Below are 57,671 nucleotides of genomic sequence, written 5' to 3'. Positions count from 1 at the left end.
AACGAAACCCATACGACAAACAAATCCAAAATGCTTCCATTGGCCAAGTCAGGATTGGCACATTATTACTTTTTGGCCATCCACCCCTTTGAAGATGGAAATGGACGTATTGCTAGAGGGCTTTCCGAAAAATCCATTTCCATGGATTTGGGAAGACCAGCACTTATATCCCTATCACAGACCATCGAGTCAAACAAAAAAGAATACTATTCTTCCATCGAAGCCCATAATTTCAAACTAGACCTTACTGAATTCCTACTATACTTTGGGGAAACTATACTTTCATCACAACAACACACCATCAAAACCATTGACTTTTTGATTCAAAAAGCCAGATTCTTTGATCAATACTCCCGTTTGATGAACGAACGCCAGCTAAAAGTAGTCCAACGTATGTTCAAAGCTGGATATAATGGATTTAAAGGAGGCCTTAGTGCGGATAATTATATCCGTATTGCCCGAACATCAGCATCAACAGCCACACGTGATTTAAAGGATTTGGTCAACAAATCCATATTAGTCAAATCTGGGGAACTCAAAAGCACACGGTACTCACTAAACTTAAAATTCAAAAACGAAGTTTGATTTTACCTGACAAGCAAGAAAGATTTCGTTTTTATGAAATTCCCCAGGCCTCTTTCAATTTTTGGGCGGCCTCATAATTTGAAATTTTGAGATAACGACGGAAAGCCTTTTCTGATTTATGGCCGGAAATCTTCATGATGAGTTGCACATCAATACCATTTAGGTAAGCATTGGTACAAAAGGAACGCCTACAGGTATGGGAACTTATCAATTTATATTTCTCCAAAAGTTGTGCTTCTTTAATGGTTCCCCGTTTATGCTCAATTTCCACTTTTTGGTGAAGTTTGGCTGAATCCCCAAGTTCCTTTATGCGCTTGTTGAAAGTGAACGAATCAATATCCGGGGCATATCCATCATATTTTCCCAAAATGCTCTTGACTTGGGAACGAAGTGGCACTACAATTCGGCCAGAAGTCTTCTTTTGTCGGATATTCAAAAACCCATTATCATCCAAATACTCAGGTCGAATCCTCGAAATATCGGAAAACCGAAGCCCTGTCAAACACCCAATTACAAAGAAGTCTTTTACTTTCTCCAATTCTTTGTCGGCTTTACAATCAACGGCTGCAATAGCCTGAATTTCATCATCGGACAAATAGATGTGGTCCACTTCTTCTTGAACTACCTTGAATGCCGAAAGATCTATGGGCTTGATACGGTTTCTACGCATACGGTCATTTAAGAAGGCCTTTAAGTTTTTCACTAACTTGCCTATCGTGTTATTCTTCATTCCGACACCTCCATTTTTTAATGGAGCATGGTAGGCTAGGTAGTCCGTCCATTCTTGGTAGAAATGATAATCAAAAGCATTGAAATCGATGATGATTCCCGAAAATTCCTGGAAACCCTCCAAATGCTTTCTAAGTGAATTATAATCCTTGATAACATCTTTGACCACCTTGCTCTTTTTGCTTTCTAGATAATGGTCAAATTCAGTAAAAAAGTCTTGGACAGGTTTTGAATTGATGGACGGTTCACCTTCTTCAAATTGTTTCTTGAACATCTTTTTTGAAAGTGGCCTGCCTTGATTTCGATAGCTGGAAACAATTTGATTGGCCAAGCTGTCCATTTGGGTAAGTTGAACAAATTCAGAACCCACTTCCTTTGATTTTTTAAGGAACGATTTATCCTTGTTCCAATACTTCATTGCAATTTCAATTCCCGTATCGATTTGGATTCTTACATGACGATTTTCATAGTATCTTAATTTGATACTATGGGTTCCATTTTTGTTTGGTGATTCTGAAATATAAAAGTTGTAATTATACATTTGCGTGCTGCATTCGTGCTGCATTTTTCATGAAAAGTAGTGTTTTATGATGTAAAATAAAAATCAACATACATTTAATTAATTGATAATCAATAAAATAATGTAAGTTAATGAAATGTTAAAAATGCAGGGTGGCATCCCGTCCAGACCGCAAAAAGCTCCGATTTCTCGGAGCTTTTTTGGTTTTATATCTTTTTGTTCCAACAAAAAAAGCCCCATTACCAAGGCAATAGGGCTTATTTTTCAATTTAAATATTATTGTTATTCTGAAACAATAAAAAGACTTGCAATAGCAACTGCATCATCTCCTGATAATGCTTCGTCATATGCTTCTGTAGAAGCTTCCATACTAAAAGCAGCACCATTTCCAAGCGTGGTTACATCCACTCCCCCCTGGGTTACGTTTTCTTCTCCGTTGTATACCGCTTGCGTAGCTTCTGGCATACCGGCACCACGTTCGTTGTTGGTAATCCATCCTTTCAGCCCTCTAAGCCTTCTTACTTCTGAGGCGTGCATGGCTTCCACGGCATGTATCTGCAAAGCAGGGGTCAAGAAGTCAGACCCCAACAAGTTTCCTGCCTGCCCTTTGTAAGCCCTTACTCCAGTATCTTCAAACGCCTGGGCCAGTGCCAACAATTGGGCATAAGCGGTTTCCTGACCAACGCCATTATCATTGAATGGGTCAAAAGCGCCTCCTGCGGTAAAATCGAAAGTAGGCTTTTCTACAGGAGTGACTCCTGCGCCTTCCAATCCAGCAATCAGAAAATCAACATGCGCCTGTTCGTGCTTGGAAATCTGCATGTAAACTGTTTCTGGCCTACCACTTGGCAATACTCCTGACTGTAGTGCCAAATCGTAAAACTCGCCCTCCAAATACTCCAAGGTCAATGCCAATTGCAATGCACTCACGGGGTCACTACCCGAATCTTGGGCAAAGGTTTTGTTCGGCATTGTGGCCAAACCAAATGGAATTGCACTTAGAACCGCTTTTTTACCAAGGGAACCTAAGGTCCCGAACATATCTCGTCGAGAGGGTTTCTCATTAAGCAATGATTCATTGGTAAATCCGTCCAAAAATTTTATAATATCCATATCGTATATCTTTTTTTAAAGTTTAAGGTAAATTGTTTGCTGTGAAAGGAGTCTGTATGAATCCCGTATCTCCTACTGCGGAAAGAACCACTGATGGGTCCAAAGCTGCCGCCAGTCCGGTGTCCGTAGTTACATAATCATCTCCGGCAAAATCAGCAGAACCTGGGTTTAGCAGTGTTCTAATAGCTGATGCATGCCTTGCTTCCACGGATACAATTTTTCCTGCCAATAGCAGATATCCAGGGTTACTGATCAGGCGGCCTGCACCATTGTAGGCTGCTACTCCAGTATCTTCCAATACACTTGCCGTGGTAAGCACTTGCTCCCTGTTGTTGAAATCCAAATCACCGTAGTCAAATTCCAGTGTTGGAAGTACTAAGTCGGTATTCCCGTCAACAGCTGCTGTGATAGCGGTCTTGAAAAAATCCCTATGGTTTACCTCATGATAATAAAGGTCGGTCAGGACTTGCATTTCCTCATCGGATATGTTTGCATAAAAGGAGTTTACGACCTTGGTGTAGAAATCAGCTTCCAACTGTTCCAGTGCATACGCATAATTAAGAACCCCTAGATCCCCTTGACCAAGATCAAAAATATCTGAATTGGGATTAGGATCGGGCATCATTCCCATTCCATTGTCATCATTACTACAGGCTACCAGAAGACCTGCGCCAACAACACCCATGCCTCCCAATTTTAGAAACTGCCGGCGGTTTGTTGCCTTTTTTACCGGTTCTACTTTGACTATACTTTTTCTCATAAGGCGATTTGTTTTAAAAGGTTAATACACCCTTACCTACGAGGTATATCCAAAGTGGTTTGGTTTAATATGTTAAAAAAATGCAAAAGCAGTTAATCTGTAGAACCATGAAAGTACAATAACAACAAAATCGGCGGTTCTTCCATATAAACTCTCTCTAATTGTAAAGGGGTAAAGGGGCCCGCATCAGTAAAGTTCAAGGGGAGTTCACGGGTTATCCAGTGGACATTTATATACCAATTAGATATATCTGCTTATCGTCCCTTTAAACCCAGGTACATTAAAAACTATATCGTTTTCGACATGGCCCAAATTAGTGGCCACAACGTTACGAAAAGCATAAACACCCAGTATTATTGGGATTTAAGGCCTGATTTTCTTACCTTTGTCTCGATGAACGTTAAGCTCCACGAGAGAAAAAACTGTAGAATCCTAAGTTTTAATTATCTGGTATTCAGAAACCAGTCAGATAAGTTCATTCCGCCTACCTTTTAATTACCTTCCCCTTATCCGGGAAGTAGACCCTATTACTATGGAACTTAAGGACATTTCGTCCATCCTTTTCCATTTAGCCCTAATCGAAGCTTTAAATAAACTAAAAACTTAAAAATTAATCCGTTATCGTTCAAAACAAAAGCATGGTAATTAAGACCTACGATGCCTATACAAGGCTTTCTACCATGGAAGCCGACCGGTTTGCCAATTTTCTCTTTGACCACCAAGAGGGCAAGAGAGCTACAAAAAAAGCCATTAGAAAGGCTATACAATATTCTACCAAAGATATTCCCGGACTTGGCGGATATGTGTTCGCCATGGAGGACAAAAATGAAATTTTAGGTTTGGCAGTTGTAAACAAAACAGGCATGGGAGATTATATACCGGAAAACTTCTTGGTATTCTTTGTGATTCACAGAGACCACAGAAACAACGATATAGAGCAAAAACTATTGGACTACACCCTGCAATATTGTAAAGGAGACGTTGCCGTTCACATTACAGGTGAAAACCAATATCCGAATAAAAAATTTTTTGAAGATAAAGGGTTCAGCGCAACCCATTTAGAAATGAGATTGAACAGATAAACCATTATATGTTAAAAATAGAAGTTAAGCCAGGTGAAAGTATTGAAAGGGCTCTAAAACGCTATAAAAGGAAATATAGAAACACAAAGCGTTTGGACCAAATACGCAGCCGGCAAGAGTATACCAAAAAATCAGTAGAACGCCGAAAAACACTTAAAAAGGCACAATATAAAGAGCAATTCCTGAACGAACAGGAAGACTAATAACATCAAAAATTAAAGTATCAATAACAATAAAATGAGACTTTCAAGAATTAAAAGGGAAACAAGATATGAAAAACGCTATAGCGTTAAAATGGGAGAACTTACTACCCGTGTCACCTATATAAGAAGGTACATAATGGGACTTCCAGTACGCACTTTGCACAGATACCGTTCAACATACTACGGCAAGGTCAAAGATTGCCACGATTGCAACGTATTATCATAACATCATTAGAACTTTTTATATAAACCTTTTAATATAAACAATGAAAGTATTGGTTATTGGCGCAGGTAACATGGGGCTTACCTATGCCACAGGTATGTCTAAATCCAAATTGTTGAAAAAACGCAACATCATGGTGCTGGACAAATCAAAAGAAAAATTGGAAGAAGTAGGTAAAATAGCCTATTTCGATGCCATTGACAAAATCGAAGATTGTGTACCACAAGCGGATATCATCTTTTTGGCCGTAAAACCCTATCATGCCGAAGAACTTTTTGGGCGCATGAAATCATTGGTTAACCCAGAACAATTGTTCATTTCCATAATGGCAGGGGTCACTATCAACTATATACAGGAAGCCCTTGGTATCAAAAAAGTGGTGAGGGCCATGCCTAATCTGCCAGCTCAGGTTGGTAAAGGTTTGACCAGCTACGTGTCCGCCGAGGAGGTTTCCCGATTGGAACTTTTTATGGTCGAAGGGCTGTTGGATACAACGGGTAAATCGCTTAGAGTGAAAAGTGAGAAATATATTGATGCATCCACCGGAATTTCCGGAAGTGGACCGGCCTACGTATTCTATTTTATGCAAAGTATGATGGAAGCCGCACTACAAATGGGATTCTCCGAAAATGTATCCAAAGTACTCGTGAGCCAAACCTTTACCGGTGCCGTGGAATTGTTCAACCAGAACAACCTAAATCCCGACACTTGGATGGAGATGGTAGCCTCCAAAGGAGGAACCACCAGGGCCGCCTTGGACTCCATGGAAGACAACAATGTAAACGAATTAATCAAAGAAGCCGCCTTTGCAGCATTCGGTAGAGCTGTGGAACTGGGCGAAGAATACTAAAACATGTATAAAGAACTAGTGGTCGTCAAAGTAGGTACAAATGTGATGACCAACAAAGACAACAGAATTGTAAGACCAGTTCTTAACAATTTGGTACAACAAATTGCAGAGCTGTACGAACGAGACATCATGACCATATTGGTCTCCTCTGGATCGGTAATCGCCGGTAAAGAGGTTCTGGGAAAAGCAAAGATCAAAGATAAGACCCAACGTAGGCAGGTATATTCCGCCATTGGGCAACCCAGAATGATGAGACATTATTACAATATTTTTAATGATTACGGAATGAAATGTGCCCAGGTACTCCCAACAAAAAGGGATTTTAATCCTGGTGTACACCGCGACAACATGATCAATTGCTTGGAAGGACTCCTTTCCGAAGGAGTGATTCCGATTGCCAATGAGGATGATGCCGTTTCCGTATCCATGTCCATGTTTTCGGACAATGATGAATTGGCCACTTTGCTGGCGCAATTGATGAAGGCCGATAAACTGATCCTAATGACGGATATTGATGGCCTTTACGATGGACATCCAGAAAAAGCGGATTCTAAGGTAATCGACAAAGTCGAGCCAAAAGAAGACTTGGACAAGTATATAGAAGAAGGAAACAAACAAGAAGGCGAAGGCCGCGGTGGTATGGGATCAAAATTAAACTATGCCCAAAAAGCAGCAGCAGCCGATATTCCATCCTACATTGTAAACGGTAAACGAGATAACGTAATCTTGGATGTTGTAGAAGGAAAGAACGTAGGAACAGAAGTTTCAAAATAACAACAATGAAATTATTAAAAACAGATTTAAAAAATAAAGTATTACAAGATATGGAGCGAATCCTTGATGAAAATCGGGACGAATTGCTCCAAGCAAACAAAAAAGATCTAGATGCATTCAACCGTGACGATCAAGCATTGTACGATCGTTTGGTGGTGGACCAAAAGAAAGTGGATCAAATGATTCAGGCCGTGAAAGAAGTTCGCTTGCAAGATGACCCTGTCAATAAGGAAATCTCCACAAGGGAATTGGACAACGGACTCAAAATCATCAACAGAACTGCTCCTTTTGGCACCATAATGATTATTTACGAGTCCCGCCCCGATGTAACCATTGAGGCAGCCGTACTTGCATTTAAGGCGAATAATAAAATATTGCTCAAAGGAGGTAAGGAAGCTTACCACAGCAACAAAGCCTTGGTTAAGTTCTGGCATCAAGCCCTGACCGAAAATGGTCTATCCAAAGATTATATCCAGTTTATGGAGATGGACAGGACCCAAACACAAGAGTTCCTTAGGAATCCGGACCAAGAGCTAGACCTTATTGTTCCCCGTGGCGGCGAGCGCTTGATCAATTTTGTAAAAGAACACGCCAAATGCGCGGTGCTCATTAGCGGTAGAGGGAACAATTTCCTATATGTGCACAAAGAAGCCGATTGGGAAAAAAGTTTGAAAGTGATTTTGAACGCAAAAACCCATAAGATTTCGGCCTGTAATGCCTTGGACAAAATTTTGGTTGATACTCAAATTGATGGTTATGAAGACAAGCTCAAGGAATTACAACAAGTACTCACGGCAAACAATGTATCCATAATCGTGGATAATGAAGTCAAAAAAACATTGACCAATGAGAACGCAATTACCGATGAGTCCATCTGGCAAGAAGAGTTTTTGGCCATGAAGTGCGTAATTGGTGCAGTCGACAACATCGACGAAGCCATGGAGAAAATCAACAAGAACTCTGGAGGTCACTCAGCATCCATAATGACGGAGAACAATAGTGTAGCCAAAACGTTCATGGAAAATGTGGACTGTGCTGCGGTATACCAAAACGCATCCACCCGTTTCACTGATGGTGGACAAATGGGCGTTGGTGCTGAGCTCGCAATCAGTACGGACAAATTGCACCACCGAGGGCCACTCGGACTAAAACAATTGGTCACCAACAAATACTATGTATTTGGCGATGGGCAGATCAGGGTATAACCTATATATTTCATCAAACTAAAAAGGGAGGCCATTGGTCTCCTTTTTTTATAAGGCACATCCAGCAAGGTCTGAAACTTTATTTTATTATCAAATTTCAACGTATTTATTGGTAGTTTTTTAAGAAAATCTCTAGATTTATTACTTAAAATATATAAAATATGGGAAAATTTGAGATTAACACGGATAAAGCCGGAAAGTTCAGGTTTAATTTAAAAGCTGGAAATGGCCAAGTTATTTTGAGCAGCCAAGGGTACACCACCAAATCTGCTTGCGAAAATGGTATCGAATCTGTAAAAAAACATTCACAGGACGATGATAATTTTGAAAGAAACACAGCGAAAGATGGCAGTCCATACTTTAACCTAAAAGCATCCAACGGACAAGTTATCGGAAATAGCGAAATGTATTCCAGCGATTCTGCTATGGAAAATGGCATTGCATCCGTCAAAAAAAATGCACCAGACGCATCAGTGGAAGAAATTTCCTAAAAAACTGGTATCATTTTACAACGATTAAGACAGCCTTAAAGGGCTGTTTTTTTATGTCAAATTTTCACCCACCAATTCAATTGGGCCATTCATTGGTTCAAAAGGGGCATCCGTTAATTGGGGTCCTAAAATCTCATTTATTGATTCTATTTTTGTCCTGCAATAAAGCGTTAGTGCATATTGATAAGCAAGATCAATATAACGCATGCACAGATAGCAATTCACTTTTGGCGACTGTTGGTCAAAAAAGTGTTTAGTTTAGTTGAGGTTTCCGTTACGCCAAGGAACTACAAAAGTTCCTTGGTTTTAATGGTTTTTTTTATTTGTAACCCACCTTCTCCATAATTTATCAATCCAGAGAATTATTGGCTTGTTCAGGTAACCATCAAGATCTCATATTTCGGCAAAAAAAGGGGCTTCAAAAAAACCTAGATAAACTCAACTGGCCCATCCGTCAATTCAAAACCCGCATTCATGCATTTACTAAAACCTATAGATTTGGACGAACTTCAGCAAGCGGTGGAAAAGGCAAGAAACCGAATGGACACCAATGTTTACAGAGAACAGCTAGATATATTAATGCAAAGCATTTCTCGCGGAAAAGTACGTCCCGAAAAAATTTGCTTGGCCACCACGGCTGGAATGGAGTTTATTGCCTTAGATGACATAGTGGCCTGCAAAGCGGATGGCTCGTACACTTGTTTTATGTTGCAAGATGAAAGTATGCTCTTGGTGAGCAAGCATCTAAAGGAATACGAAATACTACTTTCCGAACACAACTTTATGCGGGTACACAACAGTTTCCTTATCAACTTGAAGAAGGTAAAGAAATATGTTAAATCTGATGGAGGGCACCTTATCATGAGCAATGATATGCAGGTGAATATTTCACCAAGAAAAAGAGATGATTTGATAGAGGCGATGAAACGTTTATAGCCTTATCAACCTTTCTTGTTGACCAAGCCTTTGGTAAACTCGTTCAATGCCTCGACCTTTTGTTCAAAGTCACCCTTAAGGGTTTTTCGGTATTCGTTCAAGTTCTTGACCAAGTCATCAATGTTTTCTGGGAGCACGTCCTCAAAGAACTGTCTCAATCTTTTTGCCGTTGTCGGAGAATGTCCGTTAGTCGAAATGGCCACCTTTACATTTCCCTTGGTAACAATACCGCCCATATAAAAATCACAGAACGGTGGATTATCCGCCACATTTACCAATTTGCTCAACTTTCTGCAATCGTGGTACACCTGCTCGTTCACTTCGGGTTTATCCGTACAGGCCACGACCATATGCTTTCCTTCCAGATACTTTTCTTGATAAACATCTTTTGTAATCTCTACATTATGATTTCCCGCCAACTTTAATGTTTCAGGCAAAAATTCAGGTGCAACCATTTGTACCTGCGCATTGGGACTTGACTTCAATAAAAAAGTCAGTTTTTCCAATCCAACATTTCCACCCCCAACAATGAGTACATTTAAGTTGTTTACCTTCAAAAAAACGGGATACAGCTCATTCCTTTCCATAACATATCGATTTATAAGCGATTATCGTTGTAAAGTTAACCACTATTTTCGGGCCAAGCCTACCCTTAACTAAAATGTAGGTTCTTCCTTTTGTTTTTGGGAAGATTTAAACTCATATCGCACAAATAATTCGTGGGAACCGCCCGTATAGCTGGCCAAGTTTGAAGTGGTAAGATCATAAGCATACCCAGCACTAAAGTTTGGATTGATCTGCATACCCAACAATGTGGAAAATGAATCGTCCCAACGGTAGGCCAATCCAAAAGTGAAGGTTTCCCTGAGCATAGCATTCACCGATAAATCGGCAATAATCGGAGCACCGGGCACCCATTTTACAAAGAAAGCTGACTTTAGTTTCACATCTGGGGTCAAATCCACCACTTTTCCTCCGATAAAATAATAGTGCAAGCGTTCTGCTGCGATTTCCTGTTCCTCGCCATCATAATGCTTTTGCGAAAAAAAGTTGGGTATGGCAAAGCCCAAATACCCCTTTTTTGTATCATAATAAAGTCCTGCTCCAATGGTGGGGAAAAACTTGCTCTTGATGTTGTTCTGGAAAGCCACATCGGAATCTTCGGTAAGTCCCTTGGAAAAATCCACATCAAAAATACGCCCGCCGAGCTTCATACCAAAGGATAGTTTGCTATGGGCACTATCCAACTGAATGGTATACGAAACGTTTCCGTCCAATGATATTTCGGATGACGGACCCAAGGCATCGCGCGATATGATTCCTCCTACCCCAAGTTTATTTTCTAAAGGTGTATCTACCGCCAACACCTGCGTATTGGGAGCACCATTTACCCCCACCCATTGCGACCGGTGCAACAACAAGGCGGTTAAATGCCCGTTGTTGCCAGCAAATGCGGGATTGACACTCATAGTGTTGTACATATATTGCGTGAACTGTGGGTCCTGTTGCCCATACATGGAAATGGAGCATAAGAAGAGTAGCGACAAACACAATTGCCTATATCTCTTTGTTCTATCTTTTGATGAAATCATCTCCATTTTTTATCTGTTTAAATACAACCAGTCCGTTCTTGGCTCCGAACCATCCCCTAAATCCAATACATAATAATAGGTACCCACGGGCAACTGGTCTTCGGGCTGTACCATAGCGCGTCCGTTTGGCGTACCATTCCAATTATTTTTATAGGATTTTGTCTGGAAAACGATGTTTCCCCAACGGTTATAAACCTGAAGCGTATTATTCGGGTAATGGCCTAAGCAATCAATCTTAAAATAATCGTTGATCCCATCTCCGTTAGGGGAAAACTCGTTATAAACAACAAGACAACTTGGATCTACAAACGCCTCTGCTTCATTATTGGTTTCACTAGTGTCCCACTGATCTACAAAGACAAGGCTTGCCCTATTCACATAATCATCAATATCCATAACCTCAACAGTAAGCAATAGGGTTGCTGTTTCGGTAACCGCAAGGGATTCAATTTCCCAAAATGAATTCTCGAAATCATAGGTTCCCACGGTGGTCTCCGAACTGATAAATTGATAGCCCAAGGGCAATTCTTCCTGTATGCCGATATGTGTGGCATCATCCAGACCTTGATTGGTCACCGTTATTTCAAAAACAACCTCATCCCCTATATTGGGCATTGCATTGTTTACGCTTTTTGTAATGGCAATATCCGCGGTTTGAGGCACTACAAAAACTGATGCCTCGTCATCGTCCGCAATACTGTCTGCAAAATCATCTTCCCCGATTCCGGTTGATGGGTCGCTATCAGGGTCAGGATATAAACTTGAAGAAACAAAAGCCTCGTTCAAATATTCGTTTTCTGCACCTGTTGGCGCATTTACAACGGCCAAAATCTCTAAACTTTCAGTGTCCAGATTCAGAATGGTCCTGTTTATGCGCCAAATTCCGGTAGCCTGATTGTATATTCCAGCAGTGGAGGTGTGTGACTGGTATGTGTAACCCATTGGAAGCATATCGGTTACTTCCACATTTCTTGCATCGGACGGGCCATTATTGGTAACGCTCAGCACAAAGCGAACCACGTCACCAACGTTGGGGTTTGTGTTGTCCACGGTTTTGGAAAGCGACAAATCGCTCAAGCCTCCTGGAACGGGTATCACTATTGATTGATCGTCCTCGGAGCCTAAGTTATTGTTGGGAGTGGAATCCGGGTCAAAAGTATCCGAAGCAATCAGTTCGGCCCTATTCCGATATTCACCACTAGCAAGTACAATCACCCGTATCTCCAATGTTTCGGTCGAGGCGTTCGTTAAAGATGGTAAATCCCAAGAACCAGCAATTTCATCATAATTTCCGGCCGATGTTGTTGCCGAAACAAATTGGTAACCGTTTCTCAACTCATCTTCAATAATCAATCCGAAAGCATCGTTCGGCCCATCATTGTTCACCTCAACAGTAAAAAAGATTTCTTCACCAACTTCTGGGTTCATATCGCTTACAGTTTTGAAAACGGAAATATCGGCAACATGTCTTGGCACGACCGTTTGTTCATCCTGATCATCTTCTGAAAGTACATTGTTGCCAGGCGTGGAATCTATATCGAAAAAAATGGCATTGATCAACTCGGTACTCGCTGTATAATCACCCGAAGGATTTACTTCGGCAATTAATTGAAGCTCTATCTGTGACTCCAAAGCCAGATTGCCCACGCTCCAAATTCCGTTTGATGAATTAAACAGTCCCCCTGAATTATCGGAAACATAGGTAAATCCATCCGGTAACGTGTTTTCCACAACAATTCCGATGGCATCACTTGGCCCTTCATTGGTCAGTGTGATGGTGAAAACAATCTCTGTTCCAACATCAGGGCTTGCATTGTCAACACTTATGTCCAAATTTAAATCTGCGGACGGAACGGGCGTCGTCCCAGCATTATCTTGGTCATTTTCAAAAATGTTATTGTTATTGGGGATAGAATTTGGGTCGTACTGATCGGAAGAAAACACCTCGGTCACGTTAAAATGATCTCCTGTGTTGTTTACGGTGGCCACAATGGTAAGGGTTTCCGTAGTGGTATCTTCCAAATTCCCGTTGAGATTCCACATTCCCGAGCTTTCATTGTAGTTGCCTGCCGTGGTTCCGTGGGAAACATAGGTATATCCATCGGGCAGCAAATCCATTACTGCGACCCCTGTGGCTTCACTTGGGCCCAAATTGGTAATGTTGATGGTAAAGATCACATCTTGACCCACATACGGACTCAGAACATTAACAGATTTTTGCAATAGCAAATCGGCCACTGGAATAACTATGGGTTCAATGGTCTGCTGGTCATCTTCCGACTCGTTGTTGTTGTTTGGGCTGGAATCCACATCCATTTCCGAGACATTGGTCAATTCGGCGGTATTGGTATAATTTCCTGTTGGCAAAACCTCCACAGTAATTTCCAAAGTTTCGGAAGCTCCATTGGCCAAATCACCCACAACCCATGAGCCGTTGGTAGAATTATAAGTTCCAATGGAAGGGTTGGAACTCACCAATTGATAACCAGTGGACAAAACATCCGTGACCACAATATTGGTGGCATCACTGGGACCATCATTCTGAACGGTTACCGTAAAAAGTATCTCCTCTCCCACTTCCGGGATTATTTGATCTACCGCTTTGGTGACTGAGATATCGACCAAGGGTTCGGGTACAACGGATACTTCATCTTGGTCGTCTTCGCCTAGTATATTGTTGTTGGGGCTTGAATCAATATCAGTCTGATCATGACCTATTATTTCCGCCATATTATCATAATCCCCGGAAGCATTTACATTGGCAAGGATATTCAAACTAGCGTTATCTCCACTTGCCAAAGGACCTAAGCTCCAAATCCCGGTAATTTCATTGTAAGCGCCCCCTCCATCATCGGAAACATAGGTATAACCTGATGGCAATAAGTCCATGACCTGTACCGAGGTGGCTACACTAGGACCATCGTTGGTCACAGTAAGAGTAAACCTAACATTATCACTCACCAATGGCGGTGATTTATCAATGGTTTTGGTCAATGATAGGTCAATAACAGGCTCTGGTGTCAGAACAATATTATCTTGATCGTCTTCAGCTGGAATAGTATTATTAGGGGTTGAATCTATATCAAAAGCATCGGAAGCGATTACTTGTGATGTATTCGTATAATTTCCCGAAGCATTTACATCGACCAGTATGGTAAGGGTCTCTGTTGTTCCATTGCCCACAGTTCCTATTTCCCAAATTCCTGTGATGGGATCATAGGTCCCCGATGTCGACGAATAAGAATCAAAACTGAACCCTGACATCAATTGGTCTTGAACCTGGACATTAGTAGCATCATGAGGTCCGTTGTTGGTTACGGATATCTCAAAACTGGTTTGTGAGTCCACATAAGGGGACATGTTCCCTCCTACTACGGATTTACTAAGAGATAGATCAGCTTGAACCGGAGCAGCATCAATATTGTCTTCATCATCTTCACTTTGGTCTCCATCATCATTGTTGGCCGAACTGTCCACATCCATTTGATCGGCGTAGATCACTTCCGCAATATGGGTATATTCCCCAATGGTTCCTGTTGGAGTTTGCACCGTGGCATTAAAACTCAAAGAAACTGTATTGCTTCCAACTGGAACACTAATGCTTGACCATGTGATTTTCTGTGAACCATCCACAGAACCGGCATTATCGATTGCGGCAATATTGGAATAGCCTGAGGGCACGAAGTATTCAACCACGACATTTGTTGCATCGATATCTCCAAAATTGCTCATGTTTACGGTGAAGGTGACCACTTCGCCAATATCAGGTTCGGTATTGCTTGCCACAATTTCCATTTCCAAGTCAATGCCCTGAACCGTAATCCCGACAACATCGGAGGCTGTATCACAGCTAGAACCGGAAACGGTCCATTCAAAAATGTAATCTCCCGGCACCAAATCCAATAATTGGGTTTGGGGGTCATTTACATCAGCAATGGTTACAGAAGGTGGGCCAGATAGACGGCTCCAAGTTCCCAAACCGTCAACAGGTGCGGCATTGGCATCCATAAAAACGGCATTGACCTGTGAAACGACCTGATTGGGTCCTGCGATAGCAACACAATCCTGTGCATATCCCACTTGAACCGAAGCTATACCAAGAAAGGTCAACACTAAAAAACACCTAAAAATTAGGGAGGATTGAGGTTTGTTCATAGTTTGAATGATGAGGTATTCCTTACGTAGTAAGGCATACCCAAACTTATCAAGAACAATATAGAATGGGGAAGTTATGTTGTATGGCGAGATGGTTTTGTTGTGAAATGGCACTTTAATGATGGAAAAAATATCCTCCTTTAATTATAAATCCAAAAAGAAATACACCTCTTCAATTGCCAACTTTATTGAATCTTTGTATATACTTTCACAATTGACAAAATTACCATCCGCTATTAAGGAAATGCTAAAAAAATATGGACATCATGGAAATTAACCTTGCATAACAATGTTTTTTAATAGATTTGTTCTTGAATGAAAAACAGTCGTTTTTTAAATAGCATCACCTTCGCGTTTCTTGCCCTGTTTTTGGCAACGAAGCTTGTTGGACTTCATGTGCTTACCCATCATGACGACTCGGAAGGATATTTGGACCATTGTGCCATTTGTCACAACATTGCCTCCGATACTCATGCACCCGGTATTTTAACCGATTCTACCGAACCTATTTCCGAGCAAATTGAAATAGCTGTTCAAAAGAAAGTCGATTCCAAATACGATTTCCAGGTTTCTGGCACCTTGGCAACAAGCCAGCTCTTCTCTCGGCCTCCGCCTACAATCTAAAAACCCATTCATTTTTTTCAACAAAAAGTCTTGGTCTGTTTTAAGGACTAAAGAAATTTGACTGTATTCAATATGTACAAAAGCGTGCTGTAATCGCATAGCTTTACCAACTGTCCATTGATGGATTCATTCAAACTTTTCTGAAACAATGCAATGGGGGAATAGTCTAGAAGCTTCCTCTCTGGAGGCAATTTGAGAATCCCATAGTATTCCCTAAAATGATTAAACACATGCTATTCGCATGGCTGTTCATCAGTCTGTGCGTTTCGGCATCCGCTCAAGAATACCACACTATAAAAGGTATTGTAGTGGATGCAAATACTTCGGCACCCATAGCTGGAGTAAACATAATCGGAAAATATTTATATGCAATTTCTGCGGACAATGGCGAGTTCGTCATCAAAAATGTGACCGCAGGAAAACACCGCTTTGAAATTACCCATATCGGGTACGGCCACGAACATTTTACCGTGGAAATAGGTCAAAACGATGTCAAAGGACTGACCATCCGATTAAAGGAATCCATCACAAATTTGGATGGTGTGGAACTTCTTGGAAAAACGGAAAAACGAAAAGCCCAAGAACTCTCCACCATAACTGTTGGGGTGGATGAAGAATTCCTGAACAAGAATCGGGAAAACAGCTTAATGCAGACCCTAAAAAAGATTCCCGGGGTGAGTACTATTACCATTGGTTCTGGACAATCAAAACCTGTAATCCGTGGTTTGGGCTTCAACCGGGTCAGTGTGGTCCAGAACGGTATTAAGCACGAAGCTCAGCAATGGGGCAATGATCACGGCCTTGAAATTGACCAATACGGAATAGAAAGTATTCAGATTGTCAAAGGTCCCGCATCCTTGGTCTATGGGTCTGATGCCATTGCAGGTGTCGTGGACATTCAACCGTCTAAAGTTCCATTGCCGAATTCGTTCAGCGGGGAGGTCAATCTATTGGGAGAGACCAACAACGACCTGATCGGCATATCTACCGGTGTACAGGGACGAAAGCAGCATTGGTTCTACAGAGGTCGTTTAACCTATAGGGATTATGCTGATTATAAAGTTCCCACGGACAGAATCAACTATGAAAACTACATTTTTGAGCTTCACGAAAACAACCTCAGAAACACAGCGGGCGAGGAAATAAACGCCAGTTTCAGCTTTGGGTTTATCTCTGAAAAAGTAAAATCCGAAACCTTTTTTAGCAATGTCAATGCCAAGAATGGTTTTTTTGCCAATGCCCATGGTCTTGAAGTTCGCTCCTCCAGTATTGATTATGACCGCTCGAATCGTGATGTAGACCTTCCTTATCATCGTGTGAACCATTTTAAGGTAACCAACAACACTACCCTGTATTTGGACCAACATATTTTGGAGCTTGATTTCGGCTATCAAAACAACCAACGGGATGAAAATTCGGAACCCGTACCACATGGATACATGCCAACACCCTCCAATAGCAGGGAACGGATATTCACTAAAAATACATACTCCCTAAACCTTAAAGATACCTTTAGCCCCAATGACAAGCACAATGTAGTCCTTGGAATAAACACCGAATTACAGAACAACAATATTGGTGGTTGGGGTTTCTTGATCCCAGCATACAACAGATACTCCGCAGGAGTTTTTGTTTACGATCATTTTAAGATAAATGAGAATTTCCACCTTCAAGGGGGGCTACGTTATGATGCAGGCCTGATGGAGACCAAGGCCCATTTTGATTGGTTCCAAACACCAATCAAGAACCCCGATGGCTCAACCTCTTATATGTATTTGCAACGCTCACAAGGCAAGAGCCTTGAATTCGGTAACCTAAGTGGCTCTTTTGGATTGAGTTATATCCATCAAAACACCACATTTAAGGCAAACCTTGGCAAAAGTTTTAGAATGCCATTGGCCAACGAACTCGCCTCTGATGGGGTAAACTATCATATGTACCGATACGAGAGGGGAAATATGAACCTTGATCCTGAGCAATCCTATCAGTTAGATATCGATATTGATCATTCCACTTCAAAATTCAACATTGGGATAAGTCCATTCGTGAATTTCTTTGAGAATTTCATTTACCTGAACCCAACCCCTAATTATTATGAAACCTTGCAAATTTACGAGTACACCCAAAGCAAGGTTTTCCGGTTTGGCGGTGAAGCTCGTGCCGGGATCAACGTAACTCCGATGCTGCGGTTGAATGCGTCTGCCGAATATGTGTATTCCAGACAGACCAGTGGGCCCAAAAAAGATTTTACCATTCCGTTTTCACCACCGCTTTCGGGATTGTTCTCGGCCAGCTATCAATTCAAGGATATCGCATTTATGCAATCGCCTCAGGTTACAGCGGATTTTAGGGTAACAGCTGCGCAAAACGACATAGTACCTCCAGAAGAAGTTACCGATGGGTACCAAGCGCTCAATCTCTCGGCCAACACAAAAATCCAACTCTTTGGCAAGGGGAAACCAGCTCAATTACGCATCAAATTAAACAATGTATTCAATACCGAATACTACGATCATACCAGTTTTTATAGGCTCATCGATGTTCCTGAACCTGGCAGGAACTTTTCGATTTCGATGACCGTACCATTTTAATTAAATCAAATGAAGTTTAACACCAAAAACAGAAACAACATGAAAACTAATTTTAAATCTTTGGCAATTATCGCATTGGGAGCCTTCGCTTTACATTCTTGTAGCAGTGACGATGACGGAGGCTCTTCTGTAACTGCTCCCGAAATTTCGAATTTCGAGTATGGCGAGGGGAGTTCACACTCAACAGAGCAAGTGGCCTATAAAGGTTCCGATATCCATTTGGAAGCGGAAATCAATGCTCCCGGAACGGTAAGCAGTATCGAATTGAGCATTCACGGACACGACCTTGAAGTAGGAGAAGGTGAAGTGGAATGGGATTTTGAGCAAACCTATACCGATGCCAGCTATTTGGTAATCAACCCAACATTTCACGAGCATGTGGACATCCCTTCGGATATTCCATCCGGTGAATACCATATTACTTTGACCGTTACAGATGAATTGGGCAACAGCACCGAGGTCGAAGGGCATGTGGACATCATGGAGGCCATCTCATTAAGTGCTTTTTCCATTGATGAGACTGTGGTTCGCGGTACAGATATGCATGCAGAATTTATGATCGATGCGGTAAACGGAATCCATGAAATTACAGTGGACATTCACGGACATGATTTGCCCGTAGGTGAAGGAGAAGTGGAATGGGACTTTGAGCAGACATATTCCGAAGGATATCACGAACTGTCCGAAGCAGAGTTCCATGAGCATATCGATGTTCCTGCAACTGCACCAGCTGGTGAATACCATATTCTTTTTACGATAGAGGATGAAGATGGGAATACCGTTGCATACGAAACACATATTGATGTAACTGCATCATAAAACCAATTGCCGCATGGTATCCAAGTGCCATGCGGCTAATTATTCTAAAAAAATGAATATGAAATCGATTATCAAATACTTACAGATTCTTCCTTTGATAATGTTGCTAGTATCTTGTTCCAGTAGTGACGATAGTGGGGTTGATGAGGAAAAACCATCCATAACAATTAATTACGACACTGGATTCCCCCAAGCCTGTGAAGTACTGGAAAGAGGCAACACCTACACCTTTAAGGCTCGAGTGACAGATAATCTCTCGCTTGCGGCTTACAGTTTGAACATCCATCACAATTTTGACCATCACACACACGATGACCAAGGTGCCCAATGCGAACTGAAGCCTACTAAAGATGCTGTAAACCCCATGATATATATAGCGCATTTTGATATTGAAGAGGGTGCCACTTCCTATGAAATCAACGTTTCAATTGACATTCCAGAAGATATTGACCCAGGGGATTACCACTGTTCATTCTCCGTAACCGATGTTACCGGTTGGCAAAGCAGAACCTCCGTAGACATTAAGATACTATAATCTTTTTCTAGTTAGTTTGAAGAAAAAAGGAGGCTTCGTTAGTTCGAACCTCCTTTTTTTATTGGTTGTTATTTGCTTTTATGCCTCGCAGCTTACACAATCTTTCTTTTGTTTGAATTTTTGTGCAGCATTCATACTGTGTTGATAGTACAAGGATTTTAGACCCAGTTTCCATGCGGTAACGTGGATTTTATTGACCTCCTTTGTAGGCATATCAGGGTGTACAATGATATTCACTGACTGTCCTTGATCAATATGGTTTTGTCTGTTTGCAGCTTGATAGATGATATCCAACTGATCTAATTCCGAATAGGTCAAAAAGACAGCTTTCTCTGCTTCGGTCAAAAAGTCCAAATGCTGTACGGATCCATCCATATCACGGATGCTCTTCCAAACTTCAGCAGTATTCTGGCCTTTTTCCTCCAATAGGTCCATTAAGAATGGATTCTTGATGGTCGTTTTTATTTTTGCAATATCCTTCACATAGCAATTGGACCAGATAGGCTCGATTCCCTGTGATACCTGTCCCAAAATAAATGCTGAGGATGTAGTTGGTGCAATGGCGTTCAACGTAGCGTTACGTCTACCATAACCCTTCAATACTTCGGGCTCACCAAAACGTTCGGCCAATTGCTCGGATGCCTTATAAGAGCGTTCTTTGATTTCTTTGAATATCTCACTGTTCAAGTTATAGGCTTCCTGACTATTGAATGCATATCTCTTGGACTGTAATAGAGAGTGCCAACCCAAGGCTCCAAGGCCCAATGCACGATTTTGCTTTGCAAAGTTGTATGCTCTTTCCATAAATAGGAAAGTTTGTTGGTCGTCCCTGTCGGAAGAATCCCTGTAAGCTTCCAATTTTTCGATAAACTCGGTAATTACAGCATCCAAGAAATGAACCATCGTCTCAACGGCATCGGTCTTCTTCCATTTATCGTAATGCAATAGGTTTATACTGGAAAGTACACATACAAACGACCAGTCATCATTGGATGGCAACATAATCTCGGTACAAAGGTTACTGGCGTGGATACGATGGTTTTTGTCCTTGTACACATCCACTGCACCATCGTTGGCATTGTCGGTAAAGAATACATACGGATATCCCATCTCACCTCTACGTTGCAACACTTTTGCCCAAACGGTTCTTTTATCAACATCTCCCTCGATCATTTCCTGCATCCATTGGTTGGTCACGGTAACGCCATGGGTCAATTGTTGGATAGGATTTCCTTCGGTCCCGATTTCCAAGAATTCCAAAATATCCTTGTGGTCAATGGGCAAATATGGAGAAAAACGACCTCGACGAACGGAGCCTTGGCTCACCACATCCACCATGGATTCGAACAACTGCATAATGTGGACAGCTCCCGAAGCTTGACCATTATTTTTAACAGGCGCACCTCTGTGCCTAATTTTTCCAAAGTATCCGGATGTTCCACCACCAAGCTTCGACATCATCCCTACCTCCGATTGGGTGTAAAGTATGTTCCCCATGTCATCATCGATATGGGAACCAAAGCAACTAATGGGCAACCCGCGCTTTTTACCAAAGTTGGACCAAACAGGGGAAGCCAAAGAGAAAAAACCTTCGGACATGTAACCGTAGAACTTGTCCGAGTACCCCGGAATCTGCAAAATCTCCTCTGCCCTATCGCCTATCTCACGGATACGCCCCTCTGGGGTAACCCCCTCGGTAAGATATCCAGATGCCAAAAACTTTCGGCTATACTCGTTCAACCATTCAAAGCCTTTATCCTCCTCGTTCTTGAGTTTGGACAAAGTGTCCTTTCTTGCATTTACAAGTTCCTGTGTTTTGTAATCTTGCTTTTGGTCAGTGGTCGGGGTTTGTGTTCTCTTCTCCATAATTTAAAAAAGGTCGTCGCTTGTTATACTTTGTGTTCTTTTGCTATAGTTGATGGATCTTTTTACAAAAAAGTCTCCGTGTTTTGTTCCAATAATCTCGTCGTCGAACCACTCGGTCTGTTCCAATAGTTTTTGGTCGACGTCGAATATTTTGGAGATGCCAATGCTCTCCAATGAGTTGTTGAATCTGTTTTTGATGAATTCGTTCACCAAGTTTTTTGGTAAAAAATCCAATTCGCCATCTTCAAAGATCCAATCTACTATCTTACTTTCTGCTTCAAATGCTTTCTCGCAGATATCCTGAATCATTTCTTTATAGGCATCATCGAACCATTCTGGATGTTCTTTTTTGATAATGTTTATGATATCGATTCCAAAGTCTCCATGAATCTGTTCTTCTTTGGAAGTCGCCTCAACAACATTGGAAATTCCTTTAAGCACATTCTTGTGCTTGTTGAACGCCATAATGATCAAAAACTGGGAGAATAGGGATACATGCTCTATGAAAAGAGAGAATAGCAATACAGATTCCGCATAGTCCTTATTGTTCTCGCTCTTTGCATTTTTAAGTGCAGTCTCCAAATACTGCACCCTCTTCATGATCACGGGTTTTTTCTTCAGGTTTTCGAACTCCTTGTTCAATCCCAAGATCTCTAAAAGATGGGAATAGGCATCGTGGTGACGCACTTCACTTTCTGCAAACGTAGCACCAACAGAACCAATTTCTGGTTTGGGCATTCTATGGTAAATGTCTCCCCAGAAAGATTTCACGGCCACCTCTATTTGAGAAATCGCAAGCATGGTGTTTTTAATGGCGCTACGCTCCACTTCGTTCAATCCAGATTTAAAGTCCTGGATATCACTGGTGAAATTAAATTCGGTATGAATCCAATACGAATGTCTGATTGCCGGGACATACTCATACAATTGTGGGTACTCGTACGGCTTTAAATTGATGCGCTTCTCGAAAATGTCCGACTCGCGCATTTGAGCCCTTTTATTCCTGTAAATAATGTATGCTTTTGCCGCATCGTGGAACTCACTATCCATAAGTTCGTTCTCAACAACATCTTGTACTTCCTCAACGGTCGGCAAATAATGTTCGTCTTGACTTTTTCTCTCCAACAACACCTCGTTAACGTTGTTGGCAATGGTCTGCGCATCAGTGATCTGACCATGCTCCACTGCTGTCATGGCCTTCAAGATTGCATTTGTAATCTTGTGTAAATCAAATTCTTGCGTACTAAAATCCCTCTTAGTTATATGAGTAATCTGCATGAAGAAAACGGTTTGGAGTTGTAAAAAATAGCTTGACTGTAAAATTCATATTTTCTTTACTTGGATTTAAGGTTTGACCTATTAGGTTCTTAACACTTTTATCAACATTCGAGATTTTTAAGAGTCAAAAACCTTGCGAACAAACGTATAGTAAGGTCTCCAAAAAAATCACACTCGTCGCGAATTGTTCAAAATAGTTTTTCACAGTTTTTTAACAATTTTTAAGACCCAACTCCCACAAGAAGTTTTCAAAACAAGGTTAGACCCAGTGTATCCGCAACAAGCGAACCACGCAATCGACGAACTACACCATACTTTACAGCAGATTAACAACAAAAAATATACTGAAACCTCAAACACATCTAATTTGCCTTTGATTATCCAATCGATGATCGATCTACAAACTAAACCTATAATTGTATTTTGACATACACACGCTTTCTTCTCGGTATAATCGTGCTTGCTTTAGTCTTGTCCAATACCGAGCTTGACAAAATTGACGTTCTTGGCAATTCATCAAAAAAAAGTCCTCACATGAACCACCCCAGTCTAGATAGCGATGGTGATGGCATCCCTGACGATATTGACCAAGATGATGACAACGACGGTATTCCCGATATTTACGAAGATAGCTGTGAGACCAATGTTGGATTTGGTTCTCCCACACCATCCAATAGCACTACAAACTATGTCACCTCCATTTATACAGACTACAATGGCTTCTGGACATCATCCGTAGGAAGCTTGAACCCGAAAGCCTATGATAACGTTTCCACCCTGTTGGGCTTTACAGTTGGAAGCAACACGTACGCGACCGGAGTGGCATCTACAAGAATGATAGACAGTGACAACAACAGTTATTATGACCAAATCGACACTGACGGCAACGGAATCGGTGACCTAAATGTGGAAGAAACTTCTTGGAGGGCACTTAAACCGGTTACAAAAATCCTATCCGGAATACGCCTGGAAGGAAGGTCCATTGATGGGAACAACGGACAAGCTGCAGGTCCTTTGTTGACAACCGGAGGAATTCCCTTCAACCCTTATTTATACCAAGGAGAACGAGGACTGGACATGGCCTATGCCATTGCCAATATCGGCAATGCGTGGTATTTTAGATTAGGGGGCACCAATACCCCGGCATATGGTGATGGCATCATGGACATTCTTTTGACCCAGGGCGCTCAACTATCCGGGGGATCTAATTATAATAGATTGCATTTATTGGACAAAGATGGAAACTACCTTGGCAATGGGGTGGAAGTAAACTGGAACAACACACCCATTGTAGGCAATTCAATGATCGACCAATATAATGTGAACGACACCCCTAACAATAAAAACGTAAAAAAGAATATTAGATTGGCCGCCGTTGAACTCTCTGAATTTGGGTTGACAGCCGCCGAGAGAACAGAAGCCGTCATCTTTAGATTGGAAATTTCCGCCAACGCAGATCCTGTTTTTTTTGCGGTTAACGATGATAGTTTTAGCACAGGTTGTTCCCCAACGGACAGTGATGGGGACGGCCTCGCCAATGGATTAGACCTTGATAGTGACAACGATGGAATTTTGGATGCCGTGGAAGCCGGTCACGGTGTTGCCACAGTAAATGGGCGCATCCCCGGTCCGGTAGGCACAGATGGTATTCCAGATGCCGTACAAGCTCCATCACAGTACAATAATGGAACCATCAATTACAACATAGCCGATTCTGATAACGATGCATTTTTAAACTACACATCCATTGATAGTGACTCGGATGGATGTTATGATGTTGTGGAGGCCGGCTTTGCCGACCCTGATGGTGATGGTCTTCTGGGCAACTCCCCAGTAACTATCAATTCTTCCGGGATGGTCGTGGGACAAGGTGGATATTCCCCTCCTGCAGATGGTGACGGCAACACCGTTTATGATTATACCGAAACCGGAAACAGTCCCGCTGTTTCGGCAATTCCGACAAACGCCGTTATTTTTGATGGACATCCGGGCAACCTCAACGTCACAACGACCAATACCACACAATATCAATGGCAAGTGAGCACAGACGGTGGCGCAAACTTTACCGACATTTCTGATCTTGGGATGTACTCAGGAACGGACACGGATACCTTGACCATCAACAATCCGGATATGAGCATGAACGGATATTTGTATCGAGTGGAATTATTCAACGATGCCTATACTTGCTCACCTTCATCAACCTCCAATAGCATTACATTGGATATTAGAGTACAAACGATCATCACCAACAGGAAAGTAACATACAGGGTAAACTAAGAATTTATATCATAGCCTTCAAGACAAATGAACTTTAAATTTTAACCTTAAAACCACCATTGATCACAAAACCATCTACGGGTGCATATATCTCAGAAAATTGTGGGTCACTTAAATTGCCTGAATATATGGTATCGAATCGTGTTTGCCGAGTATCCAAAAAGTTTTCAAAATTCAGGAAAATAGAGAATTTATCACTTATCTTCTTTTCGCTCATTAAGCCCACGATCCAATAGGATTGACCTGTTTCCCCTGAAGAGAGCTTTTGGGGACTGTAATAATAGCCCTCCAGACCGACCCAAAGGTCACCCTCTTTCTCATACATCAGCACATTGTTCAAACGATGCTTCGCAACCAGTGGAAAGTCGGACACTGTTCCGCTTTGATGTTGCTTAACATTGGCATGGGTATAGCCCGTAAACAACTTGAAATCCCCGTATTTGACTTTGAGATTGATCTCCGCACCACGTGTATCCACGAATCCATTGGGTTGTTGAAAGGAATAGAAGCCGTTCCCTTCCGATTCCAACACCATGGGGTCATCTATTCTGGTATAAAATAATAGCGTATTGATGGACATGGTCATACCGGGCATGGGCACCCATTTATAATTTACATCAAAATTACCGCCCAAAGAACGTTCCAAATCCATTTGATCAATATCAATGGGGAGCACGTTCCTAAACTGTAACCGTTCTGCATCCTCCGTAAAAACCGTAGGGGTCTTATAGCCCATTCCTCCCCCCAGTCGAAATGTCAATTTTTGACTTGGCTCATACAGTATGGATAATCTAGGCAATGCCAAAGCTCCGTAATCCGAATGAAAATCGGTACGAAGACCTGTTTCCAAACTGAGCCCTTCATTGATTTGCCAAACGTTTTGGGCGAACAATCCAAAAATTTGATAGGATTGGTCCAGTGCTATGGCCTGATCTTCCCTGGTATCGTTAAAATATTCCGTCCAAAGATTGGTCCCGAACACCCATTCAAGACCGTTTTCCGAACTGGTTGAAAAGTTCAGCTCACTAATGGAGGAACGTTGATAGCCCGAAAAGGTAAAATCCGGAATCTGGATCGTACGATCGTAAAAACTGAAACTGTTCTTTAGTTCCAATCGATTTTCTTCATTAAAAACATGTTTGAATCCCAATTGAGTGGAAACACGTTCGGTTTTATTGGATTCGAAATATGGGTCGTCTACAGGTTCTCCCTTAACATAGTCCAAATTCCCACCAAGTCTGTCCTCCCAAATGGCATTGACTCCCAACAATAGTTCAGTTTGCTCCCCTAGATACCAATACAGTTTGGGGTTCAATGTAAATCGGTCGAACTCCGGAATTGCCGTTAGGCCGATATCGGCGGGATCATAGGGTGACCCCAAATTGTAGGAAGCAAACACAGTAGTCCCCAACTTTTTGAGTTTCTGGGAATAAAAGCCACTCAAGTCCAATCCAAGAGCAGAGGTACCATTGGCCATAAAACTAAGTTCGGGTTCACCTTCAGGTGTTTTAGAAATCAAATTTACCAAACCAGCTATCGCCCCTCCTCCATAAAGGGTAGAACTAGAACCCTTGATCACCTCTACCTGTTTAAGGTCCAAAGGTGCTATTTGCATCAAGCTCAAACCGCTCGCAAATCCGGAATACAACGGGAATCCATCCCGGAGAAGTTGGGTATACTTACCGTCGAGCCCCTGGATACGGATACTGGAATTATAACTGGTAGCAGAGGTCTGTTGGGTTCGGATTCCCGTGCTTTCGTTGAGCAACATACGGATGTCTCCAGGTTTCATATTGCCCTTTTCGGACAGCTCTTCCCCTGCAATGACCTCTACCCGTGTTGGTATATCCTCAATGGTGCGGGTACTTCTGGTGGACACCAGGGTGATTTCTTCTATTTCCTCGGTCTGGGGAACTAGATAAAGGGTCTGATTTTGTTGTGTGGCATTCAAGGGAAAACGAAAGCTTCGCTCAAGTTTCGCGTATCCAACATAACTCAGTTGCAATTGAAACGTTCCGTTGGGAATGTCTTGAATATGAATTTTACCGGATTCATTGGATATAGCCCCAATATCCAATGAGGGTAAAACGGCGGTCACGCCGATCAAGGGTTCTTTGTCAATGGAGTCCTTGACCACAATGTCAAGGGTGTTCTGTGCCAAAACAGGCCCGATTCCCAAAAGGGAAAGCAGCACAATTAATTTTATTTTCATTTTATGAAGTTTGAAGTATGATTCTCTTACCATGAAACAAGGCAAGAGCCTAAGTTTTATCGTTAATTATACTTCAAATGAGCGTGGTGGTTTCAAGGATAAAAAGTACACTTCTTCGGAGACAAACTCCTGGTATGGCACCTGATCCATTTTAAGGTCAAGCTCCATTATACTTATATTAAGCAAGTTCTCATAAGCAATGGTAAACCCTGGGCATCTTCCACAGGTATAGAATGGCGAGCATGGCTTTTCCTTATCATGTGGAGACTCCTCCGAATCATCGTGTCCGCATGAGTCTGCAAGAAACGTTTCAGAACATGAACCTTTCTCTTGACAACATGGATATGATGACAATAGGACTGTGAACAAGGATAGAAAAACAGCCAAAAACTTCATGTTTCAAATGTATTAAAAACAATCCAATATGGTTTTGGCGCAAACCATGTAACTGTTGCCTTGCTCTTTTGACCTTAATTTAAATACTCCTTTAAAAATTCTATTTTAGAGGAGCTCCTTAACCTGGCCAAGGCTCTTACTTTTATTTGTCTGACCCTTTCTTTTGTAAGATTTAAATTAAAAGCAATTTCTTCCAATCCCATGGAATCATTCGCTCCTATACCAAAATACATTTTAACCACAAAGGCTTCGCGGTAGGACAGGATACTCAAAATACCATCAATTTCCAATTGTAACGAGCTATTGATCAACTTCTGTTCTGGACTGCCAAACTCATCGGAACGCATTACGTCATGTAAGTTTAGTCCTCCATCCCCAATCCCCAATGGCTCATCCATTGAAAGGGGCCAAGAAGAATGTTTTAAGCATGTTTGGATCTCTGATAGCGAGAAATCGATCAGTTCAGCTATTTCTTCCGCGGTTGGTGGTCTTTGATGCACTTGCTCGAAATGGGAAGAGATGCTGTTTATCTTGTTGATTACGTTTATTTTGTTCAAGGGCAATCTGACCATCCTTGATTTTTCCGTAAGTGCCTGTATTATCCCTTGGCGTATCCACCATACTGCATAGGAAATGAACTTGAAACCACGCGTCTCATCAAATTTGGACGCCGCCCTGACCAGCCCAACATTCCCTTCATTAATGAGATCATGCAAATTTAGTCCCTTTGATTGGTATTGTTTCGCCACGGAAACAACAAATCGCAAATTGGCCGATACTAGCTTTTCCAGAGCTTTGTTATCTCCTTGCCTTATGCGAACTGCCAGATCAACCTCTTCCTCTGCGGTGATCATTGGGATACGGCTTATATCGCTAAGATACTTGTTTAGGGAAAGGGTATCCCTTGTTGTTATTTGCTTTGATATGGTAAGAGATCTCATAGGTTTTGTTTTTCATTAGACCATCGTCCTTACATAGATCAAGTTCCCATTGCCCTTTGGATTTTTTCTGGACCCTATTTCAATTTGACCTATGGACTTGACCAAAGGGGTCAGTTTTTTGAATCCGTAATTTCGTGCATCAAAGTTGGGCTGTTTCTTTTGCAATAATGTCCCCACCTCGCCCAAGAAGGCCCATCCTTCCTCATCTTCCACATCTGCAATGGTTGAAAGTATGAGATTGATAACCTTTGGGGTGATTTTGTCAATTTTGCTTTTCTCATTTTTCTCCGGGGCATTGGTCTCCCCTATTTGGGTCTTATGGAGTATTTCGAGATATATGAACTTGTCACATGAAACTATAAAGGGGTCTGGGGTCTTTCGCTCCCCAATACCAAAAACGGTCATTCCCGCTTCTCTTAACCGTATGGCCAACCGAGTAAAATCGCTGTCACTGGAAACCAACGAAAACCCATTCACCTTACCAGAATAGAGAATATCCATTGCATCAATGATCATGGCACTGTCCGTTGAATTTTTGCCGGTAGTATACCCATATTGTTGTATGGGGGTAATAGCGTTTTTCAACAGGACATCTTTCCATTTTGTCAAGCTGGGCTTCGTCCAATCTCCATAAATCCTCTTAATGCTCGGATTTCCATATTTGGCAATTTCTTCCAACATTTCCTTTACGTATTTGGAAGGGATATTGTCCCCGTCTATCAGGACCGCCAAGTTTAAATCTTTGTCCATAAAATCACTCCTCGTTCCTTTTTAAATATTCGTTCTTATGGATTGCCTTTTTTAGGTTCTCCCTCTTCTCCTCTGATTTTTTTGTAAACTCCTGGTTGTTCCGGATACGTTTTAATTGTTGGGTGCTCCGCACTTTGTTCCGGTACCTTTTTAAAGCTCTTTCAATATTCTCTCCAGGAACCAATTTTATTATCAACATACGCTTTACTTATTTTTAAGGATTATTTTAAAATACAGCCCTTTTCAGAGCCAATGGTCAAACATTGCCGCTGTATGGGAAATGGGACTCCCGAGCCAATACGACTTTGGACTATAAAGCCTTTAAAAAGAAATTATTGATTCAAGCAAAAAACAACTAAGAAGTGTCCCTCTGTTAATCGGAAATGGGCAATAGGAGAAGGCTATCTTTTTTATTCTGGGATTGGAACAATCATTGTCCATATTGTACGGTAAAGGAAAGCATTTATATTGAAAACCAACTGGTTTGTACTATTTATTTTGAGTCCACGACAAATGTTTTTTGGTGTATTGTTTCATATTCACCCTACCGGACAATAAAATTAAAAACACATCCTCAAGAATTACATTACAATTTATATAGAGGGAATTAGGTCAAATGTGAAGCTTTGAGTTTAAGGTTGACGGATCAGATAGATTATGATTTGATCATTTATACATCTCTTGGAGAATGTTAAAAACACTTCAAAAAAATACAAAACCCTGACAACAAATCTGTTATCAGGGCTCTTAAGTACCTTGGGTGGGAATCGAACCCACACGTCCGAAGACACTGGATTTTGAATCCAGCGCGTCTACCAATTCCGCCACCAAGGCATTTGGCACACATTTTCAAATGCGAGTGCAAAGCTAAAAAATATTTTTTATTTATCACCAAAAAATACTTTGATTTATCCTTGAGCAACCCAATTTAATTTTTAAATTTGCACCTCTTTATTTTAAAGTACTTTAAAACGCTAGTTAACAAGAATTTGTAATGGCCTATCAAGTTCCCGAACCTAAAATTTTTGCTTGCACCCAAAGTGTTGAGCTGGGCAAGAAAATAGCCGCTTCCTATGGTGCGGAATTGGGAAAAATCCAGTTCTCCCGTTATAGTGATGGTGAATTCCAGCCTTCGTTCGAAGAATCTATTCGGGGGGCCCGAATATTTATCATAGGCTCCACTAACCCAAGTTCGGAAAATTTGATGGAAATGTTGTTGATGCTGGATGCCGCCAAAAGAGCATCCGCAAGACACATTACCGCGGTTATGCCCTACTTTGGCTGGGCCAGACAAGATAGAAAGGATAAGCCCCGTGTTCCTATAGCGGCCAAATTGGTAGCGAAAATGTTGGAGACCGCAGGTGCCACTAGGATTATTACAATGGACTTGCACGCGGACCAAATCCAAGGCTTTTTCGAAAAGCCTGTGGACCATTTGTTCGCCTCTACCCTTTTCTTACCTTATTTAAGAGGTTTGAATCTTGACAACTTGTGCATTGCATCTCCCGACATGGGCGGTTCCAAAAGAGCTTACGCCTATTCCAAGGCTTTGGAGTGCGAAGTGGTCATCTGTTATAAGCAAAGGGCCAAAGCGAACGTTATCTCCCACATGGAACTTATAGGGGATGTTCAGGGGAAAAATGTAGTGTTGGTAGATGATATGGTGGATACCGCCGGAACTCTAACCAAAGCTGCCGATTTGATGATGGAGAGAGGTGCCGAAAGCGTACGCGCCGTAACGACACACGGATTACTTTCGGGCAAAGCATACCAAAGAATAGAAGAGTCAAAATTGTCGGAATTGATCGTAACCGATTCCATTCCCGTAGACCACGAGCAAAAGAAAATCAAAGTGTTGTCCTGTGCTGATTTGTTTGCAGATGTAATGCACAGAGTTCACCACAACACATCCATATCATCAAAATTTTTAATGTAAATCAATTTAATATATAACAATGAAGTCAATTACAATCAATGGATCCCAAAGAGAAAGCGTGGGCAAGGTTTCTACCAAAGCCTTACGTAATGCTGGAAAGGTCCCTTGCGTACTGTACGGAGGGGATAAACCAGTGCATTTTTCAGCTGATGAAATCGCATTCAAAGACTTGGTGTACACCCCAAATGCCTACACCGCGGTAATTGAATTGGCGGATGGTCAAAAATTTGATGCCGTTTTGCAGGACATCCAATTTCACCCTGTAACGGATAGCATCCTACACGTAGATTTCTACCAGTTGTTCGAGGACAAGCCTATCACCATGAATATTCCAGTACGTTTGGAAGGAAACTCTCCCGGTGTTAGAAACGGTGGACGTTTGCTTTTCAGAAAGAGAAAACTTTCCATTAGAGCATTGCCCGCTTTGCTTCCCGATTTTATCACTGTGGACATTTCCAAGTTGAGAATCGGTCAAACTATTGCGGTGGAAACCATCCTAAGTGATGATTACACTTTCCTTCACCCAGATAGCACCGCTATCGTTCAAGTTAAAGCTTCTAGAACCTCTGTTGATGAAGAGCTAGAAGACGAAGATGAAGAAGGAGTAGAAGGAGAAGCTACCGAAGGTGGTGAAGCTCCAGAAGCAGAAGCTGCGGAATAGCACTCTGAAGATTTTTATAAGAGCATCCCGTTTTTACCTAGGTAAAAATTTGGGATGCTTTTGTATTTTTGGGCAAACCATAAACAGCCAATGCCCAACTTTATAGAAAAACTTTTTGGCAAACCAAAACAACTACTACAAGAAACCGACCCTATGAAAAAATTTTTGATCGTTGGCCTTGGAAACATTGGTTCCGAATACGATGAGACACGCCACAACATTGGGTTCAAAATCCTTGATTTTTTGGCCGAACAGGAAGATTTCACTTTTGAAAACGCCAAGCTCGGAGCCGTTGCAACGTTTAAACATAAAGGAAAAAGCGTGGTCTGCCTAAAACCATCCACCTATATGAACTTAAGTGGGAAGGCCGTAAAATATTGGATGGACAAAGAAAATATAGGTTTTGACAACATATTGATAATCACTGATGACCTCAACTTACCCTTTGGCACCATTCGGCTGAAAGGGAAAGGAAGTAATGGTGGGCACAACGGCTTAAAAGATATTCAGAACGTTTTACAGACTACTTCCTATAATCGATTTAGGTTTGGTGTAGGTTCCGATTTTGGGAAAGGCCAACAAGTGGATTATGTTTTGGGCAAATGGGATACCGACCAACAAAAAGCTATGCCCGAACGTTTAAAAATATCAACTGACCTTATTCGCTCCTTTATTTTTGCAGGTGCAAAAAACACTATGAATCAATTTAACGGGAAATAAGTCTAAAGCACTTTAAAATCGAACACCGAAGATATTGAAGTGTTACCTTCCAAATCGGTGGTAACCACCCTCCAATAATACACTGTTCCGGACTCAACTCCAACCGGCAATTCCATAGTTGTGGCGTTGGCAATACCAACAGAGGTGGTAGGCGGATTGCTCTCCGAGAAAAAAACCTCAAAAGAATCGATATCCCCGTCAACATCGGCACCGGACCACTCCAATAGTATTTCGTTCGCAATGCTCTTTTGGACCGTTGCTCCGGACATTGGCCGCATCAATTGAGCGGGAAAAGGTGCGTAGGTGGTCTGCGCCCCTGCATTGTAGAACAACCATGTAGGGCTTGATGCCACTTGGTCAGAACGAGAGTTTCGTGAGGTCACTGACCAAGCATACGGTGTTCCCTTGGAAATGGTCAAACTAGCGGAGGTTGATGCCGTAGAAATATTTTGGGGCACATTGGTGTTCAAGTTGACCACGGTGAGCGTATAACTATCCGTATTGTTGGATGCCGTCCACCTAAATGTAATCTGCGTAGCATTTTGATTGACATCCGTACCGGTGGTACACTCAGAATTTTCTTCGGGAAACACCAATTGAGCCCCCTGTGGTGCTGGAGGTGGCCCATCGTCCCCACCACAACCGACCAACAAAATTAAAATGGATAGCCAAATTATATTTCGAATCATTTTTTTATGAGTTTGAATATTTCTTTTGCACCTGCCTTTTGTATACCTAGATAATAAATACCCTTGGGAAGACCTGATAGATCTAATTGTAAATCATCTCCCGCAACCTTTCGGTTCTCCGTTCGAACCAATCTACCATTTGATGTAAAAATCTGTACAGCTACATCGCCCTCATAACCAGCCATGTACACCGAGGTAATGGCATCCACAGGGTTTGGCGAAATTATTGGTCTTGAAGAATAGAACAGGGTTTCCTCTATCACACCTTGACAAGGCAGATTGGAATATACTTTCAGGGTGTTAGAGCCTTCTTTAAGTGCAAGCTGGACCCTTGATTCTTCAGTTTGGGTGACCAGACCATTCAGTTCCACATTGTAAAGGGTGGCACCGCTCAATTCAACACTTAAAATGCCAGAGTCCATCAATGCATTGATATCCAGCACATCTGGCTGGGAAACCATAGCATTGAAGCACACTTCCTCATACGTTATCAAACCATTGGTACCGGTAATGCAAATCGAATATTCTCCAGAAACAAGGCTGTCAAAGGTCAGGGTATCCGTAAAATCAAACGAATCTGCACCGCCAGGGCCATCCAAAACGGCCGTATAGTTAATGGAAGTATCAACAGGAACAATTGTTATGGAGCCATCATCATTGCTTCGGCAAGTTTCACTATCTATTTCTATTTCAAAATTATCCGAAGCAAACCTATATATTGCACATCCGTTGGTATCCACTTCAACACCTTTGGGAGTTCCAAGACATAGATCGTCTCCATCATCAAAAACACCATCATCGTCTTCATCTGGCCTATAGTTCCCTTCAATACATATATCCAACGAAAAATCTATTAAACTTCCTCCGTCGCTCGCTGCTGTATCTTGAATTTCTAAAACCCACTGGCCCAAAATGGACTCTCCTTTTAAGGACGATAAAAAACCGATTGGAGCTACGGTTCCAGAAATAGCCGGATTTCCCGAACATGCAATAGGGTCTCCTTCGTCATCAAAAACGGCATTTATATTTCTTAAATCACCACAGGAGTTAGAAATCAGGGTTACCCTTGTACCCATGGGAGAAATAAGGGTGACTATTAAATCTTCCAGATAGGTATGGTCCAACTGCAAGTTCACGTTTACATCGGATATCGGTAAATCTTCCACAAACAAAACAGATGTGGTAATTGTTGGGGTACCTGATGAAGATATGCTGATGGGCAAATCATTGGATTCCCTATTCTTACAATTTACTTGTGATGTTATAAAACTGAAAGGCGTGCCAAATGTTCCCGTCCCACAGCCATTGTTGGGCCTAACCCTCCAAAAATACTCGGTTTCGGCTTCCAAACTATTGGTTTTAAAAGTTGTGGAAGGAGTTGATGCAGATTGTACAATATCCGTAAACCCTGCATCAGTGGCCACTTCAACATCGTAGTTAGAGTACAGGGGGCTCTCCTGCCAACTGAGTTCAGCATCCAAAGAAACCCCTACCTCACCATTGGCCGGGGAGAGCAAGGCAACATCAGAAAAAGTACCATCCTGTACGGTAAGGGAAAGAACTACACTTTTAGTTGCCGATGTTGATTCCGAAGAAACCGTAATATCGTATACACCCGGAGCAATATTGTCCGTGTTGGACAGCGTCAACTCAACGACAGTTTCATCAACACTTGCGTCAATCGGGGAAAAGTTTGCCGTTAATCCCGCCGGCACATCCGCCGAAAATGTAGAGTTTTCATTGAAACCAGCATAGGTTTCGTATGTAAAAGGAATTATGATGTCATCTGGTTGACATACTTCATACTCCAACGATTCAAAGTTCAAGACTACTTCGGATTGCTCTATGACAAAGTTCGTGCTATTGACAGCAAAGAATATATTTTCGCTTGCCTTTACCATAATCCTCGCTGTATTTGTGGTATTTCCAGGCAAAAGGATTTCCTCCGAACCATCGTTAAGGGTGTTCTCCAAAAGTGTTATCGGAAAGGTAAGCCCCCCATCCAAAGAGAGGAATATGTCCACATTTTGGGCATTAATGGGGGCAACATCAGTATTTGCAACATCCCATGTAACTTCTTGAACAGACCCCGCTTGATACACTTGAGCCTCGGTTTGGGAAGTCACCGAAAAAGGCCCTGATGCTTTTATGACCCTAACATTGAGGACATCTGAGACCACTTGCCCTCCTCCATCTGCATTATCCCGAACGGTAAAAGCAAAACCAAGATTCCGTTCAATATCAGAAACGGTCTCCCACGCCGCCCCTACATTTGGATTGGTCTGTGTTAGGTTACCCTGTGCCACCCGTGATAGTCGCGGAAAATATCGTATTGGAGATGTAGTTGGCCTGAGAGATCTAAAGTTGGCACCACTGGGATTGATGGAGCCAAACGACGATCTAGTGACCAGACCATCATCTATTTGTTCCCACGTATACGTAAGCACATCGCCTACATCTGGGTCTGTGGCACTACCTTCCAAAACAAAGGCAGTACCCTTAGGGATAATATAATCGTCAACTGGGGTTACAACTGGTGGAGAATTTACCAATGCCACCGTTTCGGCACAAGAAGTCGTTTCCAAATAAGCTGAAATTTGCAGTATGCTATAAAAATGAAAATAATCATCACCATTGGCCGCCACATTATTTCCTGTAACGATGCCCGCATACCCCATTATCGTAGATCCACTTGCAGGTTCTGCTTGTACGCCGGTTCCCTCAGACTCGAAGGACCATGTATGATTAGCTCCAAATTGATGGCCCAACTCATGTGCCACAAAATCCAAGTCATATACATCTCCCTGCGGATTATTGGCCGAAGAAAAAGCGCTCCCCTTTCTATTATCCACACAAACGGAAGCTATAAATCCGGCATTTCCATTATCCAAACCTTCTCCCACTTGATGAAAAAGGTGGCCTACATCATAATTCGCTTCCCCTATCCTAGATGTAATAGTGGACTGTACTTCGGAATTTAAACTGTTTCCGTACGGGTCCGTATTGGGATTGGTAAAAATAATCTGATCATTATTGGACACAAGCTCCAATGTAACCCCTAAATCCGTTTCAAAAACTTCATTTACGCGTGTCAATGTTGCATTGATTCCCGCCAGGGCATCGGCCACGGTACCACCAAGTTTTTGGGTATACTCCCCGGAGGCTGAGACTGCGATTCTATACTTTCGAAGCACCTGATCATCTATCAAAGGAACAATTGTCTTGAGAGTACCTCCCGATGATTTGCTTCCGGAACCAAACAAATCCTTTGCCGTTGCACAGATAAAATCCATTTTGGAGGAAAGCCCATCCTCCTTATCATAAACAACATAAGTGTTGGGCTTATTGGAAACCGGCTCCATAAAAGCCGTTTTGTTATTCTGTACATCCACGACCATAGATTGCAAGCCTTTATGGGAACTGCTCAACTTTACCTTGTATCTTCCATCCAAACTTACCCCGGTATAGGATTTTATGTTGGGATATTTTTTGGCCAGATCTGGGTGCAGCACCGATGTCTCTTTCAAATTAAAGGGAACAATGACACCTTCGCCATCGGGAAGATATACTATTTTACCCACCGACTTTGCAGCAGAAAAAGATTTTATCTGGGTTGAAAACGCGGTTTTATCCAACGACAAAACCTTTGTAGCTCCCGAAATATCCGCAAGGGAAGCACTTCGTAGATTGGACTGTTTGGGCACTGCTTTCCAATAACCTTGCTGCCCAAAAATGCAAAAGCAGCTAAAAAATATGGTTATTGAAAAAACAAGATGTAATTTAGCTTTCATACACGGTTAGGGCATAGTATATTTTCAAATGTAAGCCTTTTTTATTTCTTTATTTGAGTTGGAAACAATCCACAACATTTCTGATTTTAAGGACATTCCGCACCACACTGTGGTGACCATCGGTACATTCGACGGTGTACATTTGGGACACCGCCAGATACTACAACGTCTCACAAATAGTGCCAAAAACACAGGTCTTAAGTCAACAGTGCTCACTTTTTTCCCGCATCCGCGCATGGTACTTCAAAAAGATGTGGACATAAAATTGTTGAACACCCTTGAAGAAAAAAAGCAGATTCTGGAAACTTTGGGATTGGACTATTTGATCATACATCCGTTTACCAAACAATTCTCCAGACTTTCCGCTGTCGATTTTGTTCGTGACATTTTGGTGAACAACATAAAGAGCAAGAGAATAATCATTGGTTACGACCACAGGTTTGGCCGCAACCGAAATGCCAATATTCAGGACCTGACCACATTCGGCAATACCTTCGATTTTGAGGTTGAAGAGATTCCCGCCCAAGAAATCGATGATGTTTCCGTAAGTTCCACTAAGATCAGAAAGGCGCTTTTGGAAGGAGATGTAGAGACCGCCAACAATTACCTGAGCTATGCTTACATGCTTACAGGAACAGTAAGAAAAGGAAAAGGCCTTGGCAGGGATTTTGGTTTTCCGACCGCCAATCTTCATATTGCCGAAGAATATAAGCTCATTCCCAAAAATGGTGCCTACGTGGTCAAAAGTCAACTTAACGGGAAAGAGTATTTTGGAATGATGAATATTGGTTTCAACCCCACCGTGGACGGTTCACAAAAAAGTATCGAAGTCAATTTTTTTGATTTTGATGGTGACCTGTACGATAAAAAAATCCAGGTACAACTGCTGCACCGAATACGTGACGAGCACAAGTTCAAGTCAATCGAAGAACTTAAGGAACAGTTGAAAAAAGACAAAAGCCACTCTTTGGACCTAATCTCCAAATAAATGCTCGACCAATTTCTTTTTAAGAAGATTGACAACGCACAACTTGTGGTTTTCAGGGTATTTTATGGCCTTTTGGTCAGTGCCGAATGTTATGGCGCCATAGCCACGGGATGGGTGCGCCGAACCTTGGTGGAGCCTGAATTCACCTTTTCCTTTATCTGGTTTGAATGGTTGCAGCCATTGCCCGGGAATGGTATGTACATCTACTTCGCTGTGATGGGCACTTTGGGGCTTTTGATAGCATTTGGATACAAGTACCGATTTAGCGCTTTGGCATTTGCCATATTGTGGTCAGGCGTGTATTTGATGCAGAAAACAAGCTACAACAACCACTATTATTTGTTGATGCTGCTCGCTTACATTATGGCCTTTTTGCCAGCCCATCGCGATGCTTCGTTGGATGCAAGATTAAACCCTGGGCTACGTTCACAATCCATGTACAATTGGGTTCGATGGGTCATTATCCTGCAACTTTTTATTGTCTACACCTATGCATCGGTGGCCAAACTATATGCAGATTGGTTGGATTTTAGCATGATCGATGTATTGATGAGTTCCAAAAAGGACTATTATTTGATCGGTGATTTTTTACAACAAAAATGGGTCCATAAGATCATAGCGGTGTTTGGTATTTGTTTTGACCTGCTGATTGTACCTGCCCTACTTTGGAAACCTACACGGAAAATGGCCTTTATATTCTCCATTTTCTTTCACTTGTTCAATAGCATCGTGTTTCAGATCGGTATTTTTCCATACCTGTCGCTAGCGTTTATCGTCTTCTTTTTTGAACCGCAGACCATTCGAAACATCTTTTTAAGGACAAAAAAAATCATTCCAGAAACGAAGATTATCATCCCCAAAACCAAGAATGCGATTTTGACGGTCCTTGGGATTTATTTTTTGTTTCAATTGGCTTTGCCGCTTCGTCACCATTTTTTTGAAGATGATGTGCTTTGGAACGAAGAAGGCCACCGTTTGAGCTGGCGTATGATGCTCCGCAGCCGTGGAGGAAGAATTACCTACAAAGTAGTGAACTCCCAAACCAAGGATACGGTCGAAATCGACCTGGAAAATTATCTGACCGAAAAACAACAGCAGCGAGTATCCTGCTACCCCGACTTTACTTGGCAGTTTGCACAACGCCTTAAAAAAGAATATGCCCAAAAAGGAGAGGAAATTGAGGTTTATGTGAACAACAGGGTCAAGATCAACCAAAGTCCCTATCAACAATTTATTGACCCCAAAGTGGATTTGGCCAGCGTTCCATGGAAACATTTTGCCCATAATGATTGGATTCTGCCCTCTCCCAAGGAATAAAGTTGGGCACTTCTCCAGATTAAATTAAATTTGCGCCTCAAAACAAGGCCATGCTTCAATTACAGAACATCAGGGAAAACCAGGAAACCATCATAACCGCTCTAAAAAAGCGAAACATCGATGCAGCACCTATGATTTCAAAGGTTTTGGAACTCGATGAAAAAAGACGTTCCATCCAAACCGAACTGGACGCTACGCTGGCCGAATCCAACAAAATTTCCAAGGAAATCGGCATCCTTTTCAAAACTGGAAAAGCGCAAGAGGCCAATGTCCTGAAGGAAAAAACAGCTGGACTCAAAGAAGCATCCAAAAAATTGGGTGACGACCTAAATACAACTGCCGAAGAACTTCAGCAGCAATTGTATTTGATTCCGAACGTTCCCCACGAGTCTGTTCCCGCAGGTAATTCTGAGGAGGACAATGAAGAGGTTTTTAAAGAAGGTGATATCCCAACCTTGTCAGATGGGGCACTTCCACACTGGGAATTGGCCAAGAAATACGACATTATCGATTTTGAGCTAGGTGTGAAGATCACTGGAGCTGGGTTTCCTGTTTACAAAGGGAAAGGTGCTCGTTTGCAACGTGCCCTTATCGCCTATTTCTTGGATAAAAATGCCGAAGCTGGTTATACCGAGATGCAAGTGCCGCTTATGGTGAACGAAGATTCAGGCTACGGCACAGGTCAGTTACCCGACAAGGAAGGTCAAATGTACCACGTCCAAGCTGATGATTTGTACCTGATTCCAACAGCCGAAGTACCCGTGACCAACTTGCACCGAGGCGATATTTTGGCAGAAAGCGATTTCCCCATCAAATACACTGGCTACACCCCTTGTTTCCGTCGTGAAGCAGGTAGCTACGGGGCACACGTTCGCGGTTTGAACCGTTTGCATCAGTTTGACAAAGTGGAAATCGTGCGATTGGAGCACCCCAACAATTCATACCAAGCCTTGGATGAAATGGTGGAGCACGTAAAAAATATTCTACGTGAATTGAAATTGCCTTACCGAATCCTTCGTCTTTGCGGAGGAGATTTAGGTTTCACTTCTGCCCTGACCTTCGATTTTGAAGTGTTCTCGACCGCGCAAGACCGTTGGTTGGAAATCAGTTCCGTATCCAACTTTGAAACCTTCCAGGCCAATCGCCTAAAATTGCGGTACAAGGACGAAAATGGAAAAAGCCAATTGGCCCACACCTTGAACGGAAGTTCGTTGGCTTTGCCAAGGGTATTGGCCGGGATCTTGGAAAACTATCAGACCGACGAAGGGATAAAAATACCCGAAGTGCTGGTTCCCTATTGCGGTTTTGACACCATCGATTAAGGTTTTCCACCATTAATTTGGATTCGCTTAACAGAATCCCCCACATTTCTGCGTTATATTTGAAATAAAACACCATGGGTTAAAATCCACCGTGTTTATTTTAAGTGCAATTGTCATTCCGACAAAGCGAAGTGACGAGGAATCTCACAACCCTAAACTTGAAATGGGATTTCTCACTACGTTCGAAATGACAGGACACTCTTATTAATTGTTACTAATGAACATCCCTTTGAGACGTCTTTTATTTCTTATAGTATTGCTTTCCAGTTTTATTGGAGCGGCCCAAGAGGATTTCTTGGCCAAACAATACTTTCAGGATGGCGATTACGAGAAAGCTGTGGTGTTCTACGAAAAATTGGTGGAGACCAACCCAAGACGCACAGATTATGCCGAGGGTCTGGTGGCCTGTTACCAGCAATTGGAACGCTATGACGAGGCCGAGGCGTTTTTACTTCAAAAAATAGAGGACAGCTACGCTTTTCCCACATTTTACATTGAACTGGGTTACAATTTCACCCTCAAAAACGAAGCGGAAAAGGCCAATGCCTATTACGATAAGGCCATCAGTAAAATAGAGGACAATCCCAATTATGGGTACAGTGTCGGGTATCGCTTCCAAAAATATGCTCTGTTGGATTATGCCGTCCAAGCCTATACCCGGGCCATGGAACTAAAGCCCGATCTCAACTACGATTTTCAATTGGCGCGTATTTATGGCGAACAGGGCGATATCGCTAAAATGTATCAATCCTATCTTAACCTTATTTGGGAGGGACGCACCTCACGCTCCAATGTACTGCGCAACATCGATGATTTTATCTCCGAAGACCCCGCCGACGAAAACAATGTCCTATTGCGAAAAGTGCTGCTTCAAAATGCGCAAAAAGCTCCCGACATTCTTTGGAACGAACTTTTGAGCTGGCTTTTTGTTCAGCAAAAACAATACAACAGTGCCTTTAGTCAGGAAAAGGCCATTTATAAACGTAGCGAGGGCCAATCCGTGGACCGATTGGAAAACTTGGGAAGCATAGCTTTGGAGGACAAAGACCTGGAAACCGCGACCGAGATCTACACATATATCGTTGACAATACAGAAAACCCAAGAACTAAACTCAATGCCGAGCTCAACCTCATCGATATTGCCCTGGAAAATCCCACGGAAAAGGTTCTGGAAGATGTACAAAAAAAGTTTGATGACCTAGTGGGAGAATATGGCAACCAGAGCATCACCTTGCAGCTTCAGATTGCCTATGCAAACTTCCTCACCTTCAAAAAAGAAGAGCCAGAACCCGCAATTGCCATGCTCAAGGAAAGCTTGGAACTCCCCATGGGACGGATGACCATGGCCTATGTAAAATTGGCGTTGGGCGATATTCTGGTGTTCGACCAAAGATTCAACGAAGCCTTGATACTGTTCACCCAAGTACAAAAAAGCGTCAAAAACGATGTATTGGGCCAAGATGCGCGGTTCAAGGTGGCGCAGACCAGTTTTTATAAGGGTGATTTTGACTGGGCCCTTACCCAATTGAAGGTATTACGAAGCTCCACATCCCAACTTATCGCCAACGATGCCATGCAATTGAGCTTGTTGATTTCCGACAATTCACTGGAAGATTCCACACAGACGGCGTTAAAAAAATATGCCAGGGCTGACTTGTTGGCCTATCAAAATAAAAATACCGAGGCCATTGAAGTGCTTGAAGATATTTTACAAAACCATAAAGGCGAAAAAATCGAGGACGAAGCCTTGTTGAAGCAAGCAGAACTTTTAGTAGAGCAGAAAAACTACGAGAGTGCCGAGTTCAACTATCAAAAAATTGTAGAGTTCTATGCTGATGGCATTCTAGCGGACGATGCCCACTTTGCCCTCGGAGAACTGTACGAGAATATCCTGAACGAACCCGAAAAGGCGAAGAGCCATTACGAGAAAATCATATACAATTATCAGGATAGCTATTATTTTCCCCAAGCCCGTAAAAATTTTAGGAGGTTACGAGGGGACGCCATTAACTAATTCTTTATTGCCGCAAAGGCGGGAATCTTATGGACAGATTTCTCAATCGTACCGAAAGTCTTCGGTCTTCATTTAGAAATAACACTCAGAACTACCTGATTTTAAAAATTACAGTAATTTCACCCCACAATCAAACAAAAGAAGCGCATGCTCATATACAACGTTACCATCAATATAGACGAAAGTGTCCATGACCAATGGTTGGAGTGGATGAAGGACAAGCACCTGCCCGATATGCTGGCCACGGGAAAATTTACCCACGCCAAAATGGTCAAGGTTTTGGTGGAAGAAGACATGGGCGGCATTACCTACTCCATTCAATACACCACGCAGGACAGGGGCACCTTGGAATCCTATTACAAAGAGGACGCTGAGCGTTTACGAGCGGATGCGCAAAAAATGTTTCCAAACAAATTCGTGGCCTTTAGAACCGAACTGGAAGTCATCAGTCAACAAATACCATAGCCATTGGAATATCTTTTTTCCTACGGAACGCTCCAAGACCTGCAAGTACAGGAATATATTTTTGGTCGCCTGCTCAAGGGAAAAGCCGATGCTGCATTGGGTTTCAAAAAACTGGAAAATGCCGTGTATGGTCGGTATCCTTTGGTCATCAATACCAATAATCCCGAAGACAAGGTAGCTGGAATGGCCTATGAAGTGAACGAAACTGACCTGAAAAAGGCGGATATTTACGAAACCAGCGCCTACAAACGTGAAAAATTCCAATTGGAATCGGGCGATGAGGCTTGGATCTATATCGAAAATTCCAACTAACTTGCAAAAAAACCGCCAGTAGTGTCCAAAAAGAAGCGAAAGAAGTACTCGAACAGTTCCCCGCACAATCATAGACCGGCGCAGGACGATGGCGCGGTAAAAGCAAAGAAACATTTAGGGCAGCATTTTCTTAAAGATGAATCCGTAGCTGAAAAAATTGCCCAGACCTTATCGCTGAAAGGATACAAAAATGTGTTGGAAATAGGCCCTGGCATGGGGGTGCTCACCAAACACCTATTGCAACGTGATCTTGATCTGGTGGCCATGGACCTGGACGAAGAATCCATCGTCTACCTCAACCACAGTTTTCCATTGGAACACGCCGCAATTTTGAAACAAAACAAGCGGCTCAACATTATAGAGGCGGACTTCCTAAGATTTGACCTTACCGAGCTTTATGGTGAAGAGGAATTTGCAATTACCGGCAACTTTCCCTACAACATTTCCAGTCAGATAGTTTTTAAAATGCTGGAAATGCGGCACCAGGTACCCGAGTTTTCCGGAATGTTCCAAAAAGAAGTGGCCAAACGTATTTGCGAAGGACCAGGGAACAAAACCTACGGAATCCTTTCTGTATTGGTCCAAGCGTATTATGATGCGGAATATTTGTTCACCGTTCCGCCCGGAGTATTTGATCCTCCACCAAAGGTGGATTCCGGTGTGCTCCGATTGACCCGTAAAAAAGAACTCAAACTTCCTTGTGATGAACGTCTTTTCTTTAAAGTGGTGAAATCATCGTTTAACCAAAGACGAAAAACCATTCGTAACAGTCTTAAAACCTTCAACCTTTCCGATAATCTAAAAGAAGATGCTATCTTTGACCAACGCCCCGAACAGTTAAGCGTAGCTGACTTTGTAACGTTGACACAGAAGATAGCCGATGACCCCGTTTAAACTCACAGAAGAACTTTTAGAAGAAATCAGGCAACTGATCGCCGAGAATAAGGACGCCGAGCTTCAATCCATGATGAAGGAGTTCCACTATGCCGATATTGCGGAGATAGCGGACGAAATGGAGGTGGAAGAGGCGACCTATTTGATCAAACTTCTGGATAGTGAAAAAACCTCGGACATTCTTGCTGAAATGCACGAAGACATCCGTGAGGCGGTACTTAAAAACCTTACCGCCAAGGAAATCGCGGTTGAGCTCTCAGAACTGGATACCGATGATGCTGCGGATATCATCAACGAACTCCCGAAAGAACTTGTTCAGGAGGTTATCTCTGAAATCGAGGACCGTGAACACGCCAAGGACATTGTGGACCTTTTGCGCTACGAAGAGGATTCCGCTGGGGGTCTCATGGCAAAAGAGCTCGTAAAGGTGAACGAAAATTGGACCGTGACCACCTGCGTCAAGGAGATGCGTGCCCAAGCGGAAAATGTGACCCGGGTGCATTCCATTTACGTAGTGGATGACGAGGGCAAGCTAAAGGGCCGACTATCCCTTAAAGATTTGCTTACCGCCTCTACCAAAAGCCATATAAAGGATATTTACATTCCAAAAGTGGATTCGGTCAACGTCAACGAACGAGGTGAGGAAGTAGCCAGAATCATGTCCAAGTACGACTTGGAGGCCATTCCCGTGATAGACGAAATAGGACGCTTAGTGGGCCGTATCACCATCGATGACATTGTGGATGTAATCCGTGAGGAAGCCGACAAGGATTACCAAATGGCAGCAGGTATCTCACAAGATGTTGAGGTAAGCGATAGTATTTGGATACTAACACGCGCACGACTCCCATGGCTGATACTTGGTCTTTTAGGAGGACTGGGCGCTGCAGCGATCATGGGCACCTTTGAAGATATGATTTCCAAACACGCCATATTGTTCTTTTTCACTCCACTTATTGCTGCAATGGCGGGAAACGTGGGTGTGCAATCCAGTGCCATTGTAGTGCAAGGCCTTGCGAACGATGATCTAAAAGGCAGTGTTAGGAACCATTTATTAAAGGAAATGTTATTGGCCCTATTGAACGGCTTGATACTTGCCATTTTACTTTTGTTCTTTACCTGGGTGTGGAAAGGTACCTTTGCCACGGCTCTGGCCATTTCACTCTCCTTGATCGTAGTAATTGTTGTGGCAGGCTTCATAGGTACTTTTGTCCCATTGTTTCTCCATAAAAGAAACATTGACCCCGCCATTGCCACTGGTCCTTTTATTACCACAAGCAACGATATTTTTGGAATCCTTATCTATTTTTCGATAGCCAAGATAATCTTGGGAATTTAATCCATCACAATGAAACCCATCAACCTAAAACAAAAACACGCAGAGTTCACAAAACAATGGCATCCACATCAAATTGCCGTGGTGGACGATATGCAAGTCCTTCTGGCCAAACTTCAGGGAGAGTTTGTTTGGCATGCCCATGAAAACGAGGATGAACTTTTTCAGGTCATCAAAGGAACCCTCTACATGCAATTTAGGGACAGGACCGAAGAAGTGAAAGAAGGCGAAATCATAGTAGTACCCAAAGGCGTAGAGCACAATCCCATGACCAAAAATGACGAAGAGGTACATGTGCTTCTTTTTGAAAAAATGAGCACGGCACATACAGGCAATGTGCTTGATGAAAAAACGCAGACCCACTATCCAAAAATCTAGGAGTTGTATATTTGCCCCTATGAAAGTTCTCCACCTAGACACCAATCATTCCCTGCTTATTGAGCAATTTGCCGAGCTTGGGTTTGAAAACCACGAAGACTATACCTCAACCAAAGAAGAAGTGGAAAAGAAAATCCACGACTACGATGGAATCATTATCCGAAGCAGGTTTACCATAGACCGACAATTTTTGGAAAAAGCCGCCAACCTAAAATTTATAGGAAGAGTGGGCGCCGGACTGGAAAACATCGATATTGAATACGCCAAATACAAGGAAGTTTTTTTGGCATCCGCACCCGAAGGTAACAGAAATGCCGTAGGTGAACATACCTTGGGCATGTTGCTTTCCTTAATGAACCACATGGGCAGGGCCGACCGTCAAGTGCGAAAAGGCAAGTGGAAACGTGAACAGAACAGAGGAGTTGAACTGGATGGCAAGACCGTTGGGATCATAGGCTACGGAAACATGGGAAAATCCTTCGCCAAAAAATTGCGGGGGTTTGATGTAGAGGTCATTTGTTATGATATCATAGGTGGTGTCGGTGACGAAAATGCCCGTCAGGTAGGAATCATGGAATTCCAACAACGCTCGGACGTGGTCAGTTTGCACGTTCCGCAGACCGAGCAGACCATGGGGATGATCAACTCCGAATTTATCGGAAAGTTCCACAAACCTTTTTGGTTGTTGAACACCGCCCGTGGAAAATGTGTGGTGACCGATGATTTGGTGGAAGTCTTAAAATCGGGAAAAGTGCTCGGTGCTGGATTGGATGTGCTGGAATACGAGAAAAAATCCTTTGAAAATATGTTCGCCCAAAAACCTAAGGCTTTCAAATACCTGCGCAAGGCCAAAAATGTATTGCTTACGCCCCATGTTGCAGGATGGACTGTAGAGAGCAAGGAAAAACTGGCCCAGACCATTGTAGATAAAGTCAAAGCAAGATTTTCCTAATTTTAATGGGTGAAAAAGACCGTTTTTGTTTTTTCGGCACTAATAGTCGCCTTGTTGCTGCTCTTCAAGTTGAGCGAGTATACCTATCTATCCGGTAATATTTCCATAGAAATTGCAATCGGGACCGTTGCGATTGTCTTCTTTATCGTTGGTATCTACATTAACAAGAAATCGCTGAAAAAAGAAAAAATCGACTTCATAGACCATCAAAAAATAGAGGAATTGGGCATCAGTAAAAGGGAATACGAAGTTTTGGTCCAAATTTCAAAAGGGTTTTCCAACAAAGAAATAGCAGATGTCCTTTTTTTATCCGAAAGCACGATAAAGACCCATGTATCCAATCTTTTGGTAAAACTCGACTCCAAACGTAGGACCCAGGCCATTCAAAAGGCAAAAGACCTTCACATTCTTCCGGTTTAATCATTTTTTATCAAGTAAATGGTGTTTTTGGTACTTTAGTATGAGTGGCAAAAATACCGCCAGAGCTACTTTTGGTTCAATTCTTAATCAATTGAAATGAAAAAAACAGTTTTAAGGTTTGGTGCCTATGGTGCCATTACAATTTGTGTCCTTTTTATGATCAGTTGGTTCGTTTTGGACCACCTGCCCATGTCCACACAAGAGGTCATGGGGTATGTCTCCATAGTGGTATCACTCAGCTTTGTGTATTTTGGTATCAGACATTTTAGGGACAAAGAAAACGACGGAAAGGTAAGTTTCAAAAAAGCCCTGACCATCGGTATCTTGATCAGTTTGATCACGGCCTTGACCTTTGGCCTATTGGACGTGCTGTACACCGAAGTGCTGAATCCGGATTTTATGGATGACTATTACGGTGAAGTAGTCGAAACCATGAGAGCAAACCTCCCCGCTGCCGAATTGGATGCGCAATTGGCGCAACTGGAAGCGGAGCGCGAACAGTTTTCCAATCCATTTGTATCGTTTACCATCATGTCGGCAACGGTCTTTATTATTGGATGTATAGTCACGCTGCTATCTTCCTTGATACTCCAACGAAAATAGAAATGCCAAAATGATGGATGTCTAATAAACCAACAAAATTTAACAAGCAAAAAAATGAAAAATAGAGTGACCGGATTAGGGGGCTTTTTCTTTAAAAGCAAAGATCCCGATGGCATTAAGGAATGGTACAAAAATCATCTGGGACTAAATACTGACCGATATGGCTATACCTTTTGGTGGAAGGACAAGGATGGCAACGATTGTTCCACCCAATGGAGTCCAATGGACGAAAAAACCGAATACTTTAAACCGAGCGAGAAACAATTCATGATGAACTTTAGAGTGGAAAACTTGGTAAAACTGCTTGAAGTCCTGAAAAAAGAAGGAGTCACGGTGGTAGGGGAAATCGAGGAGTACGAATACGGAAAATTTGGTTGGATATTGGATCCTGAAGGAAACAAGTTGGAACTGTGGGAACCTGTTGATAAAGCATTTCTGTAGCTATTGAATTATTTGCTACATTTAACCTTCATTAACCAACACATTAAATAAACATGTCAGAAGAAAAAAAAGACTTTGGAGACAGGGCCGAAGAAGCTGCTAAAGATTTCAAGGAGGATGTAAACAAAGCATTTGACCCTGCAAATCCTGAAAGTGGAAAAACAGTGGCCATTATTGCCCACTTAACTTTTATTGGGTGGATCATTGCGATTATAATGAACAGTAGTAACAAAACGGAAATCGGTTCCTTTTACATAAGGCAAACGCTAGGTATTTTCCTTCTCCTAATTGTGACCTCTTTTATTCCTTTCGTAAACCTTATCGGATGGTTATTGGGGGTAGTTCTTTGGATCGTTAGTTTGATTGGTTCCATTAACGCCAGCCATAAACCCGTATTCTTGGTAGGAGAATATTTTCAAGATTGGTTCAAAAGCTTATAATAACTTTTTAAAAGCCGGACATAATCCGGCTTTTTTTTAATATTTGTTCATCGTAATATTACAATAAATACCCAAATAAAATATGGTTATCAGAAGTATGGCCCCCTCAGATTGGGAGCATGTTTCCAGAATATATCTTGAAGGTATTTCTACAGGATTTGCCACTTTCGAGACCCAAGTTCCCAAGTATGAAGATTGGGACAGGGCCCACATCAAGGAATGCCGCTTGGTCGCTGAAAACGATGGTGAAATTTTGGGATGGGCAGCACTTTCCCCGGTATCCAGTCGTTGCGTATATGGCGGGGTCGGCGAGGTGAGCGTCTATATTTCGGACAAAAGTCGCGGCAAAGGTGTCGGTAAACTACTGATGCAACACTTGATCGAAGAAAGTGAAAAGGCTGGCTATTGGACCATACAATCTGGCATATTCCCTGAGAACATGGCAAGCATAAAACTACATGAAAAAGTAGGGTTCCGATATATTGGCAAACGCGAACGTGTTGGTAAGATCCACGGGGTTTGGAAAGACAACCTCCTTTTTGAAAAACGCAGCCCTACTATCGGAACGGATTAGTCCTCCTCAATAGTTCCATTGCCTTCGGCCACTTTGCGTTCCAGTTCTGCTTGGAACTCTTCCATAACGGGCTTTACGGTGCTTTCGGGCAAATCTGCTATTCTGATGTACATTAAACCGTCCACCGAATTATTGAACAAGGGGTCAACGTTGAAGGCCACAACTTTTGCATTTTGCTTGATGTATTTTTTGATCAAAACGGGCAATCGCAAACTTCCTGGTTCCACTTCACTGATTAATTTATCGAACTTGTTCAGATCAGCCTGCGTTTCGTCAAATACAAATTCCTTGTCGGCATCCTTCAACTTTACCTTGAACTCTTTTTTAGGCCGGATATATTGTGCCACGTAGGGGTCCCAATAATTGGATTTCATAAACTCGATCATCAACGATTTGGAGAAATTGGAAAATTGGTTGCTGATACTCACCCCACCAATCAAATATCGGTGCTCTGGGTGCCTTAACGTGGTATGTACAATCCCCTTCCAAAGCAAGAACAGGGGCATAGGTTTTTGCTGATATTCCTTTATGATATAGGCACGGCCCATTTCGATGGATTTCTCCATCATTCCATACAGTTCGGGCTCAAAACGGAAAAGGTCCTGAAGGTAAAAACCATCAATACCGTATTTTTTGAAGATTTCCGACCCCAATCCCATTCGATAGGCTCCCACGATGGCCTTGGAATCATCGTCCCACAAGAACAAATGATGGTAATAAGAATCGAACTTGTCAAGGTCGATGGCGTTGTTTGTCCCCTCCCCCACTTCACGGAACGTCACTTCCCGCTGGCGGCCTATTTCATTTAGGCAAAAGGGCATATCCTGGGCCTGTGCAAGGAACACCTCGTAGTTTTTGCTCTGCAGCATACGGCAATCCTTTTCCCTCAGCTTTTCAATCTCACCTTCCAGCACCTTTGCACTAATCGCAGTGGCAATTTTCTTGGGCGGTTTTGGAATTTTTAGAGAGGTCGGCACTTTGTCCAAAAACCGTTCTTTTTCAAAAACATTGGCCAATAAATAAGTCTTTTTTCGGAGCAGTTCCGCAAAACCTTCCAAAGTTTCCTCCTCGTTCTGTGTGTTTACCGATATAGGTTGCCCTATCCTTACCTTGATGGGACGTCGGCTTTGCGAGGTAAGCTCAGAAGGCAATTTTGCCGTTCGGAACACATCATCGATTTTTGACAATCGATAAAACAAGCGGCTATTTTTGGCATGAAAATAAATGGGCACCACCGGAACTTCGGCCTTTCGTATCAATTTGATGGCAGCTTCTTCCCAAGGTCGGTCCACGACCAATTTTCCGTCACGGTAGGTAGATACCTCTCCCGCAGGGAAAATACCCAACGGATGACCATCCCGAAGATGCTGCAACGCATTCTTGAAACCAACGATACTGCTCTTAGCATCCTTATGTCCTTCAAAAGGGTTCACGGGCATAATATAGGGTTTCAACGGCTCTATACGGTGCAATAAAAAGTTGGCGATTATTTTATAATCGGGTCGCTCGTTCAGCAATAATTTGAGCAACAAAACTCCATCAATACCTCCTAAGGGGTGATTACTGATCGTAATGTAAGGCCCGGATTTCGGCAAACGTTTGATATCCTCCTCGGGAATGTCAAAATCGATTTCGTAGTGATCTAAAATGGCATCCAGGAATTCTGGACCGGAAAGGTCTTTATTCTTATCGTAAAATCTATTGATGGTACTAATCCTGGTAGCCACCATTAAAAGCCATCCTACAAAAGTGCCCAAAAAGCCATATTTGTCCAGATGGATGACTTTCGCCACCTCTTTAGCAGAAACCAAGCCCATAGAAAATGTATTTAGGTACGTGTAAAGATAGAAAATAAACCCTATAGCACTTTTTACCTAAATATTCGGCGGAAACCTTTATTTTACAACAAGTTGCACAGTTTCCTTGCCCCTTTGCTCCACCAAAACGGATTTCCCGTTTTGAAGCGATTTGACCGAATCATCATTAAAATGGCGAATGGTATAGAGTGAAACGTCCTCGTGGCAAACCACTTTAAATTTCCGCTTAAGTTCTTCCAACAAAGGTTGAAGTCCCCTGAACTTATTGTCCAAACAGACGGAAAAACTAATGGCGGAATTCTGGATAAGGTCCACCTTGAGCCTGTGGTCGTGAAACAGTTTGAATATTTCGCTGATGTTGTCCTCGACTATGAACGAAAAGTCCAGTGAGGATAATTTCAGTAACACCTGATTCTTCTTCACGATAAAACAAGGGACTTTTGGTTCAATACCATTGCCCTTTCCTACTGTGGTTCCCTTGTCCGTAGGGTTGACGAAGGATTTTACCTTTAAGGGAATCTCCTTGCGCTGTAAAGGCTGCAGAGTTTTCGGGTGGATTACGGATGCTCCGTAAAATGCAAGCTCAATGGCCTCACGGTAGGATATTTTATCCAACAATTGGGCATTCTCAAAGTTTCTGGGGTCGGCGTTCAATACTCCGGGAACGTCCTTCCAAATGGTCACCGATTCCGCATTGAGGCAATACGCCAAGATGGCCGCTGAATAATCCGAACCCTCTCTACCAAGGGTTGTGGTAAAGTTGTTGTCGTCGCTTCCCAAAAAACCTTGGGTAATGTTCAATTTGGAAACATCTACACGAGACTGTACTTCTTGTTGGGTTCGTTCCCAATTTACTTGAGCATCCCTGTTGCTGTTATCCGTCTTGATAAGCGTTCTCACATCCAACCATTCATTGGAAATACCTATTTCATTCAAGTATGCACTTACTATGGTGGTCGACAATAATTCCCCGTAGCAAACCACTTGGTCGTAAACAAAAGCATACTTGGGGGATTTGTTCCAAGCCAAAAAACCCTTTACCTCTTCAAAAAGGACTTTCACCTTGGCATAAACGGGATGACTCGGGTTTTGAAAAAGGTCGGACAAAATTCCATTATGGTAATCCACAACCTCTTGAATTGATGCGTTTACGTCATCCTTATCATTAAAATAGGATTCCACCACCTTTTCCATGGCATTGGTAGTTTTGCCCATGGCGGATATCACCAGCAAAGTATCAGCATAACCTACCTCCTGTAAAACGTTCACCACATTCTTTACTGCATCTGCATCCTTAACCGATGCTCCTCCAAACTTAAATACCCTCATGTATTTTCATATTCTTTGATTACAAAGTCTAGTTTAGACTTTCTATATAATTTTTGATTCCTTTCTCGTCCAATTGTACCACATCCCAATCCCTAAGTACATGGGCTCCCTTTTTTTCATAAAACTGAATGGCGGGCTCGTTCCAATCCAGAACTTCCCAACAAATCCTTTTTACACCAAGACTGTTCCCATACTTTACAACCTCATCCAACAAAGCTGTTCCCAGACCACTTCCGCGCATTCTTTCCAATACGATCAAATCTTCCAAATGAATCGCCGGCCCTTTCCAAGTTGAATATCTAGGATAGACCAAGGCAATGCCTGCAATGCCATCTTGGGTATCGGCAACAAAACAATGGAACATCCTTTGATCGCCAAAACCATGCTTCACCAAGTCTTCCTTGGTAATTTCAACGGCATCCGGTTCTTTTTCATAATTGGCCAGTTCTTGGACCAAGCTAAGCACTTGTTCCATGTCCTCCGGTCGGGCATCTCTGATTGTATATTCCATAATTGTTACAAATAAAACTCAAAGTTATAAAATTACATAATTAAGCTCTTTCGAAAACGTTGTAGTTTCACAAAATGCCCGATATTTGTCCATAAATAAAACAGTACTTCCATGTTTGAGAAGCAGCATCGCACACTCGGTGAATTTATAATCGCCAATCAAAATTCTTTTCAATACACTTCCGGGGAACTATCGAGATTACTGAACGGCATTCGACTGGCCGCAAAAGTAGTGAACCATGAGGTGAACAAAGCAGGCCTGGTGGACATTATCGGGGCGGCAGGGGATACCAATATCCAAGGGGAAAACCAACAAAAACTGGATGTTCTTGCCAACGACAAATTTATTCAAACCCTAAAAAACCGGGAAATCGTATGTGGAATCGCCTCCGAAGAAGAAGATGATTTTATCAGCATCAATAGTTTTGACAAACAGCACCAGAACAAGTATGTGGTTTTGATAGACCCTTTGGACGGTTCTTCCAACATTGACGTGAACGTTTCCGTAGGAACCATTTTTTCCATTTACAGGAGGGTAACACCTGTTGGGACACCCGTTACTTTGGAAGATTTTCTTCAACCCGGAAAAAACCAGATTGCCGCGGGCTATATCATTTATGGTACATCTACCATGCTCGTCTATACAACGGGCGATGGCGTGAACGGATTTACTTTGAATCCGGCTTTGGGAACCTTTTATCTATCACATCCCAATATGCAATTTCCAGAAACGGGTCAGATTTACTCGGTCAATGAAGGAAACTACATCCATTTTCCGCAAGGAGTGAAGGATTACATTAAGTATTGCCAAATGGAAGAAGGGGATAGACCGTACACTTCACGTTACATTGGTTCGCTGGTTTCCGATTTTCACCGAAACATGATCAAAGGAGGCATTTATATGTATCCGAAAAGCAGCAAGGCCCAAAACGGTAAGCTAAGGTTGTTGTACGAGTGCAATCCCATGGCATTTTTGGCAGAACAGGCCAATGGCAAAGCAAGCAATGGATACCAACGCATCATGGATATACAGCCAACCGAACTGCATGAACGGGTTCCTTTTTTCTGCGGAAGCAAAAAAATGGTGGAAAAGGCGGAAGAATTTATGGCAAGGGCCTAGCTCTTCCTTTTCACCAATTCGTGATAATCCTCAAATGGGATTCTTCCTGTAAAGATCTTAATGGATTTGTCGATAATCTCAGCAGCGGATTTTGGCGAAAAACCAAGTCCAATGGCATATTTTTCAACAATTCTGCGCTCCTCGTCATCGATGTCATGATCGGAGAAAATCATCTGAAAAAACTCAAATAGCCTTTTATACCTTTGCTCGCCACTGTGCGGAGTCTCTATGGGGTACTTGTTCTCCTTCTTCATCACCACCTTAAATTCATCTTCGCTGATATTCAGTTTGAAGGCAAATTTTTCCAAAATGGCCATCTCTTTCGGATTGATTTCACCATCCACTGCCGCCAAACTTGCCAATGTGGCAAAATGGGCCAAGTTTTTCCTATGGTCTCCGTGCTCGTAAAGATCTAAAATCGGCATATCTCAAAATTTGTGGCACAAATATAAATCTTTAAAAGAGATTTAAATATTAAAAAGGGCACCAAAAGAAATTTGTAATTTACCACTGCTATGAAAACACCTTTGCTCGAATTTACCTCCAAAGGAATCTATTGCAAAAAGGCAGATGTTTATTTGGACCCCTGGAAACCCGTGGACAAGGCCATTATATCGCACGGCCATGCCGATCACAGTAGATGGGGGCATAAAAACTATATTACCCACCATCTCAACGTTCCCATAGTACAGCATCGGCTTGGCGAAGTCAACATTTCTGGAAAAGATTGGGGCGAAACGTTCACGGTCAATAATGTGAAATTTAGCTTGCATCCTGCAGGGCACATTGTGGGCTCTTCACAAATACGGGTAGAACATAAAGGTGAGGTCTGGGTATTCACAGGTGATTATAAAATTGAAGATGACGGGCTAACCACGCCTTTTGAGCTTATAAAATGCAACACCTTCATTACCGAATGCACTTTTGGATTGCCAGCTTTTCGGTGGCGACCGCAACAAGAAGTTTTCAATGACATCAACCAATGGTGGGCACAGAACCAATCGGAAGGAAAAACCTCCGTACTTTTTGGGTACTCACTGGGCAAGGCACAACGTCTTATCAAACATTTGGATACTTCTATTGGGAAAATCTACACCCATGGTGCCGTGGAAAACATGACGGAGGTGCTCCGACCCCTGACCAATCTCCCACCAACCCATCTGATTACTAAAGAAACCAAGAAAGACGAGATTTTGGGCAATATTGTGGTTGCCCCGCCCAGTGCCCACGGAAGCCCATGGATCAAAAAAATGGTGCCGTATGTCACTGCGACCGCGAGTGGTTGGATGGCTTTTAGAGGTGCACGTAGGCGTAGAGCCATAGATAAAGGTTTTGTGCTAAGCGACCATTGTGATTGGAAAGGGTTATTGGAGACGGTGAAAGCTACGGGAGCGGAAAAAATAATCTGCACCCATGGCTACACCGATATTTTCTCCAAATATTTGATGGAACTGGGCTACGATGCCCGAACTGAAGCTACACAATACGAAGGCGAACTATCTGAAATCAATGCCAACGAACAGGAAAAATCGGAAGCGGAATGAAGCAGTTTGCCCAACTCATAAAAACCTTGGACGGCACCAACAAAACCAACGTAAAGGTAGAGGCACTCTCCCAATATTTCAAAGCAGCAAACGATGAGGATAAAGTGTGGACCATCGCCATCCTATCCCACAGAAGACCGCCACGCCCCGTGAACACGACATTGCTGCGCACTTGGGCTGCTGAACTTTCCAATATCCCCATGTGGCTTTTTGAGGAAAGCTATCATATTGTAGGTGATCTAGCCGAGACCATCGCTTTGGTTGTCCCATCATCAGAAAAGGGAACCGAAAAATCACTGACGGCCTTTTTGCAGGAGATGATCGCATTGAAGCAAAAATCAGAGGAAGAAAAAAAGAAATACCTGTTTCAGCATTGGTCCGTATTGGATTACTACGAGCGTTTTGTCTTCAACAAACTAATCACGGGTAGCTTTAGGATTGGGGTGAGTCAAAAATTAATGACCAGGGCACTTTCCAAGGCTACGGGTATCGAAGAGGATATTCTCGCCTATAAATTAATGGGCAATTGGGACCCGAACGAAATCAGCTTTCAAGACCTTTTATTGGAGGAAAAAGAGAGCGACTACCTCTCCAAGCCCTACCCTTTCTTTTTGGCGTATGCTGTTGAAGATGATGTTTCTGATTTGGGCGATGTTTCGGAATGGTCGGCGGAGCACAAATGGGACGGAATTCGCTCACAGGTCATCCTAAGAAATGATGAAATTTTTGTTTGGAGCCGCGGCGAAGAACTTGTTACGGACAAGTATCCAGAGTTCGAAGCATTTGTAGGTGTTATTCCCAATGGAACCGTGTTGGACGGGGAATTGCTCCCCTACCCAAAAGGAGAAATCGGCACTTTTAAAGACCTCCAAACGAGAATAGGCCGAAAAAATATTTCAAAATCACTTTTGGAAAAAATTCCTGTCAAGCTGAAGGTCTATGACCTATTGGAATGGCAAGGAAAAGATATTAGGAACAAAACCTATTTGGAGCGAAGACAGATTCTCGAATCTTTGATTTCGACTACGCTCAATCATCGGGTCGCTGAGCGGAGTAGAAGCGAAACTTTGCAAAACGAATTACCCTTGCTTCTATCCGAACGGATGCAATTTGATTCTTGGGACGATGTTGCAGAGGAAAAGAAATTGTCCAGAGAAAAACACAGTGAGGGCCTGATGCTCAAAAAAAATGACTCCACCTATCAAGTAGGAAGAAAAAAAGGGGATTGGTGGAAATGGAAGGTCGACCCGCTCACCATTGATGCCGTGCTCACCTATGCCATGCGGGGTCACGGCCGTCGAAGTAATCTCTTTACCGATTACACCTTTGCCCTCTGGGACAAAAACGAAGCAGGAGAAAAGGAACTGGTCACCTTTGCCAAAGCCTACTCAGGGTTAACGGACAAAGAATTTCGCCAAGTGGATGCCTGGATCAAGAAAAATACCTTGGACCGTTTTGGTCCCGTTCGTAGCGTTACCCCGCAGCACGTTTTTGAAATTGCTTTTGAAGGCATTGCTCCCTCCAATCGACATAAAAGCGGTGTTGCCACACGATTCCCCAGGATTTTAAGATGGCGAAAGGATAAAAA

53 protein-coding genes and 1 tRNA gene (1 of these 54 running past the window's edge) are annotated in these 57,671 nt (G+C 42.5%); 35 read left to right on the top strand and 19 right to left on the bottom strand.

Annotated features, from left to right (window positions below; translation table 11 throughout):
- A protein-coding gene (locus J0656_RS16345) for a Fic family protein (RefSeq protein WP_207035827.1) crosses the window boundary here: on the top strand, positions 1-585 show its 3' portion. The gene continues 543 nt to the left of window position 1, outside the view; 585 of the gene's 1,128 nt are visible here — the last part of the coding sequence; its start codon lies beyond the left edge, outside the window; its stop codon occupies positions 583-585.
- Between the two features lie 31 nt (positions 586-616).
- Here J0656_RS16345 and J0656_RS16340 read toward each other — a convergent pair whose 3' ends face one another.
- The 3 genes from J0656_RS16340 to J0656_RS16330 form a co-directional block, all read right to left on the bottom strand.
- Positions 617-1,879, bottom strand: coding sequence for a site-specific integrase (locus J0656_RS16340; protein WP_207035825.1), 1,263 nt, complete (start codon positions 1,877-1,879; stop codon positions 617-619).
- A gap of 237 nt (positions 1,880-2,116) precedes the next feature.
- Entirely contained in the window at positions 2,117-2,947 is an 831-nt protein-coding gene (locus tag J0656_RS16335) for a ferritin-like domain-containing protein (protein ID WP_207035823.1), read from the bottom strand.
- 22 nt (positions 2,948-2,969) lie between these two features.
- Positions 2,970-3,707 (bottom strand): ferritin-like domain-containing protein, encoded by a 738-nt coding sequence (locus tag J0656_RS16330; protein ID WP_207035821.1) that lies wholly within the window; start codon positions 3,705-3,707, stop codon positions 2,970-2,972.
- 638 nt (positions 3,708-4,345) lie between these two features.
- Between J0656_RS16330 and J0656_RS16325 the strand changes: the two genes are divergently transcribed.
- From J0656_RS16325 to J0656_RS16290, 8 genes are all read left to right on the top strand, one after another.
- Complete coding sequence (locus tag J0656_RS16325; RefSeq protein WP_207035819.1) at positions 4,346-4,789, top strand: GNAT family N-acetyltransferase; 444 nt, start codon at positions 4,346-4,348, stop codon at positions 4,787-4,789.
- 8 nt (positions 4,790-4,797) lie between these two features.
- A complete protein-coding gene (gene rpsU / locus J0656_RS16320; protein ID WP_207035817.1) occupies positions 4,798-4,992 on the top strand; it encodes a 30S ribosomal protein S21 in 195 nt (64 codons plus the stop codon).
- A 34-nt stretch (positions 4,993-5,026) separates the two neighbouring features.
- Positions 5,027-5,218: a hypothetical protein gene (locus tag J0656_RS16315; RefSeq protein WP_207035815.1), complete on the top strand. Its 192-nt coding sequence runs from the start codon at positions 5,027-5,029 to the stop codon at positions 5,216-5,218.
- A 40-nt stretch (positions 5,219-5,258) separates the two neighbouring features.
- Positions 5,259-6,065, top strand: a complete 807-nt coding sequence (proC, locus tag J0656_RS16310; protein ID WP_207035812.1) for a pyrroline-5-carboxylate reductase — start codon at positions 5,259-5,261, stop codon at positions 6,063-6,065.
- Between the two features lie 3 nt (positions 6,066-6,068).
- Positions 6,069-6,839: a glutamate 5-kinase gene (gene proB / locus J0656_RS16305; protein ID WP_207035810.1), complete on the top strand. Its 771-nt coding sequence runs from the start codon at positions 6,069-6,071 to the stop codon at positions 6,837-6,839.
- Positions 6,840-6,844: 5 nt separating this feature from the next.
- Positions 6,845-8,044, top strand: a complete 1,200-nt coding sequence (locus J0656_RS16300; RefSeq protein ID WP_207035808.1) for a glutamate-5-semialdehyde dehydrogenase — start codon at positions 6,845-6,847, stop codon at positions 8,042-8,044.
- Between the two features lie 161 nt (positions 8,045-8,205).
- Complete coding sequence (locus J0656_RS16295; RefSeq protein WP_108246441.1) at positions 8,206-8,535, top strand: YegP family protein; 330 nt, start codon at positions 8,206-8,208, stop codon at positions 8,533-8,535.
- Between the two features lie 474 nt (positions 8,536-9,009).
- Positions 9,010-9,471, top strand: coding sequence for a LytR/AlgR family response regulator transcription factor (locus J0656_RS16290; RefSeq protein WP_237688973.1), 462 nt, complete (start codon positions 9,010-9,012; stop codon positions 9,469-9,471).
- Between the two features lie 5 nt (positions 9,472-9,476).
- Here the strand turns inward: J0656_RS16290 and J0656_RS16285 are convergent, their stop codons facing one another.
- From J0656_RS16285 to J0656_RS16275, 3 genes are all read right to left on the bottom strand, one after another.
- Entirely contained in the window at positions 9,477-10,058 is a 582-nt protein-coding gene (locus J0656_RS16285) for a precorrin-2 dehydrogenase/sirohydrochlorin ferrochelatase family protein (RefSeq protein WP_207035806.1), read from the bottom strand.
- Positions 10,059-10,127: 69 nt separating this feature from the next.
- On the bottom strand, positions 10,128-11,069 hold the full coding sequence (locus J0656_RS16280) for a PorP/SprF family type IX secretion system membrane protein (protein ID WP_207035803.1): 942 nt from the start codon (positions 11,067-11,069) through the stop codon (positions 10,128-10,130).
- 3 nt (positions 11,070-11,072) lie between these two features.
- Positions 11,073-15,218: a T9SS type B sorting domain-containing protein gene (locus tag J0656_RS16275; protein WP_207035801.1), complete on the bottom strand. Its 4,146-nt coding sequence runs from the start codon at positions 15,216-15,218 to the stop codon at positions 11,073-11,075.
- Between the two features lie 315 nt (positions 15,219-15,533).
- On the opposite strand from J0656_RS16275, the gene J0656_RS16270 reads away from it, so the two are divergent.
- The 4 genes from J0656_RS16270 (at position 15,534) to J0656_RS16255 (ending at position 19,787) form a co-directional block, all read left to right on the top strand.
- Positions 15,534-15,842 (top strand): hypothetical protein, encoded by a 309-nt coding sequence (locus J0656_RS16270; protein WP_207035799.1) that lies wholly within the window; start codon positions 15,534-15,536, stop codon positions 15,840-15,842.
- 230 nt (positions 15,843-16,072) lie between these two features.
- Complete coding sequence (locus J0656_RS16265) at positions 16,073-18,433, top strand: TonB-dependent receptor (RefSeq protein WP_207035797.1); 2,361 nt, start codon at positions 16,073-16,075, stop codon at positions 18,431-18,433.
- 39 nt (positions 18,434-18,472) lie between these two features.
- Positions 18,473-19,252 carry a DUF4625 domain-containing protein gene (locus tag J0656_RS16260; protein WP_207035795.1) on the top strand — a complete coding sequence of 260 codons (780 nt, stop codon included), beginning with the start codon at positions 18,473-18,475 and terminating at the stop codon, positions 19,250-19,252.
- Positions 19,253-19,310: 58 nt separating this feature from the next.
- A complete protein-coding gene (locus tag J0656_RS16255; RefSeq protein WP_207035793.1) occupies positions 19,311-19,787 on the top strand; it encodes a DUF4625 domain-containing protein in 477 nt (158 codons plus the stop codon).
- A gap of 78 nt (positions 19,788-19,865) precedes the next feature.
- Here the strand turns inward: J0656_RS16255 and J0656_RS16250 are convergent, their stop codons facing one another.
- Together J0656_RS16250 and J0656_RS16245 are read right to left on the bottom strand one after the other, a co-directional pair.
- Positions 19,866-21,653: a ribonucleoside-diphosphate reductase subunit alpha gene (locus tag J0656_RS16250; RefSeq protein ID WP_207035792.1), complete on the bottom strand. Its 1,788-nt coding sequence runs from the start codon at positions 21,651-21,653 to the stop codon at positions 19,866-19,868.
- A 3-nt stretch (positions 21,654-21,656) separates the two neighbouring features.
- Entirely contained in the window at positions 21,657-22,931 is a 1,275-nt protein-coding gene (locus J0656_RS16245) for a ribonucleotide-diphosphate reductase subunit beta (protein ID WP_207035790.1), read from the bottom strand.
- A 534-nt stretch (positions 22,932-23,465) separates the two neighbouring features.
- Between J0656_RS16245 and J0656_RS16240 the strand changes: the two genes are divergently transcribed.
- On the top strand, positions 23,466-25,211 hold the full coding sequence (locus J0656_RS16240) for a DUF8696 domain-containing protein (RefSeq protein WP_207035787.1): 1,746 nt from the start codon (positions 23,466-23,468) through the stop codon (positions 25,209-25,211).
- Positions 25,212-25,245: 34 nt separating this feature from the next.
- On the opposite strand, the gene J0656_RS16235 is transcribed toward J0656_RS16240, so the two are convergent.
- The 5 genes from J0656_RS16235 to J0656_RS16215 form a co-directional block, all read right to left on the bottom strand.
- Positions 25,246-27,423, bottom strand: coding sequence for a TonB-dependent receptor (locus J0656_RS16235; protein WP_207035785.1), 2,178 nt, complete (start codon positions 27,421-27,423; stop codon positions 25,246-25,248).
- 470 nt (positions 27,424-27,893) lie between these two features.
- On the bottom strand, positions 27,894-28,760 hold the full coding sequence (locus J0656_RS16230) for a sigma-70 family RNA polymerase sigma factor (protein ID WP_207035783.1): 867 nt from the start codon (positions 28,758-28,760) through the stop codon (positions 27,894-27,896).
- 15 nt (positions 28,761-28,775) lie between these two features.
- Complete coding sequence (locus J0656_RS16225; protein WP_207035781.1) at positions 28,776-29,510, bottom strand: NYN domain-containing protein; 735 nt, start codon at positions 29,508-29,510, stop codon at positions 28,776-28,778.
- A gap of 4 nt (positions 29,511-29,514) precedes the next feature.
- Positions 29,515-29,709: a small ribosomal subunit protein bS21 gene (locus J0656_RS16220; protein ID WP_207035779.1), complete on the bottom strand. Its 195-nt coding sequence runs from the start codon at positions 29,707-29,709 to the stop codon at positions 29,515-29,517.
- Positions 29,710-30,262: 553 nt separating this feature from the next.
- Positions 30,263-30,344 (bottom strand) — tRNA-Leu (locus J0656_RS16215).
- Positions 30,345-30,504: 160 nt separating this feature from the next.
- Here J0656_RS16215 and J0656_RS16210 point away from each other — a divergent pair.
- From J0656_RS16210 to pth, 3 genes are all read left to right on the top strand, one after another.
- Entirely contained in the window at positions 30,505-31,446 is a 942-nt protein-coding gene (locus tag J0656_RS16210; RefSeq protein ID WP_176618808.1) for a ribose-phosphate pyrophosphokinase, read from the top strand.
- 19 nt (positions 31,447-31,465) lie between these two features.
- Positions 31,466-32,107 carry a 50S ribosomal protein L25/general stress protein Ctc gene (locus J0656_RS16205; protein WP_207035777.1) on the top strand — a complete coding sequence of 214 codons (642 nt, stop codon included), beginning with the start codon at positions 31,466-31,468 and terminating at the stop codon, positions 32,105-32,107.
- A 90-nt stretch (positions 32,108-32,197) separates the two neighbouring features.
- The gene (gene pth, locus J0656_RS16200) at positions 32,198-32,827 is read left to right on the top strand and encodes an aminoacyl-tRNA hydrolase (RefSeq protein WP_207035776.1); all 630 of its coding nucleotides are present in this window, start codon (positions 32,198-32,200) and stop codon (positions 32,825-32,827) included.
- A 2-nt stretch (positions 32,828-32,829) separates the two neighbouring features.
- Here the strand turns inward: pth and J0656_RS16195 are convergent, their stop codons facing one another.
- Positions 32,830-33,516, bottom strand: coding sequence for a hypothetical protein (locus J0656_RS16195; RefSeq protein ID WP_207035774.1), 687 nt, complete (start codon positions 33,514-33,516; stop codon positions 32,830-32,832).
- Complete coding sequence (locus J0656_RS16190; RefSeq protein WP_207035771.1) at positions 33,513-37,307, bottom strand: reprolysin-like metallopeptidase; 3,795 nt, start codon at positions 37,305-37,307, stop codon at positions 33,513-33,515. The genes J0656_RS16195 and J0656_RS16190 overlap by 4 nt, the downstream gene beginning before the upstream one ends.
- A 58-nt stretch (positions 37,308-37,365) precedes the next feature.
- Here J0656_RS16190 and J0656_RS16185 point away from each other — a divergent pair, with 58 nt between their 5' ends.
- The 15 genes from J0656_RS16185 (at position 37,366) to J0656_RS16115 (ending at position 49,763) form a co-directional block, all read left to right on the top strand.
- Positions 37,366-38,295, top strand: a complete 930-nt coding sequence (locus J0656_RS16185; RefSeq protein WP_207035769.1) for a bifunctional riboflavin kinase/FAD synthetase — start codon at positions 37,366-37,368, stop codon at positions 38,293-38,295.
- Entirely contained in the window at positions 38,296-39,612 is a 1,317-nt protein-coding gene (locus tag J0656_RS16180) for an HTTM domain-containing protein (RefSeq protein WP_207035767.1), read from the top strand.
- A gap of 50 nt (positions 39,613-39,662) precedes the next feature.
- Positions 39,663-40,934 (top strand): serine--tRNA ligase, encoded by a 1,272-nt coding sequence (gene serS, locus J0656_RS16175; RefSeq protein ID WP_207035765.1) that lies wholly within the window; start codon positions 39,663-39,665, stop codon positions 40,932-40,934.
- Positions 40,935-41,151: 217 nt separating this feature from the next.
- On the top strand, positions 41,152-42,948 hold the full coding sequence (locus J0656_RS16170; protein ID WP_207035763.1) for a tetratricopeptide repeat protein: 1,797 nt from the start codon (positions 41,152-41,154) through the stop codon (positions 42,946-42,948).
- 147 nt (positions 42,949-43,095) lie between these two features.
- Entirely contained in the window at positions 43,096-43,413 is a 318-nt protein-coding gene (locus J0656_RS16165; RefSeq protein WP_207035761.1) for a DUF4286 family protein, read from the top strand.
- A gap of 3 nt (positions 43,414-43,416) precedes the next feature.
- Positions 43,417-43,725, top strand: a complete 309-nt coding sequence (locus tag J0656_RS16160) for a gamma-glutamylcyclotransferase family protein (RefSeq protein ID WP_207035759.1) — start codon at positions 43,417-43,419, stop codon at positions 43,723-43,725.
- 21 nt (positions 43,726-43,746) lie between these two features.
- Positions 43,747-44,619, top strand: a complete 873-nt coding sequence (gene rsmA, locus J0656_RS16155) for a 16S rRNA (adenine(1518)-N(6)/adenine(1519)-N(6))-dimethyltransferase RsmA (RefSeq protein WP_207035757.1) — start codon at positions 43,747-43,749, stop codon at positions 44,617-44,619.
- The gene (gene mgtE / locus J0656_RS16150) at positions 44,606-45,958 is read left to right on the top strand and encodes a magnesium transporter (protein ID WP_207035755.1); all 1,353 of its coding nucleotides are present in this window, start codon (positions 44,606-44,608) and stop codon (positions 45,956-45,958) included. Before rsmA ends, mgtE begins: the two co-directional genes overlap by 14 nt.
- A gap of 9 nt (positions 45,959-45,967) precedes the next feature.
- On the top strand, positions 45,968-46,333 hold the full coding sequence (locus tag J0656_RS16145; protein ID WP_207035753.1) for a cupin domain-containing protein: 366 nt from the start codon (positions 45,968-45,970) through the stop codon (positions 46,331-46,333).
- 19 nt (positions 46,334-46,352) lie between these two features.
- Positions 46,353-47,285 (top strand): 2-hydroxyacid dehydrogenase, encoded by a 933-nt coding sequence (locus J0656_RS16140; RefSeq protein ID WP_207035752.1) that lies wholly within the window; start codon positions 46,353-46,355, stop codon positions 47,283-47,285.
- A 9-nt stretch (positions 47,286-47,294) separates the two neighbouring features.
- Positions 47,295-47,705 carry a response regulator transcription factor gene (locus tag J0656_RS20365; protein ID WP_207035750.1) on the top strand — a complete coding sequence of 137 codons (411 nt, stop codon included), beginning with the start codon at positions 47,295-47,297 and terminating at the stop codon, positions 47,703-47,705.
- A 96-nt stretch (positions 47,706-47,801) separates the two neighbouring features.
- On the top strand, positions 47,802-48,308 hold the full coding sequence (locus J0656_RS16130) for a DUF4199 domain-containing protein (protein ID WP_207035748.1): 507 nt from the start codon (positions 47,802-47,804) through the stop codon (positions 48,306-48,308).
- Positions 48,309-48,362: 54 nt separating this feature from the next.
- A complete protein-coding gene (locus J0656_RS16125; RefSeq protein WP_207035746.1) occupies positions 48,363-48,749 on the top strand; it encodes a VOC family protein in 387 nt (128 codons plus the stop codon).
- A 53-nt stretch (positions 48,750-48,802) separates the two neighbouring features.
- Positions 48,803-49,189 carry a YtxH domain-containing protein gene (locus J0656_RS16120; RefSeq protein WP_207035744.1) on the top strand — a complete coding sequence of 129 codons (387 nt, stop codon included), beginning with the start codon at positions 48,803-48,805 and terminating at the stop codon, positions 49,187-49,189.
- Positions 49,190-49,271: 82 nt separating this feature from the next.
- Positions 49,272-49,763 carry a GNAT family N-acetyltransferase gene (locus J0656_RS16115; RefSeq protein WP_207035742.1) on the top strand — a complete coding sequence of 164 codons (492 nt, stop codon included), beginning with the start codon at positions 49,272-49,274 and terminating at the stop codon, positions 49,761-49,763.
- On the opposite strand, the gene J0656_RS16110 is transcribed toward J0656_RS16115, so the two are convergent.
- The 3 genes from J0656_RS16110 to J0656_RS16100 all read right to left on the bottom strand — a co-directional run bounded on the left by J0656_RS16110 (position 49,760) and on the right by J0656_RS16100 (position 53,420).
- Positions 49,760-51,580, bottom strand: a complete 1,821-nt coding sequence (locus J0656_RS16110; RefSeq protein WP_207035740.1) for a lysophospholipid acyltransferase family protein — start codon at positions 51,578-51,580, stop codon at positions 49,760-49,762. The two genes, J0656_RS16115 and J0656_RS16110, sit on opposite strands and share 4 nt — an antisense overlap.
- Before the next feature lie 78 nt (positions 51,581-51,658).
- Positions 51,659-52,909: an aspartate kinase gene (locus J0656_RS16105; protein WP_207035738.1), complete on the bottom strand. Its 1,251-nt coding sequence runs from the start codon at positions 52,907-52,909 to the stop codon at positions 51,659-51,661.
- 28 nt (positions 52,910-52,937) lie between these two features.
- The gene (locus tag J0656_RS16100) at positions 52,938-53,420 is read right to left on the bottom strand and encodes a GNAT family N-acetyltransferase (protein ID WP_207035736.1); all 483 of its coding nucleotides are present in this window, start codon (positions 53,418-53,420) and stop codon (positions 52,938-52,940) included.
- Between the two features lie 111 nt (positions 53,421-53,531).
- On the opposite strand from J0656_RS16100, the gene fbp reads away from it, so the two are divergent.
- Positions 53,532-54,539, top strand: coding sequence for a class 1 fructose-bisphosphatase (gene fbp / locus J0656_RS16095; RefSeq protein WP_207035733.1), 1,008 nt, complete (start codon positions 53,532-53,534; stop codon positions 54,537-54,539).
- Here fbp and J0656_RS16090 read toward each other — a convergent pair.
- Entirely contained in the window at positions 54,536-54,964 is a 429-nt protein-coding gene (locus J0656_RS16090; RefSeq protein WP_207035732.1) for a tellurite resistance TerB family protein, read from the bottom strand. The genes fbp and J0656_RS16090 overlap by 4 nt on opposite strands.
- Positions 54,965-55,054: 90 nt before the next feature.
- Between J0656_RS16090 and J0656_RS16085 the strand changes: the two genes are divergently transcribed.
- Complete coding sequence (locus J0656_RS16085) at positions 55,055-56,083, top strand: ligase-associated DNA damage response exonuclease (protein WP_207035730.1); 1,029 nt, start codon at positions 55,055-55,057, stop codon at positions 56,081-56,083.
- Positions 56,080-57,671 (top strand): ATP-dependent DNA ligase (locus J0656_RS16080; protein ID WP_207035728.1); only part of this gene is annotated, 1,592 nt, incomplete at its 3' end. The genes J0656_RS16085 and J0656_RS16080, both read left to right, overlap by 4 nt.

Source organism: Flagellimonas aurea, from assembly GCF_017313785.1.
Classification (GTDB): Bacteria; Bacteroidota; Bacteroidia; order Flavobacteriales; family Flavobacteriaceae; genus Flagellimonas; species Flagellimonas aurea.
This window is presented reverse-complemented; position numbering and strand designations above follow the sequence as displayed.

Coding starts and splice junctions, on each gene's coding strand:
- J0656_RS16340 (WP_207035825.1), bottom strand. CDS start 1,879: ATGCAGCACGAATGCAGCACGCAAATGTATAATTACAACTTTTATATT.
- J0656_RS16335 (WP_207035823.1), bottom strand. CDS start 2,947: ATGGATATTATAAAATTTTTGGACGGATTTACCAATGAATCATTGCTT.
- J0656_RS16330 (WP_207035821.1), bottom strand. CDS start 3,707: ATGAGAAAAAGTATAGTCAAAGTAGAACCGGTAAAAAAGGCAACAAAC.
- J0656_RS16325 (WP_207035819.1), top strand. CDS start 4,346: ATGGTAATTAAGACCTACGATGCCTATACAAGGCTTTCTACCATGGAA.
- rpsU (WP_207035817.1), top strand. CDS start 4,798: ATGTTAAAAATAGAAGTTAAGCCAGGTGAAAGTATTGAAAGGGCTCTA.
- J0656_RS16315 (WP_207035815.1), top strand. CDS start 5,027: ATGAGACTTTCAAGAATTAAAAGGGAAACAAGATATGAAAAACGCTAT.
- proC (WP_207035812.1), top strand. CDS start 5,259: ATGAAAGTATTGGTTATTGGCGCAGGTAACATGGGGCTTACCTATGCC.
- proB (WP_207035810.1), top strand. CDS start 6,069: ATGTATAAAGAACTAGTGGTCGTCAAAGTAGGTACAAATGTGATGACC.
- J0656_RS16300 (WP_207035808.1), top strand. CDS start 6,845: ATGAAATTATTAAAAACAGATTTAAAAAATAAAGTATTACAAGATATG.
- J0656_RS16295 (WP_108246441.1), top strand. CDS start 8,206: ATGGGAAAATTTGAGATTAACACGGATAAAGCCGGAAAGTTCAGGTTT.
- J0656_RS16290 (WP_237688973.1), top strand. CDS start 9,010: ATGCATTTACTAAAACCTATAGATTTGGACGAACTTCAGCAAGCGGTG.
- J0656_RS16285 (WP_207035806.1), bottom strand. CDS start 10,058: ATGGAAAGGAATGAGCTGTATCCCGTTTTTTTGAAGGTAAACAACTTA.
- J0656_RS16280 (WP_207035803.1), bottom strand. CDS start 11,069: ATGGAGATGATTTCATCAAAAGATAGAACAAAGAGATATAGGCAATTG.
- J0656_RS16275 (WP_207035801.1), bottom strand. CDS start 15,218: ATGAACAAACCTCAATCCTCCCTAATTTTTAGGTGTTTTTTAGTGTTG.
- J0656_RS16270 (WP_207035799.1), top strand. CDS start 15,534: ATGAAAAACAGTCGTTTTTTAAATAGCATCACCTTCGCGTTTCTTGCC.
- J0656_RS16265 (WP_207035797.1), top strand. CDS start 16,073: ATGCTATTCGCATGGCTGTTCATCAGTCTGTGCGTTTCGGCATCCGCT.
- J0656_RS16260 (WP_207035795.1), top strand. CDS start 18,473: ATGAAAACTAATTTTAAATCTTTGGCAATTATCGCATTGGGAGCCTTC.
- J0656_RS16255 (WP_207035793.1), top strand. CDS start 19,311: ATGAAATCGATTATCAAATACTTACAGATTCTTCCTTTGATAATGTTG.
- J0656_RS16250 (WP_207035792.1), bottom strand. CDS start 21,653: ATGGAGAAGAGAACACAAACCCCGACCACTGACCAAAAGCAAGATTAC.
- J0656_RS16245 (WP_207035790.1), bottom strand. CDS start 22,931: ATGCAGATTACTCATATAACTAAGAGGGATTTTAGTACGCAAGAATTT.
- J0656_RS16240 (WP_207035787.1), top strand. CDS start 23,466: ATGAACCACCCCAGTCTAGATAGCGATGGTGATGGCATCCCTGACGAT.
- J0656_RS16235 (WP_207035785.1), bottom strand. CDS start 27,423: ATGAAAATAAAATTAATTGTGCTGCTTTCCCTTTTGGGAATCGGGCCT.
- J0656_RS16230 (WP_207035783.1), bottom strand. CDS start 28,760: ATGAGATCTCTTACCATATCAAAGCAAATAACAACAAGGGATACCCTT.
- J0656_RS16225 (WP_207035781.1), bottom strand. CDS start 29,510: ATGGACAAAGATTTAAACTTGGCGGTCCTGATAGACGGGGACAATATC.
- J0656_RS16220 (WP_207035779.1), bottom strand. CDS start 29,709: ATGTTGATAATAAAATTGGTTCCTGGAGAGAATATTGAAAGAGCTTTA.
- J0656_RS16210 (WP_176618808.1), top strand. CDS start 30,505: ATGGCCTATCAAGTTCCCGAACCTAAAATTTTTGCTTGCACCCAAAGT.
- J0656_RS16205 (WP_207035777.1), top strand. CDS start 31,466: ATGAAGTCAATTACAATCAATGGATCCCAAAGAGAAAGCGTGGGCAAG.
- pth (WP_207035776.1), top strand. CDS start 32,198: ATGCCCAACTTTATAGAAAAACTTTTTGGCAAACCAAAACAACTACTA.
- J0656_RS16195 (WP_207035774.1), bottom strand. CDS start 33,516: ATGATTCGAAATATAATTTGGCTATCCATTTTAATTTTGTTGGTCGGT.
- J0656_RS16190 (WP_207035771.1), bottom strand. CDS start 37,307: ATGAAAGCTAAATTACATCTTGTTTTTTCAATAACCATATTTTTTAGC.
- J0656_RS16180 (WP_207035767.1), top strand. CDS start 38,296: ATGCTCGACCAATTTCTTTTTAAGAAGATTGACAACGCACAACTTGTG.
- serS (WP_207035765.1), top strand. CDS start 39,663: ATGCTTCAATTACAGAACATCAGGGAAAACCAGGAAACCATCATAACC.
- J0656_RS16170 (WP_207035763.1), top strand. CDS start 41,152: ATGAACATCCCTTTGAGACGTCTTTTATTTCTTATAGTATTGCTTTCC.
- J0656_RS16165 (WP_207035761.1), top strand. CDS start 43,096: ATGCTCATATACAACGTTACCATCAATATAGACGAAAGTGTCCATGAC.
- mgtE (WP_207035755.1), top strand. CDS start 44,606: ATGACCCCGTTTAAACTCACAGAAGAACTTTTAGAAGAAATCAGGCAA.
- J0656_RS16145 (WP_207035753.1), top strand. CDS start 45,968: ATGAAACCCATCAACCTAAAACAAAAACACGCAGAGTTCACAAAACAA.
- J0656_RS16140 (WP_207035752.1), top strand. CDS start 46,353: ATGAAAGTTCTCCACCTAGACACCAATCATTCCCTGCTTATTGAGCAA.
- J0656_RS16130 (WP_207035748.1), top strand. CDS start 47,802: ATGAAAAAAACAGTTTTAAGGTTTGGTGCCTATGGTGCCATTACAATT.
- J0656_RS16125 (WP_207035746.1), top strand. CDS start 48,363: ATGAAAAATAGAGTGACCGGATTAGGGGGCTTTTTCTTTAAAAGCAAA.
- J0656_RS16120 (WP_207035744.1), top strand. CDS start 48,803: ATGTCAGAAGAAAAAAAAGACTTTGGAGACAGGGCCGAAGAAGCTGCT.
- J0656_RS16115 (WP_207035742.1), top strand. CDS start 49,272: ATGGTTATCAGAAGTATGGCCCCCTCAGATTGGGAGCATGTTTCCAGA.
- J0656_RS16110 (WP_207035740.1), bottom strand. CDS start 51,580: ATGGGCTTGGTTTCTGCTAAAGAGGTGGCGAAAGTCATCCATCTGGAC.
- J0656_RS16105 (WP_207035738.1), bottom strand. CDS start 52,909: ATGAGGGTATTTAAGTTTGGAGGAGCATCGGTTAAGGATGCAGATGCA.
- J0656_RS16100 (WP_207035736.1), bottom strand. CDS start 53,420: ATGGAATATACAATCAGAGATGCCCGACCGGAGGACATGGAACAAGTG.
- fbp (WP_207035733.1), top strand. CDS start 53,532: ATGTTTGAGAAGCAGCATCGCACACTCGGTGAATTTATAATCGCCAAT.
- J0656_RS16090 (WP_207035732.1), bottom strand. CDS start 54,964: ATGCCGATTTTAGATCTTTACGAGCACGGAGACCATAGGAAAAACTTG.
- J0656_RS16085 (WP_207035730.1), top strand. CDS start 55,055: ATGAAAACACCTTTGCTCGAATTTACCTCCAAAGGAATCTATTGCAAA.